Source organism: Campylobacter majalis, assembly GCF_905120465.1.
GTDB classification, from domain to species: domain Bacteria; phylum Campylobacterota; class Campylobacteria; order Campylobacterales; family Campylobacteraceae; genus Campylobacter_A; species Campylobacter_A majalis.
On the sequence record NZ_CAJHOF010000017.1, the window covers coordinates 1 to 44,597 of the forward strand.

Consider the following 44,597-nt stretch of genomic DNA (forward strand, 5'->3'; position numbering starts at 1 on the left):
TATTTAGCTTGGTGTCTTTTGTATGGTTGAGAGTTACAAGGGATAGCGAAGCGGTTACTATGCGTTCTGAGCAACACCAACCCTATTCTCTCTAATCTTTTAAGCTTTTTATAAGTATATATTAAGTTTATTTTTATTTATTTTTAATAATTTTTTAAGTAAGAAAAATAGAAAGTTTTTATATAAAAAATGCAGAGCAAATCTCTACGTTTTTACCAGTCAAATACCTGCATATGACTACCTGTTGCAGCTAGATATAGCTCTAATTCTTTTTCTATAATTTTATATACTAATAATAAATCGGGCTTTATATGACACTCTCTAAAACCTTTATAGTTTAGAGTAAGTTCGTGATCTTTAAATTTTTTATCTAACATTTCACCTTTTGCAAGTTTTTTTACAGCTTCATTGATTAGATTTTGTTCTATTTTATGAAGTTTTTTAAACTGCTTTTTATAAAGTTTTGATGTAGTTATTTTATACTTCATTATTCATATCTTTTTCATATTCATCATAACTATTATATTTATATACATCTCCATTGTTAAATTGTTCTATGGCTATATCTAAGTTACTTTTTTTTTCGTTTATAGATAATGTAATCTTTTCTCTCAAAAAACTTACTAGTTCTCTTTGAGCTTTTATTTTCTTTTCTAAATTCTCTCTCATAGTATCATATTTTTTTTCTGCACTAAGTAGAGCATTAAACAAGCTTTTTTTTGACATATTATCATATTTTTGATAGTCAATTGTTGTTTGCATTTTTTATCCTTTTTAATCTTAAATTTTATAAAAATTATAGCATATTCTACATAAAAAACAAATTTTAATATAAAAATAGTATCTAATAAATATAGAAATAATATGTAAAAAATATAATAATAGTATTGCTTTTATATTATAATAATATTATAAAAATACAATATAAATATTATATAAGTATAGTATTGATATGATATGTGTATTATGTTTTTATTGCATTTTTTAGTATGATAGCTATACAATTATAATATTTATTTAGCATAATATCTATATAATATTTATATTGTGTAGATATTGTATAGATAGTTAAGATTGGTAAAAAATTTGTGAATTAAATTAATATTAAGAATATCTTTATTAGCTTCTTTTCCTTGTTTTTATTTTATTATCAATGTTTGTTTCAATACTAGTATTGCTATCTTGAGCATCAGCAAAATATTTATATCCCATTTCCTCGTCATAGCTTTTTAAGTCAATAATATTATTAAGTTTTTTAGCAATATCGTGTCTAGTCATAGCTTGATTATAATTTATTGTGTCACCGTTTTGTTTGCTTATATAATCAAGTGTTTTTATATGGTGTATATCTTGTTCCGTTATCGGCATAAATAGGTTAGGATATAATAAATTTAGCTCAATTGCAATATCAGCCGTACTCTTTTGAGTTTTTTCATCACGGAAAAAAGCCAATGCAACGGCTATCGCCCTGCTTTCATCTGAATAAGTAGAGTATATATCAATTTTATCTATAATCATTTTATGTTTAAGTAAATTTTCTTTAAGCTTTTCAGTTTTCAATTTTTTAAAAATAGATGATAAATCTCTAAAAACAAAATCAGAGCCAGTAATAAAACTTTTTGCATCTATTGTATTGTTGCAATAAGCAATAATAGCATTTTGAAAATCTTTATCTAAAAAATTAATATTAAGAATATCTTTATTAGCTTCTATATTAAATTTTTGGTCGAAAACTACTTCTCCATTTTTCTTGATTGTGTAGTTATAAAGATTTTGTTCGATTATATAGATATTATTTTTAAAATTTAATTCTAATGTAGAATTACCGCCAAACTCAAAATTACAAGAAATTTCCTTGATGAAATTATTATTCATTTTTTATCCTTTTAAAAGTATTTTTCATATCATTGCCTCTTGGTTTTGGTTTTATTGTTATAGCTTTTTTTCATAGCTTTTAAGTTTATCAAGCTTTGTGCTATATTCTTTGATTTCTTTAACTACTTCAAGTAGTGATATTTTAAACTCATCATTGTTTTGCCAATCGCTAATTGAGTATCTAAAATTAAGCATATTAAAATATTTATACTCTTTATTATCGTAAATTTTCAGCTCTTTGTCATTAAGATAAAGCGGTAAAATTTCAGTTTTTACTTTCTTTTTGATTTTTGGCTTTAAAAAAAATAAATAGTAAATTACCATTACTATTGCAAACACCGAAAGAATTAAAGTAAATATATCCAGTAAGTAAGTATATTGCATTTTTATCCTTTTTTAAATTTTTATGATAGATAAATTTTATCTATTTTTTCTTTTTAGAATTTACGGATACGTATGTATGCATCTGTTCTCCTTTGTTTTATTAAATTTGGTGTTATTTTCTAAAATCGCATTATGTTGATTTAAAAATGACATTTTCTTTCTTTATCGCTTGGCAGTGTGCTATTATTCATTTGGGTTTGTGCTAAACACTGCCATTTCATCAGGCGTAATATCAAATTTCATATTAAATACTCCACTGCTATACCATACACACATTTCGTATTTTTTGGTTTCAAGCAGAGCAATTTCAAGATTTTTTGGAAGCATACTATTGTCTCCAAATATATTACGTATTTCACCTATCACTTCATTTTTCTTATCAGGTCTCAAAAGAAAAATTCTTGTATCGATATTTTTTAAAATACCCCACGGTATATGGTCGGCATTTTGAACTATAAAACATAAATGCACGTTATATTTTCTAGCTTCTAAGGTTACCTTATCAAACATCTCTTCAAATGTCTTATTGTTTCTAAAATAGTTTTTTGCCTCTTCCACTGCATAAAATAGCTTCGGAGCTGGTCGTCCTGCTCTTTTGCACTCTAGGGCATATTCTCTATCTTTTAGATATGTTTTTTGAAAAATAGAAAGAAAAATAGCCGTAAAAAGTGTGCTTTCCTTAAAGTTATTTAAATCCATATTAAGGACATCTACATCATCTATGTTGATTTTGTCAAAGTCTGAAAAAAGCCCAAGCATTTCTATTGAATTTAGTTTTGTTGCTAGGCTTGCGTATGCTGCTTGTTCATCAACTTTTAGTTGCTTTGATTTACTTCTTTGCTCTGCTTTTTTGACAAAATCATTAAGTAATGGGACTTTCAAGAAGTTATATTTACTCTCTCCAATATCTTGTAAAAATGTATCCGTCTTGTAATTTAAACTTATAAGCTCATCATAAAGCTCTTTATTTTGCTCTTCAAGATTCATTACTCTATATTTAGTATATTCTTTATTAGAATAAAGCTCTCTAAAAATAGACTTTAAAAATGCACTTTCTTCAATCGTTAAAGGGCTTGCATTTTGCGTTTCGAGAATAATGGAGCATAGATCAATATTAAACTGCATATCGGCTTCAAATAGCTCTCTATCATCGATATTTGGAATATTTACAATATTATAGCTAAACTTTGCAAGACTTGAATCAATAATAGCTGTGCTGTTGTTTGGATTTGATGATATGAGTTTCATAAATTTTTCATCACTAAAACCTATATCATAGCTTCTAATACGAACATTATTGGGATTCTTGCCTAGATTAGAACAAGAACCATCAGCAAAATTTAGACCTACCATTTGAGCCATTATTTTTTGCTTTGAAACAGATTTACCGCTACCCGGTTTAGCTATAATAACCGAGTGAGGATTATCATTTTCAGCAGAAAATGAGTAGTTCAAAAATGAGCCATTTTTATCAGTGCCAAAAATATCAGGTTTGCTTGTATTGTGTTTGTGTATGCTAGCTATATAATTATGCAAATAATTACTTTTTACTAAAAAATCAAATTCGCTATCTCTAAATTTTATGAGATTTTTTTGAAAATGATTTGAGCGATATATCTCTTTTTTGATAAAGCTTGTTTTCAGATAGCTTCCCAAGCTTCCTATAACCTCATCATCATACTCTTTTAAAAAAGCCATAGCATTGATTACAGCACAATCAAGCTCTTTATTCTTGTAAGCGTTTTGTAACTCTATAAAAGGGGCTTTATTGCCTAGCATTTTTGAATAGCTAATAAGCCTTGAAATATGATTTTCTATATGATTTTTGCTAAAATCTATATAAATCCAAATCGTGCCAGTAAATTTTAACTTAAATATACTAGCAATATCAGTCTCATTAATATTTAAATGTTTGTAAGCCTGAAACATTGATATGTCTTGATAGTTTTTACGTATGGCTTGCTTTGCAAGGCGTTTAAACTGCAAAAATTCAGGCTCACTAAGCTCATCATCTTTGTTTATATATAAACTTTGATGAAGTTGCTTATCATTTATAAAAAAGCTATTTTGCAAGTAGGCATTATAAAGCAAATTTACAATCTCAATACCATTTAAAAGTTGTGTATCATAGTAATCCGCAATTACTTTGGCAATAACCTTATTGTGTGTTAGAATATATTGTTTTTGATAATTTCCCTGCTTGTGAAGCAAATAAAATATAAAAGCGTCATTGCTCTCTTTATAATCCCTTATAATTTCATCTATCTTATCCGAACTCAAATATGTTTTTATGGTTTGATTTGTAACTAATTTTACAGCATACAGCTCTTTAAAAGGGGTATTTGTGCTAACGCAATCATCTCCTATTTTGTCAATTAAAAATAGTGAGTTTGAGTGCCAATCATTAAACAGATTATAAATAGGATTGGCTAACTTATCAAAAAAGCAATTTGATAAATTCATACTTGGATCTTTTTTCTTAAAGCCAAAATAAGTTCCTACAAATGCCGTGCCAGCAAGGGCTAATAGTGCTAAATTCATTTATCTAACTCTTTTATATTTTTTATTTGTCATTTTCTTTTTATTCTTAGTCAGTCAGCTATTTGTGCTAAAATTTGGCTTTCCATTACTTTCAAAGCAAGTAAATTTGCAACCATCTTTCCATTCACTGCATCCATACCAAAATTTAGTTGGATCATTTTTACTTGGGCGACGTATAAGCCTACCTTTTTTGCAACTAGGACACTCATATTCTGTTATATTGCTAGAGTTTTGTGGTTTTTCTTTTGGACTAAAATCAGGTTTGCCATTTACGCTATTTGTAGAAAATTTGCACCCTTGTGAGTAATTAGAGCAACCAAAGAAATCGCCATTTTTTCCTTTTATTAGTCTTAGTACTCCATCGCCACAAAAAGGGCAGTGTATTATCTCTTTATCGTTTTGCATTTTTATTTCTCCATTTTTTATTTTTTGTATTTCATCGTTTATGGTCTGTTGGACTGAGCCTATAAACTCATCAATACTCATATTGCCATTTTGTATATCTTTTTGCATTTCGTACCAAAGAGCCGTTATATCAGGGTTTTTGTATAAATCACTGACACTATTTATAAAAAATTTGCCTTTTTTTGTAGATGTGATAACCTGCTTTTTGTCGTTTGAAATTTCTATGTATTCTTGCTTTGCAAGTTTTTCTATCATATCAGCCCTTGTTGCAGGCGTACCTATACCACCGCTTTCGCCTTTCTTTTCTTTGTCTTTTTCTAGTAAAAGTTTTTTGATTTTTTCGTCTTTTACATATTTTGCAACGGAGTTTAGATCTTTTAAGAGCGTTGTCATAGTATAGCGTGGGTGTGGTTTTGTTTGTTTTTTTTCGATTGCTACATTTATTGCTCGTTCGGCTATTAAGCCATTAAGCGAGTTTAAAAGCTCAGGCTCGTCATCTTCACTTTTTCCCAAAAAGGCTTTAAAGCCTAGTTTCGTTGTGAAATTTAGTGTTTTTTCAAATATTAAATCATTGCTATTTAGTATAATTTTATAACTTTCATACTCTCTTGGTTCGCAAAACTGAAGCAAAAATCTTTTAGCGATAAGAGTATAAATTTTTAATTCATCCGCATTTAGATTTGATAAATTTAATCTCGTTTCAGTTGGTATTATCGCATAGTGGGCTGTAATCTTACTATCATCAAAAGCCAAACTTTTTAAGTTAGAATTGATATAAGAAAAGTCAAATCGTCCATTACTAAAATTATGAGCCAGTGCAGATATTAGATCATTGCGTTGCTCATAAATTGTGGTTGGTATATATTCGCAGTCACTTCTATTGTATGATATAGCTTTGTGTTTTTCACGTAAAGCTTGAGTAATATCCAATGTTTTTTTGGCTGAAAATCCATAAATTTTACTAGCTTCGCTTTGCAAATTTAAAAGGTTATACGGTAAAGGCGGATTTTCTTTTTTGCTCTCTTGTTTAATTTTTAATTCAAAAATTGAGTTTAATATTCTATCTTTTAACTCCTGTGCTACCTCGATTTGCATAATCTTTTCATCGGTTTTTAATGTAAAATCTATTTTTGCTATATTTTCATCATTAAAATTAAATTTTGCGTTTAACTCAAAATAGTCTATGCTTTTGAATGTATCGTTTTCAATGTCTCTATTGACAATTAAAGCCAAAATAGGCGTTTGCACTCTACCTATGCTAAATACTGCAAAATCAGCATTTTGTTTTTGATAGTTTAAAGAGTATGCACGTGTCAAGTTCATACCAACCAAATAATCAGCCCTGCTTCTTGCAAAGCCACTATTACTTATATTTTTAAAATTTCTATTGTCCTTGATATTTTCTAGCTCTTTTTTTACCGCTTTTGGGGTTATATCATTTATTAACATACGCTTGACTGGCTTTGTAGTCCTTGAATACTCTATAATTTCATCAATCAAAATTTGCCCTTCCTCGTCAGGGTCTCCACAATGCACTATTTCACTTACATTGCTATCATTGATTAACTCAATAATATTTTTTAATTGTTTTGATGAGCTTGGTATCGGCTTATATTTAAATGTGATATTTAAAGGCAGATCAGCTAAATTCCATTTTTTATATTTTGGATTAATCTCATCAGGCTCCTTTAGGGCTAAAATATGACCATAACTCCAAGTAACAAGATCATTGCCTTTTTTTATATATCCATTACAAGTTTGTTCGTTTCCATCCATACCAGCAACTATTGCTCGAGCTAACTCAGGTTTTTCAGCTATAAATAAACGAGCCATTATCGTTTTGTCCTTGTATATTTTTTATTTTCATCTTGAGTTGTTGATGTTTCGTTGCTTATTAAGGTTATAATCAACCCAAGAATATATATCTTTGATGAATTCTCTAGCTTGATATGAAAAACTATTATTTAAGATTTCATTGATTGATTTGTCTAAATTAAAACCCTCTTCGCATTCAAAATTCCACTTTGACATTACTTAACTCCTTTTGCATTTGCTTCATTGCCTAAAAGCTGTTTTTCTTGCTCGAGCAAAAATAAGATTTCTCTATCACTTAGATTAATTTCTATCTCAAGTGCTTTTAGGGTTTTTATATTTTCTTCTTTTTGCCTTACTTGTTCAGCTATTTTTTCAATTAATGGCTGTATTTCATTAATCCAATATTGCTCTATTTTTTCGTTTTCTTTGGTGCTAAATTGTTTTGTTCTTTCCCACGCTTGATTAAAACCGCTTTTTTGCATATTAGACCAAGTCGCACCGCTTAAGCTTGTTAAGGCAATAAAAAATAATGTTGCAAAAAATTTCATTTTATTTACTCACAATTTCAGAATAGTATTCTATGGTTTTTGATATTATTGTTGCTCCATCTGGTATAAAAAGAGCAAGACTTGCTATGTAAGACCATAGAAAATAAACAAAATATCCAAAGATATTTGCCACTGCACACCACGTTATTATTTGCAATACATTTGTATGTATTTGATCTTTTTTAGCACCCATCATACCATATGCAAAAGCTGTAAAAAAAACCATTATAGGCGTTAGTATAATAACCCAGTCTATTATAGTTTGCACCATAAACAACTGTAAATATGCTCCTTTATCCTCTATGCTTCCACTAGCTCCTGCCAAAGAAAAGACTGAACTCTCGCCTCTTGTCCAAAAAATTTTAAAAATTTTACTTGAAAAATAATTAACGCCTTTTCCTAATGCTCCTAAAATGTCAAGTAATTTTATGCAGACCATAAAAAACACACAAGAGCATAAATGCACCAAAAAAGCTAAAAACATTACTCCAGTAATATTGCTAGAATGAGTGTTATGTCCGCTATTTGCTTTTATAAGCCCACCGACCAAGACGAATAAAAAAGGCAGTGAAGCAAAAGCAAAGCCGGCTGTCCCAAATGTGAATGCCGTAGCTATTAATTCCGTTCCAGCACTACTGCCTATAGCATTATCATTGGCAAAACTTATAATACTGGATATAAAAAATAATATTAAAATTTTAAAGATATTCATTGTCTTTTGCGTCTTATTTTATTATTTTTTTCAAGGTCTTCTATATAATCTTGCATAGTATTCTCGATAATATTTGAGTGTTCATCGCCTAAAAGAGAACCCTGATTATTATCCATTAAGTTTGTATACATATTATTCAAAACTTTATCTTTTTGCTCTTTTGTTAAATCATTATTGTCAAATAAATACTCTTTTTCGTGGAGTATTAAAGCTTTAACAAAGTCGCCATAATCACATTCTGATATAAAAGTAGCTATTTTTTCTATATTGCTCATTGTTTTACACCTCTAACTTTCAGTTGATTTAAGATTAGCTCGTTTCTTTGATGAATTAAAAAAATATGATTGTATTTATTAAGCAGTATATGCTTATTTAAACTAATATAATTTTGATGTGCCGTATTTTGCGAGATAATCGTTTTGGTTAAGCTCTTTTGCGATACGCTTTGGTTATCAATAGCTTCTGAAACAATATTGGCATTACATAGCGTAGCTAGTATGCTTAAAATCAAAAAAAATTTAGCTTTCATAATCTAGTCTTTTTAATATCTTCGCTATTCTGCTCTTGTGTTTCATTTAAATACACTTGCTCTACTTGACTAACAAATTCTTTTTGTTCAGGGGTTAAATCTATACTCTTTAGGGCTTCAATATTTCCTTTGATAAGCTCCGCTTTCTCCGCCGTTGGATTATCTTTAAAATTTGAAAGATTTGCCATAAACTCAAAAAATGAACTTATATTATTATTTGATTTTAAAATTTCATCAAAAGAAGTGAGTGTTTCGTGAATATGCTTATTGATTATGGTAGTTTTTTGATTTTCGCTTAGATTGCTATCAAATCTACTCTGCATAAAAGATTTTTTTGTAAGATCATATTTTTTAAATTCACCATAAGACATCTTTGAACTTTCAATGGCTTGCATTTTTTGTTTTATCTCGTCGCCTATTTCAAAGTTATCAAAAACATACCTACTTATCTCTATTTGCATTTTATCTGCTCCTAATAAAATTATGGAAAATCATATATAAAACAGAGCTTTTAAGTATTAAATTAAACTTAAAAGGTTACAAAATGTAACCCCTTTTTTAGCTTTTATGCAGACTTAATTTCTTTTATGATTTTGTAAGCTTGATTTAAAAAATTTCTCTTGCTTACATATTGAGTGAGCGGGATTTTATCATCGCTCATCATTTTGTATGTAGTTTTTTTACCTTTCGATAATAGTGAGCTTTCAGCTTGTGCGATAGCTTTATGCATTTTTCCATTTGCAAATACTATCATCTCGCCATTATTCATATTCACTACTTCATTATGTTCTATTGCGTCTTTTTCCTCAACTTTATAGTTATCTTCAACCGCTCCACTGCCTTTTGTATATTCACGCCTAGCAGTAAAGTCTCTACTCATTACTTTTTTCTTTTCAACCATTTTTGCGTAAAATTCGGTCGTATCAGGGTGCATATTTTTCATAAGTATATGCACTCCAGTAACATCTATAATTTCTTTTCTTTCATAGTCATTTTTAGCAACAACATCAATTTGTGCTGGACTTTGAAAAAATGGAAATATACTAATACCAAGCGAGCGTGATTTTGACTCAAGCCTACCAAAACCCTCAATAACATACGATCCAAGTTCATCAAGGAAGCAAACAAAAGGTATTTTAGGCTCTTTTGCAAATTTAGCCTTTTGTGCCGCAACGCCTTTAATAAGCCCTAGTATGAGCCTACCAAGTTCTTTTGGCGTAATATCACTATTCATAGTCGGCAATGTTACAAAGATAATTTTATTTCTTTGAGTTGCCTCCCAAAGACTTATATCAGGGTCTGGGGCATTAAAAATTCTACCATAATCTGAGCTTAGATTTGTTATAACATTACGCCAAGCACCAACGCAAACCGATACATCATAGATACCTTGCCCATCGCCACTGCATTTTTTCATAACGCTATCAACCCATTTTTTATCTTCTGCATTGCCATTTATAAACTCATTTAAATCAATTTCGATTGTTGAAGTAATGTATTTTATAAAGTCCATTATGCCAACATTTGATTTTGCTATATCTTTGTATTTTAAACCTTGTTTTACAAGAGTAGGCAAATTCATCATCTCTGTAAGAGCTGAAAAATCAAATATAAAATCCTTTTCATTGTCTCTTTTATAAACCATTAGTTTTAAAATACACTTCATAAATTCTTTTTGCTTTTCTTTCCATTCGTTTTCTTCGCCGATCAATAAAGAAAGCATAATTTCGTAGATAGACAAAGCTCCACCGCTTAAAAGTGGGTTTATTGTATGTGTATTATCCATATCAAGAAAATTTAGATAAACAAAGTCATCTTCTCTACCTATACTTGCAACAAGTCCGTAAATTTCTTTGGCAAACTCATCTGTGCCTTTACCATCAACAATCAGCATACCGCCACCAAGTAAAACATATTGCTCTATCAAGCCTTTCATTAAAACAGATTTTCCAGCCCCAATAGTTGCCATACATAAAAAATGGCGTTTCATAGTTTCTGCATTTACTAATATAGGGCGAAGCTTGTTATTTGGTGCTTTACCTGATCTTACGGCATCTCCATAAAATTTTTTAACCTCTGTTCCTAGCGATATTAAATAGTCTTTTTTGGGATTATTTTCTATAATAATCTCTTTATCATCGTGCTTTTCAGAATTCATATAAAAAGATACGGATACGCACAACAGTATAAAAAGTGTCATTACGATAAACAAGCTCATATTTGTGCCATTTGTCTTAAACGAAGCAACTATACATAAAAAAATAGAGACATAGCTAAAGATATATATAAAAAAGCGATAAGACTCATTATTTTGCATAAGCTCTTTTAGGCTTAATTCTTTGGGTCTATAATATTGAAGTTCTGAACGATGATGTTGCATTATTGTCCCTCGATATTATTAATAATACCCTGAATTTGATTTTGTGTTTTAATAATAAAACCCTCTTTTTGCTCTTTTAAAGCTTTATTTTTGGCTAGAGCATTTAGATTTTCATTTTCTTTTAAATTTTGTTCTTCAACCTGTGCAATAGCTTTGTCAAAATAGCTTTTTATCTGTGATATTTGTTTGGCTATTTGGCTTTCTTCTTGATTATATTTTGCTATCGCTTCTGCTGATTCCACTGGTGCAATAGCCGAGTCGGTGCAACCACTACAAGCAAATAAATCTATACCAAATAAAGTTAAAAAAACAAGGGTAATAAATATTTTTTTCATTTATTGTCCTTTATTATATACTGTCCTTTATTATATACTGTTCTTGAACTATCGTTTTCAATTGCATATTTTTCATCAAATGCTCCTTCAGTAGGGATTATATCCGTATTTAATTGATTTACATTATCTATTCTAAGTTCAGGAATAAAGTCTTTTAGCCTATCTTTAAATTCCAAATAAGCATAATACATACCTGCACCTTTAAATTTTACGCAGTTTAGATTAAGTAAATCAATAGCTCCTAGAAATTCTTTTTCGTTATCATTTTTTATTAAAATATCTAAATTTGCAACGCTTATATTAAATTTTGGGGTGTATCTTTCCCATAAGTCCATTAAGAAAAATTCAGCTATAAAATCGTTGTTTTTTAATTCTTTTTCATAATCAACTTTTACTTCTAAATCCTCGATAAAATCCTTTACCTTATCAAATATAATTTTAAAGACTTGGCTTTTTTCAAGCTCTATTAGATCATCTATTTTTGTGCCTTTAAAACCAAAATAATTTATGAAAAATTGCGGTCTAATAGTCTCATTTACAATTAGTTTTTTGTCTGCTTCATTTACAAAAACCTCAATTCTTTTTGATTTTTCATCCTTGCGTTTCTCATAAAATTTAACTATTTTTTGTGCCGTTGCATCTTTAAAATATCTTTGCTGGTTGGCAATTATGTTCAGTGACTTTGATACAATACTCTTTTGTATATTTTTTAAAAGATAGATAATCAAAGGTATCGGCAAAAGATAAAAAATGCTAGGCTTTAGTTCATCAATAGAGCTAATTAAGATAAAAAAACCTATGCAAAAGACAGCCAAAGTAAAGCTTGAAAACTCTATCAAATTCTTTACTTCAAGATTGCCTTTATTGCTAATATATGTAAAAAATATAATTGTTAGAAACATTACCAAAACTATCATTACTTACGCCTTACTCTACCTTGAGTGTCTTGCTTGTCGATTAATTCATCATTCAATTCTTTTTGCTCTTTAATTTGCTTTAACAAATTTTGTAACTTATCAATGCTCTCTCTTGTTTCATCTGTTGTAATCTTAAGTTTTTCCGCTTTTTCAAGTAAAATTTCTCCTGCAAGTGTAGAAAATGGTAAATCCAATATATCCAAATTTGTTTTATTGTGAATAGCGAGAGCGTGATAGTATTGTATGAAATATTTAATTTGATCGTTTAATTTTGTTATATCATAGTCTTGCTTTTTAGCATTTTTAATAAGGTTTAATTCATAAAAACTATTGACAAAAGGTTTAGCCTTTAAAAAACTATTTACATCTTTAAAATTCATTAATTTGATAGCTAGATCGCAACAAGTCTCTTGTAAATCAATCAAAAACTCTTTTGAGTTAATATCTCTAATGCTTTCTTGCGTATCTATTTCATTATCGATAATAAAACTAATGCTACTTAAAAGCTCGTCTATCTCTTTTTGAGTTACAACGTCTTTTACGCTGAGTATTTTTCTATCATTTTCTCTACTTCGTCCATCAAGGCGTGTTTTTTCGCTATCAATTCGCCCTTTTGCTTCAAGTTCGTCATTATACGCTCGTGCAACTTCATTATGTCTTTGTGTATTAATGTCTGCATATTCAGTAAAATAAGGCGTGATTGGATTAAGTTCAATTTCTGCTTGTTGATTGGTGTCGGATTGCAGTTGTATTCCCTCAGTGCTATATACTCGATTATTTTCATATTGAGAGGAGTTAGTCTGTTGAGCTGTTGCGATGTTAGGTTCAATAGGTAATGATCGTAAAATTCCTGAGCCGTCTGTTTGGTTGTTTGGCTTAATTGGCTCATTATTAGCCCTATCTCCAGTTGTTTCATCTGCTTTTCCTTGTGTAGAATTTTCTTTTATTTTATCAAAATTTTCTTTTAAATTGTTAAGCATTACATTCTTAAAGCTCTTGTCTACTTCAAAGTCAAATAAGCTAATTTGAGCTATTTTTTGTTTTTTAGGCTTTGTTTCATTGTATCTACTTATATACTCATCCAATACTCTATTAGAAATAGACATACTAACACCATCTAACCAATCAATGAATCTATTTTTTTGCGATAAAGACAGCTCATAATTGTTAATTTCAATTTCTGCTGGCTTACCATTTATAAGTATGCTCTCATCAATAATATGTATTTTCATTTTTTTAATACTACTTTTTTAACAGCTTGTTCTACTTTTTGTAGTTCCTCTTTTATTTTTGGATTTTTTACATCAACTCTTGCAATATCGCTTGGTCTTATTGAAAATCTTGGGTCTTGAAGTTTTTGTTCTATTTCATCTTTTGGAATTCCACGCTCCTGTGCCTCTCTCTTAAAATTTTCTATCTGTTTTACTTTATCGACTACAAGTTCTTTTGTTATATCTCCGCCCAACTCACTATTTAAAAATTCTTCTATATTTTTCTTATTTTCTTCACTTAAAAACTCATTTTTTTTAAGTTCCTCTTTTAAAATTAAGTCAAGTTTGTCTTTGCTTAGTTCTTCATTTCTTGCCAACTCTTTTAAAAGCTCATTTCTATTGTCCTTAAAGCTTTTTAAAAGATCAGCTAAAAACGCAAATAATGTTTTATCGTTTAATGTATCATCATTATGAACGCCTATTTTTTGCTGATCCAAATTTGCCATAATGCTTTTACAATTCTCGCTAAATGTGCTAAATATATTTTTTGTACTATTTGCTAATTTCTTACCTGCTTGCAAAGCAGGATTGTTTTGATTTGCATATTCTTGCTGTAAATCGATCATTGTGAAATCCTTATTTTTCTGATAAGTATGATAAATTTTTCATATAAAAAAGTATTGTATGGATTATCCAGTTTGGTTTTATCGTAAAAAAACCTATACGCCAAAAGGACAAAAGTTGGATAAATTAAGAAAAGATTCATTAAATTATCACTAAAGAAATAGATTGCTAGCAAAATAAATAAATTTAACTTTGTAGCCAAAAAATAATTTATACTTTGCTTTTGTGCGTATTGTTTTTCAAATGCTATCATTTTCTATATCTTTGTTTATGTGTTTGGATATCTTGCTGTGCTTGAAGCATATCATCTTGCCAACTAGATGAGCTTTGGTTTTGAATTGGATTATCTAATAAGCTATAATCATCATAATCATAATTAAGCGATTGATCTTCTTTTTTCTCATTTTTAACCTCTGTTTGTTTTTCTTCGCTGATTTCCGATACGATACTTTCGCTTATTGCTTCTTCTTGGTTGTATTTTATTGAAGTAAGGGTATTATTTTCTGATAAAGTTTGACTCAATTTTAATAAAAGTGCCGTTTTTTCATTTTTAAAAGCATTTATCTCTTGCTCTAAAATATGATTTTTTTCTTTTACTTGGTTTATCAGCTTTTGTATTTCATTATTACTCATTGCAAGAGTTTGCATATAAAAAGACTTCATAAAACTAGGATTTTTTAGTGTATCTTGACTATTAAAAGGAAATTCTATTTGTTCTTTATTATTAATAAAATCAATCATCTCTTTTGGTTGTATTTTTAGTTCGTATCCATCAAACAAATCATTGTATTTTATGGGTTCAGGCTCCAAAAAGCCACTTTCAAGACCTTTTATCTCAAGTTCTAATTGTTCTTTTTTATTTTTTAAATTTGAGTTTTGATTGAGTTCGTCTTGTAAGCTTGTAAAAGTTTTCTCAAGACTTTTTATATTTTCCATCTGCTCCTTAAATTCTTTTGTGGCTTCATCCTCATTTAAAATATTACTTTTTAGATTATCATAGCATTTTGTAAATTCTAAAAAAATTTGATAGTTTAATAGTCTTACAATACTTTCATTTTCATTTGGCGTTCTGTCAATCATTTCCTGATAATATAAATCCATAAAGGCATTTTCGGTATTTAAATCTACTTTATTTTTGTTCGCCTCAAAAAACAAAAGCATACTTTCGCCGATTTGTTTTATGCTATCATCGTCTGAATCTTTTGCATATTTTGCAAAGGCTAAAACGTATTCTTCTATTGTTGATATAGATGACATAATGTTTCCTTGTTTTTAAAATTACTCTATCAAAAATACAACAAAAAATATTTTTATGCTTTAAAATTAGCTTAATAGGTTACAATTTGTAACCTATTTTTCAAACTGAGAGCTGAATATAAAATACTCATTTTTATTGTTTATAAAACAACTATTTTTTTCTATAGCAATAAAAACTTTCTTTCCTGCATCGACTTTGGCTATGATTTTTCCATCTTTTCTTTGTTGCCAACAAGTCTTGCGTGTAATATTTTTTATCTTACAATAAGCTTTCATCGGTATCCAAATATATTTATTTTCATCTATATTTTGCATTTTAAAAACCTTTTATACTTGGCAAAAAGTTGTTATATATTTCTCTTAAGCTATTTTCATATAAAGCATCATTTTCAAAAATAGAGACGACTTGTTTATCATCTATCCTATTTTCATCAAACGCCAAAAATATGTTAAATAAAAAATCGTATCCATATCGATATATCATTTTTAGAGTAAAATTATCGGTAACAATGTCTTGCAAATTTAAGTCAAACACATCGTTATAGTAAATTTGATATGTTAAATCTTTTAAAAAATCTCTAATAAATATTGATATTCTAGTATCATCAAGACTTATAAGTTTTATATCTTGATTGAGTAAAACACAAAAAGTTGCACATATAGTAAGATAGTTTTCATACTCTTTTTTGGTTTCAAAGTTTCTATTTTTTGGCAACACATTACTTAGTCTTGTGTTAATAAAAACTAAATTTGCCTCATTTGAGCTATATACTTGCATTAAATAATCCTCATCACTATCAAAATACATATAGTTTATATTATTGATAAGCTCTTTTTTGTGCTTTTTGAAGTAGCTAATAATTGATAACTTTCTATCAATAAGGCTAAATTTTTTGATTTTTAACTTTGTCTTTTTATGCTGTTTATAAAACTCAAAATAATCATTGACTCTCATTGCTTATCCTTTTAAATTTCTATAAAAAGCTCTTTTTGCCCAGCCATTTTATTAATACCATCTTTTGCCGATTTGCCAAGTGGTATTATCATCGCAACACAATTTTTTATATCACTTTCACTAAAATCATCGCCCTTTGCTTTTTTTAAAAAATCTATTCTCTTGCAAAAGTTTTCAATCTCAGCAGGTGTGTATGGAAATTTATTTGGTATCGGATTATCTTTTTGATAAAGATTTTCTATAAGTGCAAAAATCTTATCAAGACTTACTATTTCAAGCATAAAATCTAGTTTAAATTTGCGTATATAAATCTCAAACATCTCTTTTGCGTATTCGTGCGTTGGAAGTGATATAAAAAACAATTCGTCCCAACGCCCTCTACGTAAAAACTCAGGGTTATTATCAAGTATGCTTCCTAGATCGTTTGCTGTTGCGAAAAATATTGCATTAAAGACATATTCGCAAGCTGATGTGTGCATATCATTTAATACCGTAAGTAATCGTCCTAGCATTTGTTTCTCTTTTGGAGAAGTATTGCCTATCATTTTTTCAATCTCATCGATTAAAATAACAAATTTTTCATCAGGATATATCTTATTTCTTGCGTCTAGGTAGCTAAAAATCTCATTTATCTTACTAATCGGCTCATCACTATCCATTATTTGAGATAAATTTAAGGCTATTAGCTTGCGTTTTAGTTCTCCTGCAAAACATTTTGGGAAAAAAGTTTTCCCCGTTCCCGGTATGCCTACTAAAAAAATACCTTTGGCTTTGTATCCGTGCTTTTCTGCATTTATAAGTTGTGCCGTATAGTCTTTAAGGGGCTTTGCACCACCTATGTCCTTAAGAGTAAAAGGACTATCGATAACAGACAAACCGAGCTCTGCTTCTAATGCTTGTGCCTCACTTGTCTTTGCAAATTTTTGTTGAGATGTTAAAAATCCGTGTTTATTTGGTAGTGTTTGTATTATAAAAAGATCAGCAAATTCTTCTGGTGGTTTTGTGTTTGATACAAGTATATATTTTGTGCCATCCACGCTTGATAAGAATTCTCTAATCTGTGAAATTTCAGGTAAGATACAAAGTTCATATCCACTATTGTGCTTTAGTTTAAATCTCAAAATTTCTTCTAATTTTTTTAATAGAAATTTTTTATCATTATAGTAAGAAACATCTTTGGCAACAAACCAGTAGTTTATCAGTTGATCTTCAAAGGTATTGTTTAGAGTAAGGTTATCTTCACCCCCCCCCCCCGACTTTTGGGGTTAATTCGGCAAACAAATTCATTCCTTCTCCTCTGTTTTATATTCTATTTGTATTTTTTTATTTTTCTTATTCTCTACCAAATCATATTCTATATGCATATTAATAGTTTTTATTTTATCCCACTTCTTTTTGCCAAATATTTCAATATCCAAGATATAAATTGCCTCTTTGGATATTTTGCTAGATATGCGTTTTATAAGCCCTTTTGATATAAGTTTTGTTATAAGACTATTTATGGTTTCTAAACTTATATTGGCTCGTTTTGATATCTTTTCTTTTGTTGGTTTCGTAAGTATGACTTTATTATTTTCATCCACTTCATCTAAAATAGCTAACATTAAATTTACACTGGTATTGGTATCCAAATATACCTTTAAATCATTTATATATTGCTCTTTTAAGTCATTCATTATATGTTTCCTCATTTTTTAATAATTCCAAATTTAAATTTATTTTAGCTTCTTTCATCTTAATTTCAGCTAGGAGAAAATCAAATTCTAATTGAGATATCTTATCTTTCATTTTGTTTAAATTGGCTTTTTCAAGTTCTATTTCTGACTTTTGTACCTCTAATTTTAAGTTCTCTATCTTGCTATTATTCTTTTTGTTGCTTATTAAAATATTCTTTTTCGGCTCTTCTTCATTGATACTATTAAATAAATTTGGCTCTTCCTCTACTTGAATATCTATGATATTTCCCTCTTTTTTGCCTATAATAAATTCGGTTTCTGTTTCCCGATCTTGTTTGCTATGGACTATTTTTTTGATTTCATAATCTTTACTATTATTCTTAATGTTATCAAATTCATCATATTTATTTTCAGTAATCAACTCTTGTTTCATTGTAAGATTTTGAAAATCAAAGGTTTGAACTATGGTTCTTTTTAGCTCTTTAAGTTGCAAAAAACTACCTTTGCTAACAATATCAGGATTTATAAAATATATATCATTACCATATAATTCAAGCTCTTTTTTAGCTTCTTTTGTTGCTTCTGCAAACACATTTTTTTCTGTTAAAGATTTAAAATTTTTATATACTGCTGACTTGCTTAATATCTTATTCTCTGTAAAATAACCTATAAAATTTGATGAAAAAGAAAAAGAGTTCGTGTAATCAATTCTTTTAATTGCATATAATAAGATTTTCAGCTCTGCATTTGTTAGGCTTTGTAGAAAATTTATATTTTCAAGATAAAGTTTAACAAACTCATCTTTTGTGTTTGCTTCTTTTGTGAATGAATTAATGGTTCTAGTAACTTCGCCAGTCTCATTATTGATAATTTCTTGCGTATGGTCATATAGTTTTATAGTTTTTTTTCGCTTACTCTCTAAGGTCTTTATACCATTTTGCATTTTATACCCACTAGATAAAATTTGTTTTTACAAGTATATAATATTTTTATAGTTTTGTCAATATTTTTTTTATTAATTATAAAAAAAATATTATTTACGTTTAAATATTCTTCTTCTTATGCGACGAAGTTTATTTCGACGATTGGCAATATCTTGTTTAAATAGTTCATCACTGCTTTGAATAGATTTTTTAAGGCTCTGTGTCCGTTCTTTGATTTTTTGTAGTAGTTCTTGTGTTTTTTTACTTTCTTTATCAAATTTTTCACTATAAGCTTCAAATTCTCTTTTTTCTTTTTGTTCTACATACTCAATCATATCATCTAGCTTGGCAGTTCTTGCACTTTCATCTATCTCATAGTATGGAATAAACTCATCTTTTCTACCTATTGCACTTTCAATACTGGATTCATAACCAAAATCTACCAAAACTTGTGCGATAATCTGCTCTGCTATATGAGCGTTAGTTCCTACAAATTGAACATGCGGAGAGTTTATTTCCCTATCCTGCAAGTGAATTTCTAAAATACCCTCTGCTTTAGCAGTTAATAGCTTATTGAACAAAACGGCATTTAGTTCTTGAATATCCTTAATGTTAATATCTATATTTCTACACCAAACATTAGCTGTCCTAATCTCACCTTTTTGATTAAGATATGCTAAAATTTCTTTTTTTATAGCTTTTTCACCAGTAAAAAGCTGGTCTGGTTTTTTTCTCTTTGCAAAAACTTCTGCTAATTTTTGCAAAAAATAACTTCTAACATTGTCATCGGATATAATAATAAGTGCAAATTCTAGTTCTCTCAAAAAACTTTTTGAATTTGCACTTCTAGCTTTTTGTAACATAATTAGCTTAAAATATCTTTACTTCTTTGTTGCTTCTGCTTTTGATGATCATCAGAGACTGGACTGTTTTGTTGCTTATCTAATTGTGTTTTAAGAAAATCGATTTGATCTTGCAAAATCTTTTCTCGCTCTTTTAAACTTTTATTTTCTAATTCCAGCTTAAATATTTGATTTTCTGCCAAAAATACTTTTTTGGCTTCTTGCTCTAAAAGTTCGCTTTTTTGTACTTGTATTTCAAGATTTGTTTTAAGTCTTTCTATTTCGATTTTATCTTTATAGCCATCCTTTACCTCTTGCTCTAAAATTGTGATTCTATCGCTTTTTTCTTTAATTATGTTTTGTAAATATTCGCTTTTAGCTCTTAAGCTTGTATTATTTTGCTTTTCGGCTTGCAATTGCTCATTGAGATCATTATTGTCGTTATCTAAATCAGCTATTATTTGTTCTTGCTCTTCTGAGTATTTATTTAAAATTTGAAGCTTATTATCCGCCTCTCTTAACACTTTTAACTCTTTTTCAAAATCTTCCCTAAGTTGTGTCATTTCATTGACTTTTAATTGTATAGTGCCTTTTTGTTTTGAAATGGTCTCTTCTCGCTTTGTAATTTGCTCTAAAAGTTCATTTTCTGCCTTTTTGGATATACTTAACTCATTTTTTAATTCATTTATTTCTTGCTCTTTAATTTTTAAATTTAAAATATCCTTAGTAAAGAGTAGTGAGGCAAAATTTATAGTATCCTCGTTTCTATATTTTTGAGTAATATTTTTTAAAGCTTCATTAATTGATAAGCCATTATTTAGATTATTTTTTAAATCAACATAAGCTTCCTTAGCATCACTTTGAGCTTTTTCCAACCTCATTTTTGTCTTTTCAAACTCTTTTTGTGTATATAGAGTAAAACTATCCTCTATGATTTTATCTATATTAATTTTCGGTGTTTCTTCACGTGTATTATTGTCTGTTGTAGTTTTAACTACTTCAGCCATCGAAGCAAGGTTAAAAACCTTTGGAGGTTGTTTTTCGGTCTGTAAAATTTGAATAGTTGAATCTTTTGGCAAAGAATCTCTTTTGCTGTCTCTTTCCTCTTTTATCTCACTTTTTGCTATCTCTTTTGCATTTTTTAATATATCATCATTTTGGCGTTCTAAAGCTTTTCTCTGTTCTTTTTCAATCATACTCAAACCACCCCAAGATATGATTTCATCAATACTTTTTGAAATTTCTTTAGTTTGTGAGCCTTGTTCGTAAGTATAACCAAACACTTCATCTACACCTAGCTCTTTTAATTTATGCGACATATCAAGCAAAAATCTTGTTAGTATAAAGTTATTATCTTTTGCAGTCTTGAAATTTTCTAAAAGCTGTATATTTTCCTTTGACATATTTAGCACATATTCATCGCAATATTTTAATGCTCCACGCCTATGAAAAATAAGAGTTAGGCTATTTTCTCCTATCTCTTTAAAATCGACTAGCGATACACTTGGAGTTGTTAAAAAAACGTCTTTTATATCATCTATCTTTGAGCGGTCTTGTATTTCCCTTAAATCGATAGTTAAACTTAAATATTGGCTATCCTGAATAGGCGGTAAATTTTTATTAGTAAAGAGCGAAACAGCTTTAAAATCAAAATTGCCAGTGTTTTGTTTGCTTATTGCGTATTTTAGTTTTTCTATATCCTCATTTAAATTTTGATTTAGCGAATACAGATTACTGAGATTATGAAAATAATCAATCCCTATTGACTCTAGGTAATCGATATAGCTTCTATCATCTCCATTCCAAAATATCTTTAGTGCATCAAACACTCCTCTTTTTGAAATGCTATTAATGTTTTGCTCTAAGAAATTTACACCATAGATATTTAACTTTAACACGCTGGTCTCCTATATCAATAATTTTTTTATTAATTATAACAAAAATATTGCTTTTTGTGGAATATTTTTTAAAATTTTTTGGAGCTTAATATATTTTTAGCTCTTTTATCTTTTGAATTTTCCATAATTTGCATATTTTCAAACATAATATCTATTTTATCAGCTATATCATTACTATTAAAATCTTTTAAATTTATTTTTAATGGCTCAATTTTATTTTCAGCTGTAATTTCATCAAGTACAAGTAGCTTTTCTTGTGTTTGCATAGCCTCTTCTTGTTTGCTTTGCTGTTCTTGCTTTGATTCTTGTGCTTGATCTTGTTGTATTTCTAGGATAGGTTCGTCCAAAGATATAACCTCAGTATCTTTAATATCATTCACAATCTCTTTTGGTTCTAATTTGCCATTTTTATTTAAGAATTTAGAATATTGTGGTGCAAGATGAGCTATATTATGATCGCTAAAATCATTTATCAGAATACTCTCTTTTCTTTTTTCATTACGTATTCTAAAAATTTCTTCTATATTCTTTAAATCTTGTTTTAAGACTTTTAGTAGTACGCCTCTATTATAATCTTCCAGACTATCGGAAGCGTTGTTTTCTAAAAATCTTGAGTATAGCTTTATTTTATCCTCAGTTTCTCTTAAAACTTTATTTCGATGAGAAAAAATGTTTTCTGAATTTTTTATAACATTTTCTATTTTTTGAAGCAAGCCCTCATAGCTAATCTCAACAAATAAAGAATTTTTTTGCTTTGAATATATTAGATTTTGTGGAGAAAAGGTATTGCCATCCCCATCACTTAAAAATCCGTTGATATAAGTTATACCATCATCAAAACCTGATTTTCTTGATTGCAATGTTAGCGTTATGCCTTTTAGTTCTAAAATTTCAAGCTCTTGTTCTTCCTGCTTTCTTGTAAAATTATACAAAAGGTCTAAAATTTTGTCTTTTTTGGCTTTAAAATCCAATTCATCATCTTTATTTTTGGCTCTTCTTGTTGTTTCTATTCCAAAAGCTTTTATGGAGTAGTTTTCATTTTCATTAATTTTTATATTTACAATATTTTGTAAAAATTTAGTTTCCTCTTTAAGCTCGTTCAGATAGGCTTGATTTGTTTTTAGATTCTTTTGATTTGTTAAAATTGCATTTTTATGGTTTCTAAAAAGCCTATCTTCTGTCTGCAAAAAGTTCGAGATACGATGTTTCTCTAAAACAAACATATTTCCAGTTGCAAAAGCTTTCATCTCTGCAATATTTGCAACTTCTGCGTCTATACTATCAAACACTCTAATGCCATCACTAAAATTACCTTTTTTGATCTGTGCTAGTGGCTTTAGTTTTTGCTCATTAACTTGAAACATTCTAGCGTCATATGTCTGTTCTGTTGCATATCTATACACAGACATTTCAAAATTCTTATCTTTTTCAAACCAATAGTTGCCTTGTCTTATAAATCGCCCTAGCCTTTGCTGTAAATCACAAGGTCGCCACGGACAATCAAGTTCGTGCATAGCCACGCCCAAACGTTGCACATTTGTCCCAGCTCCCATTTTTGATGTTGAGCCAATTAAAAATCTAATCTCACCTGCATTCATCTTCTCAAATAAAGCTTGCTTTGCTAGATCAGTATTCGCATCTCCTATAAATGCTATCTCTTTTTGAGAAATACCTGCTTTTACTAGCTCTTTTAAAATTTCAGCATATACATCAAATTTATCTCCCTGTTCGCTTATGAGTTCTTCTATGGTATATTCTTTGAGAATCTTATTTGTCTTTGCACCATCTGAGTTTTGTTGATATTTTACATACAACTCCTCGCCATCATCATTTACTACCAAATCCAAGCTAAGCTCTTGTGCTATTATCTCTATGGATTTATACTCACTTAAGCTCTGTTCTTCAACATTTATTTTTTGACTATTTTGCTTTGAAACGCCCATATCACAAAATATTAACTGAGTGCCTTTTGGATAGTTTTCATCTTTATAATGTGCTACTGCTCTTTCTACTAGCCTACTTATTTTTGTTTCCCCTGACAGCTTACTTTGTGGATTTATAAGCCTATAATCAAGTGCTGCTTTGCGTGCCTCTGTTGTTAAACTTAATACATTTTCGGTTTTTTTACTACTATCCAGGTGATCCATTCTATAAATTATCGAACCTTTATTATAATTACCGTTTTCATCCTCGACGCCTATAAAATTTGCTACTTCATCGCTTCTAGGGATAATTACATTTGTAGGAGTTCCACCCTTTATACTTGGAACAAATCTACCTATTTTATTTTCGATATCCTCATTTGTGATAATATCTACGTTTTGCTTATAAATATTCATAAGCTCAGGCACATTTATAAATTTAGCTAGGCGTGGAACAATTTTATAATTAACACCAGTGCTATCAAGCTCTTCTCCCAATGTAACTTTTGTAAAAGCCTTTTGCCAATCATCAAAAAAACTAAGTCCAAGTTCACTTAAAACTTCTGGTTGCAAGTAGTTTTGCATAATATAAAATTCACTAATTGAATTACTTACTGGGGTTCCAGTCATAAAATATAGCTTATAATTGTTACTTATGCAATACCTTGTAGCACATAGCATTTTCATAGCCCTATCGCTATCAGTTAATGGTAAGCCTTTTACGCCTTGTAAATTTGTGCTGATGTAAAGATTTTTAAATGTATGTGCCTCATCTACAAATAAAGCGTCTATACCCAAATCTTCAAAAGCTATTTCATTATCAAATTTCTTACCTTTTGCTTTCTTTTCAAGCTTATTTTTTAGTTTTACTATTTGTTTATTAAGATACAATTCAAAGTTATTTTCGTCTTTTTGCGTAAGCCTAGCACCCTTTTTATTACTAACCATTTTTTCTATGTTTTCGATCTCTTTTTCTATGATTTCTTTTTGATAGCTTTGCATTACATTCATATTTTCAAATGTAGAGTGTTTCATAATTACGGCATCAAATTCGCCATATCTAGCTTTATATAAAAATTCCTTTCTTGCTTTTCTACTATTGATTTTATCGCCTACAAGTATATTAGCGCTAGGATAAGCACGTAAAAATTCGTCAGCCCATTGACGTGTTAGGTGATTTGGAACTAAAATAAGAGCCTTTTTTATAATTCCCATACGTTTTTGCTCCATAGCAATAGCAATACTTGCCAATGTTTTACCTGCTCCCACCTGATGATCCAATAAAAGGGAGTTTTTCATAATACCTTTATAAACAACATCTTTTTGATGTGGACGGAGAGTTATATCCTTATTTAGGTTATCGAATTTTAAATATTCATCAAATTGAAAAACTTTACCGGCAAAGACATTGATTTTATTATTGTAACTCTCCTCTATGCTTTCTCTTACTTGTTCATTATTAAAGCAATAACTCTCAAATAAATCTCTAATTACATCTGCATTATCCATAGCTTGTTTTGTGGGAGCTATTTCGATTATTGTCTTTTTTGTGCCGTCTGGTTTCTCTATTGTTCTCTTAACTTCTAAGCTTTGATTATTTATAACAAGCTCTAACATCTTGCGAGTATCAAATTTAACATTTCCTTCTTCATTTTTCACTATGATATTAATGGCATTATCGTTCATATCGGAGCTTTTTACTAATTCCCCATCAATAGTTTGAAACTCGTCTATTATATAAGTTCCCTGAAAATAGTCTATTTTAACCATTATCTTATTAGGATTATAAAAGAAAGTATCTCTTATAAAATTTTCATAATTTTCAATATCAACATAATTTGAACCAAAATTTATCTCTAAATCTTGATAGCTTACACGTGGTGCAAAATATGCCTCAAGCTCATTCGCAACATCTTGCAATGGCAACGAAATATCATCGAAGCTTTTTTTATTCTTAATCATATCTATTATCGCTGTGTGCTTTTGCTTAACATTACCACTTAGAAACTCGCTTGCAAGCTCATAACCATTTCCAGTTAAGCTTTTAAAAATCAATTTTTTTTGAGTTAGCTCAGTTAAAATTTCATTAATGCTTATATTAGGCAAATACTCTTTCATAGCTTCTATATTAAACCTACCATAGTCATTTATTGATTTCGCAAGTGCTTCAACTGGATTATTTGCGGTGCTAATCTCTTTTGCAAACAAAACACGTTTTAATAAAATATCACTTAAAACATAAGTTTTATTACCTTTTTTATCTTTTACTTCATTTTCGGTAGCATATATCCTAAAGCTATCAATACCGTCAAGATCTATAATGCTTTGTAGATTATGCATTGTTATTTTGCCATTACTATCTTTCTTATGTCTTGGATTTGAATTTAAAAATTTTGTCTTTGTATCTTTTAAAATTTCGTCTCTTATATTACGCAATCTTTGTTTTTTGGTATCTATAATAAAATTATCATCATCGCTATTTGGTTTAGTTTTCTCATCGTCTAAAACCTCTTTTAGTAAATCTCTAAATGCTACGATTTTTTGGCAAAGTTTAAATTCTGCGTGATTTAAATAGCTTTTAAAAATAAAATTTTGTTTTTTAGTTTCGATAATGTCATTTTTTGCTACTAAATCAATCTTGTCTATTGATAATTCATCTTCAAAATAAGCCTCGTGACAAACATTATCACTATCTTTTACATAAAATTTATCATCAAACTCAAATAAATTACCATTTTTAAGAGAATTGACATAATTAAATTGACTTTCGGACATTGAACCGTAAGGTATATCTGTAATGGTTGTATAATTTGGTTCATTGAGTTTAAAAAGCTTATCTTTATAACTATGCGTATCTTGTATTCTATCTCTTAGTTGATTAGACCATTCATCATCTAGTTTTGCTTTTAGCGATAAAATATATTCTCCAAATTGATTTGTTCTAACGCTTGGCTGTCCAATCATATTTTCAGGATTGTTATCATAATATTCATTTAAATTAATCTTTTGACCATTGCTAAAATTTCTAACTTCATTTGAGCTTAAAAGCAATAAATCATATTTTTTAAATTTTAATCTTTCCTCTTTCTCTTCTTCACTTAGTTTATTGTAATAAAATACATCTGTCAATACATCTGTATGTCTAAAAACAAGACTAGGCAATCTAAAAGCAGATATAAAATTTCCATTTTCACTCATAATAGAGCGGTGAATGCTTGTTTGACTATCTAAAAAATATGAGCTCGTAACAAAATTGACAATACCACCCTCTTTAACTAACTCGCTAGCTTTAATTGCAAAATAATTATGTATGCTTTGATTATTTCCACGACTTTTATAATCACGTATGGTATCTTGTCCAAAAGGTGGATTTCCTATTACAACATCATACTCTCTATAAGTATCTACATTTTCCAAGCCAGCATTGTAAATTTTGACATTTGGGTGTAGTAGTTTTGCTATTGTAGCAGTTATAGTATCTTTTTCGATAGCTTCAAATTCAAAATTATCAGGTGCCAATGATATAAATTTACCTATACCACAACTAGGCTCTAAGGCATAAATTTTTTCTTTCTTACCTACCCCTAATTCATCTAAGCCAAAATACATTTGTTTTATAAGCTCATCAGGCGTATAATAGGCATTATCGGTAGTTTGGCTTAGTTCAGTATAGTTTTTCTCTCCTACAAGCTCTTTAAGCTCACTTCTTTGGCTTAAAAACCTATCCTCTACAAAAAGCTCTTTTAAACCACCATATCCACTAAATTTGGCAAGAGTTATTTGCTCTTCAGGTGTAGCCACTGGATATGGTCTATTTTTATCATTTAAGATAATTTGAGTTGTTTTTAAAGCTTCGTAATTTGCCTCAATTCGTTCTTTTTTGCTAGTTATATCAAAGTTATCAAATAATCCCTTATAACTTTGGGCTTCGTATTTTGTTAAAAATTGATAAGACAAAAAGGTCTTAAAATAACCTTTTTGCTGTTCTATATTTTCACTTTCATCTAAGCTTAGTTGTCCATCCACTGCTTTGGCAATTTGATTGTCGGATTGATTTGAGTTAGATTCATCGCTTCTGTCTTTATCTTCTGTCTTTCTATCTCCATCATATCCAGCTGTGTTATAAAATTCAAAAATGCCTGTGTCGCCGACATTATTTTCTGTTCTATCACTCTCATTATTGTATTCTTGTTCTGCTGTTGAATTAGAAATTTCACTACCAATAGTGGATAAGTCGACATTGGCAAATTGCTCATTATCTCCTTGCCTATTTGTATCATCGATTGCGTTATTTGATTGTTCGATATTAATTGTAAATTGCTCTTGCCCTGAGTTATCGATTCTAATTCCTCTAGTGTCGTCTGAGTTAGATTCTCCCAGTTTTGTGCTATCTGCAATGTATTCTCCTGCAAACTCTCCACTATCGTATTCATCTGCTCTACTATCTCGCTCTTGGCTGTCTGTTGAATATTCTCTATTTCGTCCAACATCTCCTCTTGCGTCTCCGAATTGTTCTTGGCTCTCAAGATCATCTCCTGAATACTCTCGTTCTGATTTATCATCTGTTCTATATCCAAATTCTCTATTATCTCTATCGATTGTGCCAGACTCTGACTCGTTTTGTTCTTTTGGGTCAGCTCTATCTTCTCTAGCTCTTGTTCCATTAAGAGTTGAGATAAAATCTGAAATAATTTTATTTGCAAGTTCTGATCCAAGCAAATCATTAATTCTTGTTCTAATGTCAATTCTTGTAAATTCTGTATCTGATAACTCTCTTTCAATACCGAGAGTATTCTGTTGTTGTAAAACTCTCTGCGATAATCCGCTTGAATATTCTGAATTTGTTGTGTTATTTGTTTTAGGCTCATTTTCAGGCTCTTGTCCTGAATTTGGGTATTGCTTGGTGAATTCTTTGCTAAATCTCCTACTATCTCCCACATTTTGGCTGTTATTTGTTTTTCCAGCTCTTTGTTCTGTGCCGATGTTGCGTTGCTCGTTATAATCTGCACTAGGCTCTCGTTCAAATTCTCGCTCTCTATTTCTTCTAGCATTCTTGCTTGATTCTGAGATATTACCTGCTCTTTCGCCAACGCTGTTAGAATCTCGTTCATTGATAACTCCTTTTTCTGAAATAATGATATCTTTTTCTTTACTATATATTAAAATTTCATTTTTATCTATATCAACTATAACTCTCGCTTCTATTTGTGGAATATATTCATCTATACTCTCGCTAAAAACTTCAATACCACCAAAAGCCTCTATTTGTATCTTTATACTCTCTTTAAAATTTCTTTCTAATTCCTCCTTGAAATCGCTATTATAACGCAAGGAGCTATAAAAAATTTCATCGTGAAAACCTTTGATTTTTTCAATAGAAAAATCATAGTTTTCAATTAAAGTTCCATAAAATTTGCCATTTTGTTGTATTGCTAAAAGAGTTTTGAAGTTATCATTCATAAAAAATACCTGCTAAAATTTTATTTTAGCCGACATAAAGTCGGCTATTTTTTATTGCTGTCTTCGTCTTTGAGTATAGTCAGGTATATTTTCTATTTCAACCTTGTCTGCTTCTTTCTTAGCAGTTCTTAACTCCAACTCAGCCGTTGCTGCATCAACTTGCTTTATTTTAGCTTCTATGTTGCTTTCGTGCTTTTGAGCATCTTCAAAAGTTCCAGCCTCTACAACCTTTTCGCCCTCTTTTTTATCGTATGCACTAAAATTGCCAATCTCTATGTTGTTTTTAACATTTTCAAGCTGTATTTCATAGTATTCTTGCCACTTACCAAGTTCTTCTTTATTCGCAAACGCTATATCAGGATTGTTTTGTATATGCGTTTTGAAAGATTTTTCAAGCTTTTCAAGCTCTTTACTAAGATACTTTATTTTTACCTGCACCAAATTTGCACCATAGTTTTTTTGAACTTCGCCAGTAGTAAAATCTGTTTGTTCTTTAAAGTAATTGTCTCTATTAATTTTGCTATCGACCATAAGCTCATTTTTTTCTTTTATGATCCAATTAGTAAAACGAGTAGATAAAATAGTATCTTTTGGGATAACTTTATCCACCATCTCATCATAGGCTTTCGCAATAACTTCAGCAAAAGGAAATTTTTCTTTTAACTTATATGGATTCCAAGAGTTAAAAATCTCTTCACCTATTGGGTTTGTGTGTTTATTCATAGGAATTTTATTTGCTCTCTCTTGCGATTTAAGCATTTCTTTTCCCAACTCGGTTTGCATAAGCTCTGTATATGTAGCCATTTTGTTCTCCTTATAAAAAAGTTGAGTAAAGAATACATTAAAAAAATAAGTTTTGTTTTAAACCTGACTTAATAGGTTACAAAATGTAACCTATATCTATATTTATTTATCAGAAAACCATTCTGTTAATGCTTGTCTAGTAACCCATTGCTGAGATCGATCTATACTATTCGCATATTGCTCTATCGTCTTTTTTAACTCCTCACTAATAGCTATGTTTATGAAAATTTTCTTATTTTTTTCCTTTTTTATAGGCTCATCAACATTTTTATTGATAAAATTCTGTTCTTCCTCGCTAAGTTGTGCTTGAATATTCGCCATTTTGTCTGTTTTTTTACTTTTGAACGGATTGTTCTCACTCATTGCATCTCCTTTAATTTTTTGCGAATTCTAAAAGCTCTTTATATAAAGAGTTGATCTCGTCTTTAGCTTTATTATCGCCATCTAATTCAATTACGCTTTTACCATCAAAAATAACATTTTTATAAATTTCTCTTTCGTGCAAGATTGTTTGAGCCAATTTAATATTGCTAGGCAATTCAACCTCTCTCAAAAACTCCGTATATTTTTCATTTTTTGTTTGAAGCATAGGATTTGTTGAAGCTCTGTTATTTATAATCAAGGCTTTTAGTTTTTGATTAGTTATTGAAATTTCACCCACTAAATCCAGCATTTTATTTAATACAGCTTGATCGAAGCCGCTTGTTATGATAGTAGGGATTAAAACAATATCACTAACTATTAAAGCTTGTCTCATTTCTTTGCTATCTCTACCACCAGTATCTATAACAATACTATCGTATTTCGTTGATAAGCTTCTTGCTTCCATTGCTAAGCTGTCGCCAGTTTTTGAAACAGAGTTAAAAGGCAGATCAAGTCCATTATTTACTCTGTAATCTAGCACAACTTCTATGCTTTTTTGTGGATCAGCATCTATTAACATAATATCCAATCCATCGCTAGCCATTTTAAAAGCCAAGTTAATGGCTAATGTTGTTTTTCCGCTACCGCCCTTTTCGTTAATAACTGAAACTATCACAAACTCTCCTTTGTTGTATTATTTTAGAATTTATACTACACTAATACTATATAAATATAATATTAGTATTATAGCAAAATAATATAAGTTTGTCAATATTTTTTTTATTATTTATATAAAAAATATACATATACTTCAATTAATATGCTATAATGCTTCTTATTGAAGCTGAATGTAAGGAACTCAAGAAGATTTGAAAATCGGCTAAACATAAAATTTAAGCATAATATGATTATAAAAAACCCTATAAGAGATAAAGAGCTGATTAAATTTTGCGTATTATCATAATAAAACAAAACTTCCTACAAAAATATCCAACATTATTTATCTTCGCTTTCTAACTTTACTTTGTTTTTCTTGTGCGTTATCTTGATTATTGTCGCAATCAACATTTGTAGTATTGCTTAAAGCCTGGTTTATTTCATTATTTTGTTTTTCTTCATATACACTGCTAATCAATCTATCGTAGGTTAAAGCTTCATCATCATAATATCTTGCTACATCAAATTTTTTGTAGCACTCATAAAACCACTCAAATTTATAAACCATTTTTTCAATTAACGCAAAAATATCATAATCTTGAAGCGTCTCTTTTGACAGATAGCCTGAGCCTTGCCTATGTATAAAGCCATTTTCAAGCATAAATTTTTCTATTTGATAGTAAGCTTTGGTCTTACTTCCTGTAAGCTCTTCTAGCTTTTTTGTATCGAAGTCAAAATTTATACTTTTTCTATGCGGTTCATCACTAATCATTATTCCCAAACACCTTTGCCATATTCTTTGCTTTTTTTAATTAAGTCAAGAGTGATATTACCATTTTCTAGCCAATCCCATTCTTTTACATTTTTCGTGAACCACTCTTTTTTTGTAAGCCTATTTAATATAAAAATACCCATACAAGATAACATATCTTCATTTTTAGGGGCTAAATATGTAAATTTATCTTGCTTTATCATTTCAGCCGACTTTGCCAACTCATCTATGTTATGATAAATTTCATCAAGCGTGTATTTATTTTCTCTTAAAATTTTATCCTCGTCCATAACTATTTTTACACCCAAATTTCTCATTGTCTTGCCTTTCATTTATTTATTATATATCCGTTCCATTTAGCTCTATTTCAAAATAACTCCGTGTTTTTTAATAAAATTACCCAATTTATAAACACCACTACTACCATACTCCCCAAACTCATATCCTTTATCAAAGATATAAACTTTTCCATCGAATTTTATAACTGTAAATTCATCTCCCGCATAAATCATTCCTTGTTTATCTTTTCTGCAAATATACCCATCTTCTTTATTAACTTTTAGATACTTAACAAAGTAAAACGGCAAAACATTGCTTGACATCTTAAATTTAACTCCTTCAAATGTTGGAGCAGGCTTACCTTGATTTTTTTCAAAATCTTTATAGTATGTTTTTAAGGCATTGATTTTAACTGGATCATTGCAATCTCTATTTGAAAATACATCTGCATTAGCTACACTTGCTAAAAGTCCAAAGACTGCGATACTGCTAAAAATTTTTTTCATTTTTTATCCTTTTTTGTAATTTTATAAAATTATATCATTTTTAGAAATTTATGTCAATATTTTTTTTATAATTTATAAAAAAAATATTATTTACTTTTTATCTCTTTTCTTATCTGCAATTTTAGTTTTATGCCACAAATGCCTTCTTAGCTAAATTATTTTCTATACCTTGTGAAATCATATCATCTTGCTTTCCATCAACTCCAACCAAAGACAATACCCAAGCTGGTCCTGAAATAATTAGTTTCCACATAACATAAACAGAAGCAAGTTTTGCAAAAATTTCAAGCATACCTGAAACTGAACCAATGGTAAAATTAATCATAGGACTGAAAATATCGGTTTTTATACCACTAAACTGCTCTGTTGCCAAAAATAAATATACTTCATCAACCAAAGTATATATAAATAATGCAAGCCCTATAAATAATACTATCAAGACTGGTTTTAAGAATATAGCTATACCACTTACTAAAAATTCTACTATTTTTTCCATCTTTTTTGTAGTAAGGGCAAAAGCAACTACAAATGGAGATATATAAAAGTATTTACATAGTGAAACCAAATACGATACAAAGGCTATTGCACTAGCCGTAGCACACACAACCAAAGGCAAATATGAAAGCATTTTGTGCATTAAATAAATCGCAGTAGCATAAGAAGCCATACCGCCTCCTATCGTTCCAACAAAATATCCAACTACACTACCAAGCATACTACCAATCGGTGTTGCACCAGTTCCAACTATTCCACCAACCAATGTGTTAATTTTAGTAGAGTTATCTTTTACAAATTCTTTTATAGCTGTCGCACCGGGCAAAGTCATATATACAAGTTGACCACCAAGCATTGCAAGCCAACTATCATTTATTTCATCCTCGCTGGCATTTTGTGCGTGTCCTTTGCTTACTGCTTCAAGTGCATTGTTGGTATTTGCTCTTGTAGTTTCTTTTAGATCATATTCATTGACTCTATCGTTTGCAAACATAATAATCTCTGAGGCTATACTACTAGTAGGAGTCAAAATAGAATTAAGCCAACCTAGCTGTTGTTCTCTTAAAGAAAAATAGCCATCTAATGCGTTTATTCTACTTTGCATTTCAGTTTTATCAAATGCCTTAATTACGCCATCTAAATGTTGTTTTTGTTTTTTCTCTTCATTTCTAGCATTTAACGCTGTAACTTCAAGTAATATACAAGCCTCAAGAGTAATGTCATATTCTGAGCCACTAGCATTAGTAAAATCCTGCCTATCTTTTTCTTGTAATTTTTTCTTATCTTCTTCCGTAAGGCTACTTATATACTCAAGAGTAGGAGCATTATATGCCTCTGGAAATCTTATTTTACAAGTATTTTCATAAATTTTATTTATTTGTTCGTATGTATATTTTGCTTTTGCTTGTTTCTCCACCAATACATCAATACCACTTGGACTAAGAATGCCTAAACTTTTATATATCTTTTCTAAATAAACTTTATTTATCGTTGCACTAGCTATGTCCGCTACTCTCGTGCTTTCAACAGCAAAGTATCTAATTATATTTTGCACTATTGTTGAGTGAGCTAAATTATTTGCCTCAGGTATAGGCATAAAAAATGTGCCTACCATAATAATAGGAATATAAAATTTATGCAAATACGGCTGTTTGCCTGAGCTTTCACCCCTATTTTCTAAATATACTTGAATTTTTTCTGTACCTATTCTACTTACAAAAAATCCACCAACCAATATAAATATCAAAATTTGTAAATGCTGATAAATCTTTTCATTTGCTAAAAATAGGTTTGAAAAATATGCCATATTATTTTTATTAAAGCCATCTGCGACAGATGTTTGCGTAAAATCAACACTTGATAAACTTTGTGATTTTTCTCTTAGTTTTTTATTATATGATCGGTTCATCCACTCCTCAACTCGCTCTCCCAAGCCAGTAACATCGCCTCTTTTTATCCTTTCCCAAAAACCCCTATTTATGTTCTCATCTTTTTCTTTTGCGAAATTTAAGACACTAAAAGTGGTTATGCCGTCTTTTAGTGTTAATTCACCGACCTTTTCCGTAGCTTCTCTATCAATAATATTTGGATTTAGTGTTAAAAAAGAAGCTAAAAACCTAGTAAAAGTAAGGCTTGTATCACTTGTATTTGCTTGCATAACAGAATTTGTCTGTATGTTTGTTTTTGTATAAACCTCTTTAAGCCCATTTGTGGAATTCATTATATTTTTACTTATGTCTGCTATTTCTTTTACACAAGCCTTATTAATTTTTGAAGCATTAAATTTTAAATATGTATTATAATCTGTATCTTTATAGACTTTACAAAAAGTCTCTCCATTTGCTATATCAAAACCAATAATCCTTGTTTTGTACGGCTCTTTTGTTTCTCGGCACTTCCATTCACAACCACCACTTTCAACCACCCTATCATTGCTAACAAAAACTTCTCTCTCTTCATCGGTCATCTCCGCATTTGCAATACCAACAAATAAAAAAAGAGACGCAATAAGCTTAAAAATTTTCATATAATTACCCCAAAATCTGCAAAAATAAATTAAATTTAAAATTAAGTATCATTAAAAAAATAAAACTCACAATCGATAAAATAAGTGCGATATTTGAAGTTAAATTTGAACTTTTAGGAGATGTTTTAACAGCATTACCTGAGCCAAGCTCTCTTCTTAGTTCTTCTATAATATTGTTTTGTATAGCTGTAAAATCATTTTTGATTAATTCTTTTATAAAATTTGAGTAATTATTGTTCCCATTCTCATTAAATTTAACTTCAAGCCCTTGAGAAAACTCATCACAATTTTCATTTGTCTTTCTGATCTCGCCATTTAAACCATTATATGCTTTTTCAAATCTCTCTCTTAGCTGTTTTATATGCATAGCATTAAGATTTGTATCCTCTAGCAAATCTCGGTTTTGCCTTTGTAACATTAATACAAGATTTGCTAACTTATCATTTAGTTCTTCTATTTTGTTTGTATTTTTTTCCATATTACCCTCTTACAAAAGCTTTAATAACCGGTGTTATAATAAGCCTATCAATACGCATACCATAAGGATTTATATCATTTGATTTACCTAAATCAAAACTTCCATTTGCCTTTATTTTTATAACCCCATTTTGGGCTACATACTCATTTTTGGCAATTATCCAAGACTGGGCTATAACTTTGATCGAAATTTCAAGTTCATATTTGTTTTGATTATATTCATACCTATCCAAACTATAATCTTTTAAGGCTATATACTCAGGTAATTTATCATTTACAACTGCTGATATAAGCCAAGTAGAATAAGCCTTTATATCGCCTGCCCCCTGCGGAGTATCTATATAGTTTTTAAGTATCATTCTAAGACTAGGAACATTATCAAGCACTTCACTAGGATTAGAAAACTGAATTTTTTCAAAATTATTTGTAAGCTGGGATTTTGAAACAATAAAATTATTTACAAATGTTGAAACCGCAAATTGCTTTAAATATTCAGCTTTTAAAGGTTCTTTAACAACTTTTAAAGCCCTACCATCAGTTGTTGTTAAAACAACTTTGCCATTATTTTCATAAACAACCTTTGTAAGCTCATCCATTTTTGAGCTAATGTCGCCTATTTGGTATGCCATAACTAGCATTGAAATACCTATAAAACTGCCCACAAATTTCCAATTTTTGCCAAAAAATTGCTCACATTTAAACCCCATTGTCTCCTTTGGGTTGTTTAAATTTGGCTTATATTTAGGCTTTTCTATATGTTCTGATTTGCTAATTTCATTTTTTATCTCACTTTTTGCTTGTTGTCCCTTTTTACTAAAAAAACCCATTTTTCTCTCACTTAATTTGTTATTTCAAAAACTATATTTTATTGCTTTTTTTGACAAACTACTTGGATGAAGCAGAATTTGCTATTTTTTCTATCTCTGCTTTTGCTGAAGCTTCATCAAACTGCAACGCCATCACAACCTCTTTATCTGCCAAAATCTTTGCAACCTCATATTTCCTTGCATATTTTTCCTCAATATCTGCAATAATTGCCGTTTCTATTGCCTGTTGTTTTCTAATTTGAGATACAAGTAATGGACGTAAATCTTTGCGCATAGTTTGGACATATTCATCAGTTGGTATTGCTATCTCTCTATGATTTGAGATTGCAAGAGCATTTGAAATCTCAATCTGCTTTGCTACATCAAAATTACTTTTTGCCTTATTCACGTGTTCATTTGCTTTTTTAGCTAAACTATTTTGATCGGTTTGTGATAAAAGTGTTTTTATGGCATTTGATACTTGATTTGCACTAGCCTCTTTTATAGCGTTTTTAAATGTTTTTACACTTTCGGTAATGCCTTTATTATAGCTTTCCAAATTTGCTGGTGCTTTTATATCTTCTACTTTTATTTTGCTTAAATCAGTATTAGCTCCATTGCTTTTAGCATATTCCATTATAATACCAACGGCTTTCATATTACCATCTTTTAAATATGAGCTAACCATACTCTTATCTGATTTTAAAACGCTGGATACATCCCAATTTTTAAAGTATTCTTTTGGCTTTTGCCCATTTGGTAAAGTATCTGTTGCTTCTTCGCCTTCTTCTTTATCAAGCAAAACCCATTCAGCAAAATCCCCTGCCTGCTTACTTGCATAGTCTGAGAATTCTCTTACTTTACTATTACATAAAGACTTTGCACCAGTTATACCTATATTTTTACTTTTACTTCCGCCCACCAAAGAACAAACATTTAAATTTAGTTTATCCAACTCTCCAGCCAAAGAACATAAATCCAAATTGCTACTAAATTTTAAATCACTCGTGCTATAGCATTGATCTGCAATATTTGCACCCTCTTTTAAAAGTCCATTAAATTGCTTGTCAAGCTGATTAAATAAAGAGCTTGCCGCATTATTTACTATGCTATCTAAACTAATCGCATTCAAATTAATAGCTAAAACAACACTTAAAAAAATAATCTTATTTTTCATAATAAATCCTTATCTTAAATTTATTTTCTTTGTAAGTTCAAAAACTAACTTTTGTTGCTTTAAAATTTCATCCTTAAAAATTCTATTTTCAACAGATAAAAGCTTATTTTGCTCATCAAGCTTTGATGTTGTATCCTCGACATTCATCTGCAACTTCTTTAAAGATTTTTGTTGAGCTTTTAAAGCCTTTGTTAGCTCTACTTCATACTTCTGAAAACTTTGTGTAATCTCGCCAATACACAAGCAAGCAAAAGCGGTTTGAGCCGATAAAAGAAAAATAAAAAATGCCAACCATTTTTTCATACAGCCTCCTATTTTGAATTTCTAACAAAAGCCGTGATATAACTATTTTTAAATTTCTCATAATAATCATAACTTGTATATCTACTTCTTTTACCCTTGTTATAGCACTCAATAGCTTGTTTTGTATTACTGTTTAATAAAATACACATATTTAAAACTGCTATTGATTTATCTATATTATATTTAATATCAAATATTTGCTCTATTTCATCGATTTTAAAATTTACTGAATTTATCTGCATTAGCCCTGCATCAACTTTATAGCCTTTATTTATTAAGTCCTTTAGTGCTAATTTTAAACTACTCTCATCCCCACGAAATGATATAAGGTATTTATCTTTATACTTACTAACGCTCTTTTTTAAATTTTCATAGCTATGATCTTTATTTTTGCTAGTAAAGCTAATAATTAAAGGCGTAAAATCACTTTCGATTTTTGCTATAGTATAAAGCACTCTTTTATCTATATTACTAATCACACTTGCTTGTTTTAGCCCATCTGCTATATCCTGAGCTGAATATTTGGCGTTTAAAAAACAAATAAAACCGATAAGTAATAGTATTTTTTTCATAACAAATCCTTATTTTTTGCAAATTTCAAATTGCTTACAAAAATCTTTTTCTTCCCTTTCTGTAAAAAATAGGACATTATAACTATCGTCTTCATCACTAAAAACAACATTAGCACGCTTTAAAATCTCTAAATTCTTTGAATTTTTAGTTATTCTTAGTGTTTTTTTATTAATTGCCGTATTTACACTCTGAGGTAATTCATTGATATTACTATCACGACTGCTTAAATTTACAGAATTCTTCTGTTCTGTTGTAAGCTCCAATCTGCCAACTGAGATTTGATCCATTTTTGGTATTACTGCAAATTTGCTAAAAAGCTCATCGATATTTAGCTCTCTTTCAACAATACTTGGCATTATTCTTAAAACAACCCTGCCATCATCTGTCCGCTCCTGCCAAATTTGAGGATATGTTAGCTTTTGAGTTTTAATTAAATACTTGCCTATCTCATAAGCGTATAAGTCATCTTTATATCGCTCCAAAACTCTTTTAGCCTCCTTGAAAGCATCCGCCACGCCTTTTTCATAGCCTGATGAATAGCCCATCTCATAACCTCTGTTATAGAAAAAATCCTCTGTGCTAGTGCTATTTGCAAATACAGCAACGTTGAGAGATAAAATTAAACTAATTTTTTTCATTTACTTTCCTTTTTATTTAGTATAAACACCGTCTTTTTCAACCTGCAAATCTATCCAAATTTTTGTTTGTCCTACAATCTGATATAAATATGGCAAATCTCTCTTAAAAATTTCAGCTGTATTTTTAGCAATACTTGCAACCATATTAATACCGCCTGTTATTAAATAATCAAGTGGATCAGGTTTTTCTGTATTAGTGTTCTGCACAGCTTGCGGATAGACATTGCCAGACGCATCGGTTACACTTACATAATCTGTTGTCTGTGATTGCTTAGAGTTTTCAAGTGCTTTTAAATAAGCATTTGACTGGGTTTTAAATTCATCAGAGCCAACGCTTAATGCTCCCCAGCCCACTTCTGCTATCTTTCTATCATTTACAAAAGTAGCTATATTGTAGCTTGTCTTTTCTTCATTTGTAACAATCGCACTTGATACTTTAAATCTATATCCGCTTTTTTCTATATACTTTGGATCAGCAATAAGACTTGCTCTTTCATTAACATTTACCAAATCCGCAAACATTACAATTCCGCCATAATTTGTTTCACAATTAACTCTAAGTGAACTAGGTTGCTTACCTACATTTATATCCTCAGGTATAAAACAAAAACCCTTTACTGCCACAAGCTCAATTGTTGAATTTGTATCACCTGCATTTTGTGCTTCGGATTTTGTAACATTTTTAACAAGCATATTTTCAGCCGTGTTTCCTAAAACCTCTTTTGCACGCAAATTTTCTCTTTGCAAAGCATAGTGCCAATTTAGTATAGTTTCTCCATAAAATAACTTCTCGCTTTTTTTGTTAATATCAACAGGACTTAGTTTCTGTTCTCTTACCACCTCACGCCCCTCACTAGCCGATTTTATAGCGTGATTAGTAACAGATTGTCCATCCATAGTGCTATTATTTCCAAAAGCAATACTTGTAAAAATCAAGAGTGCTATTTTAATTTTTTTCACTAAAATGCCCCCTATTTAATCCTACACCGTAAATATCCAGCTCATCACCACTACCATTATAATTACGACTAGAATTTTTATTTAAACCTTTATTTGTGCCAATAGTTTGGTTAAAAAACTCTGCTGAATACTCCTCAAAATCTGCTATCTGTTTGGCACTTATGCTAGCATTATATTTTTGTGAGCTACTAGGTAAATTCCATCTTTTCTCATTTGGAATTTTATTAGTTTGAACCTTACCAGAACAACCCATAAACAAAAGTGCTATAACCGTAATAAATAAAATTCTCATTTTACTCTCCAATCACAACATCTAAAATGCTAAAATATAGATTTTCACCCTTAACTTTTACAAATTTTTCGCCTTGCTTTGTAGTTATAATTTTTTCATAAGTATATTTACCACTTTTTAGTTCATTGTCATTTAGATTTTTTGAATTACTCTCATCATTATTTGATAGGCTGTAACTCATAGCTTTACTATTTTTAAAAGAGATAGTTTTTGTCTTTTCAGTTTGCTTTTTTACCGACTTTATAGCTGGTTTTTTAACAACCTGAGGTTTAACTTCAATAATTTTAAATGATTCAATTACTCCATTAGCCTTTGCTTCTTTTAAAAGTTCTGTATAAAAATCACTAAACAAAAAAGGATAAGTAATAATTTGCTTCTTATCTTTTAAAATTTTGATTTCACTACTCTTTATTTTGTAGTCAGCTTTTATTTTATTAACAATTTTCTTAGCATCTATTTCCCTTTGATATTCTCCAAAGGTAACATATTGAGTTGTAAGATGTGTATCAAAACCCTCTCTGTTTGCTATGATTTGCAAAAACAATGCCTCGTCAAGGCTCATATTTTTAATTTCAACTGCAACCACATAAGGCTTTGTTATATTTATTATTTGCGGATAAAAGCCATCTATTTTTGCTTGAAAAGCTACCGAATTTATACCGGCATTAAAGCCATTTTTAAAGCTTGCTGGATTTGGCTCATCATAAAGGTTGTTTGCATTAAGGCATATAACCAAAAAACTTACAAAAAAAATAATTTTTTTCATATTTTAAGTCCTTGTTTTTTATTTTCATCTATTTCGTTTTCGATTAAAAATGTCTCTATTTCATCAAGACAAGCTTCAATTTTTTTGATCTTTGCATAGAGCCTACTTAACTCTGCTTTCATCTCTGCAATAATTTCATCCATACTCATACCCATTGTTATTCCTTTATAAATCTGAGATTGTATTCATAGCTATTATCTTTAAAGCGGATAAAATTCTGACTAATATCTGTAATCTCAAAAAAATCTAAAAATTTATCGCCCACTAAATACTCTTTCATATCAAATTTAAAACTTTTTTCTCTAGCATTAAAGCTAAATTCATTTTGTTTTTCTTTTAAAAATGCTATCATATCATTTGGTTTTTGGCGTTTTGCTATCCGTTTAATACTTTCTTCTTGATTTATATTTTCATAGTTTGTCATATCGGCAATCTTAGGCTCTTGTGTTGATACGTTTGCCGAATTCTTTATAGCCTCTTCTTTATTGTCTGCTAAATTTTGTGTATTTTGAACAAATGGATTAATCTCCATTTTTGGCGGTATAAATGTGCCGTTTTTATCGGTTAAAGTATTATTTGTATCCAAAATTAGCTCTCTTATGTCTTGAGGCTGTGAAACAACAATCCCATTATTATTATCATCAGGCTTTATGATAAAAGCAATGCTTATAATGGCAACAACCAAAATAACAATAAAAATTAAAATTTTCTTATCTTTCATACTCTATCCTTAGTCATCATTTAAGCTAAAATTAGCTCTTTTTTTTATTTTTACACTTGGCAACTCTTCACTAAGCTTTTTGAATTTAAATCTACCAAATTTAAATTTATCTATAAATTTTGTATTTCTATCTTCTAAAATTTCAATATGTTTAGCCATTATTGACATAACCGCTTCAATTTTTTCCATTTTTTCATCAATAGCTTTATTGGCTCTATTAAAATTATTAAGCTTATCTATTAACTCATCTAATTTTTGCGAAATTTCAACACCTTGCATTTTTTCTTACCTATAAATTGTATTGTTATCTATTCGATACTTATTGCCACCACGCATAATATTGCCATATTTATCATCCTTAACAATACGATAACTTATGTCGCCTATTTGAATAAATGAATATTCTTGTTTTGGTAACGAACCAAATTCTTTTACATAGGCACTTAAAACTTCTAAGCCATCTAATTTTGGTGTATTTGAATAAGAATAAACCAAATTTAACTTATCTTGAAAATCCAACGGATTTTTTTCATAAAAATTTGCTAAAACATTAAGTATTTTATTTTCATCATCTAATTTATAAAGGATTGTAAAATTTGCTATTTTAAAATCTTGATTAGGACGTATCAAAATAGCATTATTTTCATATTTTAAAACAGCCATTGAATTTGAACTATCTATATGACTTATAATTGAGCCTTTTGGTAGTAAAATAGTTGTAGTAAAATATGGATGCAAATTTATGCTATCCATTGAAGCGATAGGACGTATCACTGGCTTATAATTAATCTCTTTTTGTGAAAATCTATCAAAAGCATTTCTGACTTCTTCATCTTTTTTCTGAATAGCATTTATGTCCTTTGGATCAAGGTTTAAATAAAAGCTATTTGCCTTTAGGTCATCTATTTTTTGACTTTGATTTTGCTGTAGCTCTTGCTGAGATGGTGCAATAAAATTTTGCGGTTCAAGTGGGTTTGCCATAACAAAACCAACATTTAATACTAAAAATAATGATATTTTTTTAAAATTTCTCATTTTTTACTCTTTGGAATAGTAAAATTTGACAACACTTTACCGTTGTCATTCAAAATAGAATATGCTTGCAATCTAGTGTCTAAAAAAATCATAATAAATACACTAAAAAACAAAAAATACTTTAGAACGTAAGCAACCAAAAAAATCTCATCGATATAAAAACCAAAAAATATAGATGAAAAGATTGCTAATATACTTACAATCTGCCTAAATAAACCATCTAGTAGATTAACAATGCTTACAAGTATAAAAGCCAAAATATGGCTTAATATTGTTGTTTTTGAAAACGAAAAATCAAATTTATTAAAAGTAAAGTAAAAAATAAAGAATATAGGTAAATACTTAATAATCAAATACAAAAGACTATTAATCTTTTTAAACCTATACTCTGTTTTTACTTCTAAATTTTTATATATATGCTCTTCAAAATCCAAATCACATTCATAAGCCCTATTAAAACCCCAAAAGAAGTAAGGAAATTTTGTAGTTCTAATTTGCATTTTTATTCTCTTCGTCCGCTGTTACTTCTGCGTTTATTGTAAGACTAAGACTTTGATTAAATTTTCTAAGTAAAAAAACTAGCTCTTTATTTTTCAAAGCCTTTTCTTTGGTAAGTGCAATTTGCTCCCTTAAAAGCTCATTGGATTTTTCATAGGCTTTTAAATTTAGACCATATTTTTCTTTTAAAATTTTAAGTTCACTCATCACGCCTTCAAACTCAGGTTGTAATTTTGCCTTAGTTTGTTGCTCTGCCATATTTACATTACCATCACAAGGAATGTAATAACACTTTGCAAAAATAAAACTACAAAGAGCTAAACTTAAAAAAATATGTTTCATTTTTTAACCTATTATTGAAACACGCTAGTAAAGAAAGCATAAATAACCTTACTAAATATACTAGTAAAATCTCCAAAAAACCAACGACTAACAAGCATAGCTATCGCAATATATACAAAAAAACCGCCTAATGTTGCTATAGCCATTTTTGTATATATTTTAGAAGTTTCTTTATCCTGTTCACTTTTTTGTTTTTCAAATCTATATGCAAGAAAAGCAGAAGTTACCATAAGAGCTGAAGGCAATACAAGAGCAAATAACCATTGCATACTCTCTTTTACAATAGCTTTACCAGATGTTGAAGCCGAGCTAACAACATTTGCCGCTTCAGAAAACTCATCGGCACCAAAACCAAAGCTTGTCAGTCCAAGCAACAAAACAATAGAAAAAAGAAATCTTTTATCCATTATTAATCCTTTATGAAAAAATTTGTATTATTCTAAGGCAAAAAATATATAAATAAATAAAAATAAACTTAATAAGTTACATTTTGTAACCTATTGTAATAAGATATCATTTTTATAAATTTTGATTTATAATTTTATATTTTCCACAAAAAATACACAAAAAAATAAAATATAGCTTAAAATATCGCTTTTTGTCTTTTATTAGTGGAATTTTAATCGTTTATGATAACATTTATCATAATTTGTCCACACAGATGGAAAAATAGTGTAGCTGAGTGGACTGAGAGTGTAGCTGAGTGGAATTTCTAAAGTGTATGAAACGCCGATATTTTCGTATTTTAAAAAGTTTTTTACATTAAAATTTCTTTCTATTCTATTCTTAAATTCATAAAAATAAAATATTTTCAACTTTTAATAGAAAATCAAAAATTCACAAATTTTTTACCAATCTTAACTATCTATACAATATCTACACAATATAAATATTATAT

49 protein-coding genes are annotated in these 44,597 nt (G+C 29.4%); all 49 read right to left on the reverse strand.

What is annotated here, in order from left to right; genetic code table 11:
- Positions 1–212: 212 nt before the first annotated feature.
- On the reverse strand, positions 213–488 hold the full coding sequence (locus LQU93_RS07950; RefSeq protein WP_229933349.1) for a type II toxin-antitoxin system YafQ family toxin: 276 nt from the start codon (positions 486–488) through the stop codon (positions 213–215).
- The gene (locus LQU93_RS07955) at positions 478–762 is read right to left on the reverse strand and encodes a hypothetical protein (RefSeq protein ID WP_229933350.1); all 285 of its coding nucleotides are present in this window, start codon (positions 760–762) and stop codon (positions 478–480) included. The genes LQU93_RS07950 and LQU93_RS07955 overlap by 11 nt, the downstream gene beginning before the upstream one ends.
- 357 nt (positions 763–1,119) lie before the next feature.
- On the reverse strand, positions 1,120–1,875 hold the full coding sequence (locus tag LQU93_RS07960; RefSeq protein WP_229933351.1) for a hypothetical protein: 756 nt from the start codon (positions 1,873–1,875) through the stop codon (positions 1,120–1,122).
- 57 nt (positions 1,876–1,932) lie between these two features.
- Positions 1,933–2,259 (reverse strand): hypothetical protein, encoded by a 327-nt coding sequence (locus LQU93_RS07965; RefSeq protein WP_229933352.1) that lies wholly within the window; start codon positions 2,257–2,259, stop codon positions 1,933–1,935.
- A 183-nt stretch (positions 2,260–2,442) separates the two neighbouring features.
- Positions 2,443–4,800: an ATP-binding protein gene (locus LQU93_RS07970; RefSeq protein ID WP_229933353.1), complete on the reverse strand. Its 2,358-nt coding sequence runs from the start codon at positions 4,798–4,800 to the stop codon at positions 2,443–2,445.
- A gap of 54 nt (positions 4,801–4,854) precedes the next feature.
- Positions 4,855–7,038, reverse strand: coding sequence for a DNA topoisomerase III (gene topB, locus LQU93_RS07975; protein WP_229933354.1), 2,184 nt, complete (start codon positions 7,036–7,038; stop codon positions 4,855–4,857).
- A 30-nt stretch (positions 7,039–7,068) separates the two neighbouring features.
- Positions 7,069–7,236 (reverse strand): hypothetical protein, encoded by a 168-nt coding sequence (locus LQU93_RS07980; RefSeq protein ID WP_229933355.1) that lies wholly within the window; start codon positions 7,234–7,236, stop codon positions 7,069–7,071.
- Positions 7,236–7,568, reverse strand: coding sequence for a hypothetical protein (locus LQU93_RS07985; protein ID WP_229933356.1), 333 nt, complete (start codon positions 7,566–7,568; stop codon positions 7,236–7,238). The genes LQU93_RS07980 and LQU93_RS07985 overlap by 1 nt, the downstream gene beginning before the upstream one ends.
- Before the next feature lies 1 nt (position 7,569).
- Positions 7,570–8,280 (reverse strand): hypothetical protein, encoded by a 711-nt coding sequence (locus tag LQU93_RS07990; protein ID WP_229933357.1) that lies wholly within the window; start codon positions 8,278–8,280, stop codon positions 7,570–7,572.
- A complete protein-coding gene (locus tag LQU93_RS07995; RefSeq protein ID WP_229933358.1) occupies positions 8,277–8,555 on the reverse strand; it encodes a hypothetical protein in 279 nt (92 codons plus the stop codon). Before LQU93_RS07995 ends, LQU93_RS07990 begins: the two co-directional genes overlap by 4 nt.
- Positions 8,552–8,809: a hypothetical protein gene (locus LQU93_RS08000; RefSeq protein ID WP_229933359.1), complete on the reverse strand. Its 258-nt coding sequence runs from the start codon at positions 8,807–8,809 to the stop codon at positions 8,552–8,554. The genes LQU93_RS07995 and LQU93_RS08000 overlap by 4 nt, the downstream gene beginning before the upstream one ends.
- Entirely contained in the window at positions 8,806–9,270 is a 465-nt protein-coding gene (locus tag LQU93_RS08005) for a hypothetical protein (RefSeq protein WP_229933360.1), read from the reverse strand. Before LQU93_RS08005 ends, LQU93_RS08000 begins: the two co-directional genes overlap by 4 nt.
- Positions 9,271–9,374: 104 nt before the next feature.
- Positions 9,375–11,189 (reverse strand): type IV secretory system conjugative DNA transfer family protein, encoded by a 1,815-nt coding sequence (locus tag LQU93_RS08010; protein WP_229933361.1) that lies wholly within the window; start codon positions 11,187–11,189, stop codon positions 9,375–9,377.
- Positions 11,189–11,524 (reverse strand): hypothetical protein, encoded by a 336-nt coding sequence (locus tag LQU93_RS08015; protein ID WP_229933362.1) that lies wholly within the window; start codon positions 11,522–11,524, stop codon positions 11,189–11,191. The genes LQU93_RS08010 and LQU93_RS08015 overlap by 1 nt, the downstream gene beginning before the upstream one ends.
- Positions 11,521–12,441 (reverse strand): hypothetical protein, encoded by a 921-nt coding sequence (locus LQU93_RS08020; RefSeq protein ID WP_229933363.1) that lies wholly within the window; start codon positions 12,439–12,441, stop codon positions 11,521–11,523. Before LQU93_RS08020 ends, LQU93_RS08015 begins: the two co-directional genes overlap by 4 nt.
- Positions 12,441–13,673, reverse strand: a complete 1,233-nt coding sequence (locus LQU93_RS08025; protein WP_229933364.1) for a hypothetical protein — start codon at positions 13,671–13,673, stop codon at positions 12,441–12,443. Before LQU93_RS08025 ends, LQU93_RS08020 begins: the two co-directional genes overlap by 1 nt.
- Complete coding sequence (locus tag LQU93_RS08030) at positions 13,670–14,278, reverse strand: hypothetical protein (protein ID WP_229933365.1); 609 nt, start codon at positions 14,276–14,278, stop codon at positions 13,670–13,672. Before LQU93_RS08030 ends, LQU93_RS08025 begins: the two co-directional genes overlap by 4 nt.
- Positions 14,279–14,525: 247 nt before the next feature.
- Positions 14,526–15,533, reverse strand: coding sequence for a hypothetical protein (locus LQU93_RS08035; RefSeq protein ID WP_229933366.1), 1,008 nt, complete (start codon positions 15,531–15,533; stop codon positions 14,526–14,528).
- Positions 15,534–15,626: 93 nt separating this feature from the next.
- Positions 15,627–15,848 carry a hypothetical protein gene (locus LQU93_RS08040; protein WP_229933367.1) on the reverse strand — a complete coding sequence of 74 codons (222 nt, stop codon included), beginning with the start codon at positions 15,846–15,848 and terminating at the stop codon, positions 15,627–15,629.
- Between the two features lies 1 nt (position 15,849).
- Positions 15,850–16,488 carry a hypothetical protein gene (locus tag LQU93_RS08045; RefSeq protein WP_229933368.1) on the reverse strand — a complete coding sequence of 213 codons (639 nt, stop codon included), beginning with the start codon at positions 16,486–16,488 and terminating at the stop codon, positions 15,850–15,852.
- Positions 16,489–16,499: 11 nt separating this feature from the next.
- Positions 16,500–17,609 (reverse strand): AAA family ATPase, encoded by a 1,110-nt coding sequence (locus tag LQU93_RS08050; RefSeq protein WP_229933369.1) that lies wholly within the window; start codon positions 17,607–17,609, stop codon positions 16,500–16,502.
- A gap of 162 nt (positions 17,610–17,771) precedes the next feature.
- Positions 17,772–18,164, reverse strand: a complete 393-nt coding sequence (locus tag LQU93_RS08055; protein WP_229933370.1) for a replication/maintenance protein RepL — start codon at positions 18,162–18,164, stop codon at positions 17,772–17,774.
- Positions 18,157–19,107 carry a hypothetical protein gene (locus tag LQU93_RS08060; RefSeq protein WP_229933371.1) on the reverse strand — a complete coding sequence of 317 codons (951 nt, stop codon included), beginning with the start codon at positions 19,105–19,107 and terminating at the stop codon, positions 18,157–18,159. The genes LQU93_RS08055 and LQU93_RS08060 overlap by 8 nt, the downstream gene beginning before the upstream one ends.
- A 90-nt stretch (positions 19,108–19,197) precedes the next feature.
- On the reverse strand, positions 19,198–19,950 hold the full coding sequence (locus tag LQU93_RS08065) for a hypothetical protein (RefSeq protein ID WP_229933372.1): 753 nt from the start codon (positions 19,948–19,950) through the stop codon (positions 19,198–19,200).
- Between the two features lie 2 nt (positions 19,951–19,952).
- On the reverse strand, positions 19,953–21,827 hold the full coding sequence (locus LQU93_RS08070; RefSeq protein WP_229933373.1) for a coiled-coil domain-containing protein: 1,875 nt from the start codon (positions 21,825–21,827) through the stop codon (positions 19,953–19,955).
- A gap of 68 nt (positions 21,828–21,895) precedes the next feature.
- Positions 21,896–29,209 (reverse strand): SNF2-related protein, encoded by a 7,314-nt coding sequence (locus LQU93_RS08075; protein WP_229933374.1) that lies wholly within the window; start codon positions 29,207–29,209, stop codon positions 21,896–21,898.
- Between the two features lie 51 nt (positions 29,210–29,260).
- Positions 29,261–30,013 carry a hypothetical protein gene (locus tag LQU93_RS08080; RefSeq protein WP_229933375.1) on the reverse strand — a complete coding sequence of 251 codons (753 nt, stop codon included), beginning with the start codon at positions 30,011–30,013 and terminating at the stop codon, positions 29,261–29,263.
- Positions 30,014–30,115: 102 nt separating this feature from the next.
- Positions 30,116–30,376: a ribbon-helix-helix domain-containing protein gene (locus LQU93_RS08085; RefSeq protein WP_229933376.1), complete on the reverse strand. Its 261-nt coding sequence runs from the start codon at positions 30,374–30,376 to the stop codon at positions 30,116–30,118.
- A gap of 10 nt (positions 30,377–30,386) precedes the next feature.
- Positions 30,387–31,052, reverse strand: coding sequence for an AAA family ATPase (locus tag LQU93_RS08090; RefSeq protein ID WP_229933377.1), 666 nt, complete (start codon positions 31,050–31,052; stop codon positions 30,387–30,389).
- Positions 31,053–31,376: 324 nt separating this feature from the next.
- Complete coding sequence (locus LQU93_RS08095; protein ID WP_229933378.1) at positions 31,377–31,805, reverse strand: virulence associated protein D; 429 nt, start codon at positions 31,803–31,805, stop codon at positions 31,377–31,379.
- Positions 31,805–32,122, reverse strand: coding sequence for a hypothetical protein (locus tag LQU93_RS08100; protein ID WP_229933379.1), 318 nt, complete (start codon positions 32,120–32,122; stop codon positions 31,805–31,807). Before LQU93_RS08100 ends, LQU93_RS08095 begins: the two co-directional genes overlap by 1 nt.
- 45 nt (positions 32,123–32,167) lie before the next feature.
- A complete protein-coding gene (locus tag LQU93_RS08105; protein ID WP_229933380.1) occupies positions 32,168–32,590 on the reverse strand; it encodes a hypothetical protein in 423 nt (140 codons plus the stop codon).
- A 127-nt stretch (positions 32,591–32,717) separates the two neighbouring features.
- Complete coding sequence (locus LQU93_RS08110) at positions 32,718–35,111, reverse strand: hypothetical protein (protein ID WP_229933381.1); 2,394 nt, start codon at positions 35,109–35,111, stop codon at positions 32,718–32,720.
- A gap of 4 nt (positions 35,112–35,115) precedes the next feature.
- The gene (locus LQU93_RS08115; protein ID WP_229933382.1) at positions 35,116–35,589 is read right to left on the reverse strand and encodes a hypothetical protein; all 474 of its coding nucleotides are present in this window, start codon (positions 35,587–35,589) and stop codon (positions 35,116–35,118) included.
- A gap of 1 nt (position 35,590) precedes the next feature.
- Positions 35,591–36,415 carry a hypothetical protein gene (locus LQU93_RS08120; protein ID WP_229933383.1) on the reverse strand — a complete coding sequence of 275 codons (825 nt, stop codon included), beginning with the start codon at positions 36,413–36,415 and terminating at the stop codon, positions 35,591–35,593.
- A 58-nt stretch (positions 36,416–36,473) separates the two neighbouring features.
- Complete coding sequence (locus LQU93_RS08125) at positions 36,474–37,571, reverse strand: hypothetical protein (protein ID WP_229933384.1); 1,098 nt, start codon at positions 37,569–37,571, stop codon at positions 36,474–36,476.
- 9 nt (positions 37,572–37,580) lie between these two features.
- Positions 37,581–37,874, reverse strand: a complete 294-nt coding sequence (locus LQU93_RS08130; protein ID WP_229933385.1) for a hypothetical protein — start codon at positions 37,872–37,874, stop codon at positions 37,581–37,583.
- Positions 37,875–37,882: 8 nt separating this feature from the next.
- Positions 37,883–38,446, reverse strand: a complete 564-nt coding sequence (locus LQU93_RS08135; RefSeq protein ID WP_229933386.1) for a transglycosylase SLT domain-containing protein — start codon at positions 38,444–38,446, stop codon at positions 37,883–37,885.
- Positions 38,447–38,455: 9 nt separating this feature from the next.
- Positions 38,456–39,085 (reverse strand): hypothetical protein, encoded by a 630-nt coding sequence (locus tag LQU93_RS08140; protein WP_229933387.1) that lies wholly within the window; start codon positions 39,083–39,085, stop codon positions 38,456–38,458.
- Between the two features lie 12 nt (positions 39,086–39,097).
- Complete coding sequence (locus LQU93_RS08145; RefSeq protein WP_229933388.1) at positions 39,098–40,045, reverse strand: hypothetical protein; 948 nt, start codon at positions 40,043–40,045, stop codon at positions 39,098–39,100.
- Positions 40,032–40,337, reverse strand: coding sequence for a hypothetical protein (locus LQU93_RS08150; RefSeq protein WP_229933389.1), 306 nt, complete (start codon positions 40,335–40,337; stop codon positions 40,032–40,034). Before LQU93_RS08150 ends, LQU93_RS08145 begins: the two co-directional genes overlap by 14 nt.
- Position 40,338: 1 nt before the next feature.
- Entirely contained in the window at positions 40,339–41,103 is a 765-nt protein-coding gene (locus LQU93_RS08155) for a hypothetical protein (RefSeq protein WP_229933390.1), read from the reverse strand.
- Positions 41,100–41,258, reverse strand: a complete 159-nt coding sequence (locus LQU93_RS08160; RefSeq protein WP_229933391.1) for a hypothetical protein — start codon at positions 41,256–41,258, stop codon at positions 41,100–41,102. The genes LQU93_RS08155 and LQU93_RS08160 overlap by 4 nt, the downstream gene beginning before the upstream one ends.
- Positions 41,259–41,260: 2 nt before the next feature.
- Positions 41,261–41,824, reverse strand: a complete 564-nt coding sequence (locus LQU93_RS08165) for a hypothetical protein (protein WP_229933392.1) — start codon at positions 41,822–41,824, stop codon at positions 41,261–41,263.
- A gap of 9 nt (positions 41,825–41,833) precedes the next feature.
- Positions 41,834–42,103 (reverse strand): hypothetical protein, encoded by a 270-nt coding sequence (locus LQU93_RS08170; protein ID WP_229933393.1) that lies wholly within the window; start codon positions 42,101–42,103, stop codon positions 41,834–41,836.
- A gap of 6 nt (positions 42,104–42,109) precedes the next feature.
- Positions 42,110–42,859 (reverse strand): hypothetical protein, encoded by a 750-nt coding sequence (locus LQU93_RS08175; protein WP_229933394.1) that lies wholly within the window; start codon positions 42,857–42,859, stop codon positions 42,110–42,112.
- A complete protein-coding gene (locus LQU93_RS08180) occupies positions 42,856–43,359 on the reverse strand; it encodes a hypothetical protein (RefSeq protein WP_229933395.1) in 504 nt (167 codons plus the stop codon). The genes LQU93_RS08175 and LQU93_RS08180 overlap by 4 nt, the downstream gene beginning before the upstream one ends.
- A complete protein-coding gene (locus tag LQU93_RS08185) occupies positions 43,349–43,699 on the reverse strand; it encodes a hypothetical protein (protein WP_229933396.1) in 351 nt (116 codons plus the stop codon). The genes LQU93_RS08180 and LQU93_RS08185 overlap by 11 nt, the downstream gene beginning before the upstream one ends.
- 11 nt (positions 43,700–43,710) lie before the next feature.
- The gene (locus LQU93_RS08190; RefSeq protein WP_229933397.1) at positions 43,711–44,106 is read right to left on the reverse strand and encodes a hypothetical protein; all 396 of its coding nucleotides are present in this window, start codon (positions 44,104–44,106) and stop codon (positions 43,711–43,713) included.
- Positions 44,107–44,597 lie beyond the last annotated feature (491 nt).

Coding starts and splice junctions, on each gene's coding strand:
- LQU93_RS07950 (WP_229933349.1), bottom strand. CDS start 488: ATGAAGTATAAAATAACTACATCAAAACTTTATAAAAAGCAGTTTAAA.
- LQU93_RS07955 (WP_229933350.1), bottom strand. CDS start 762: ATGCAAACAACAATTGACTATCAAAAATATGATAATATGTCAAAAAAA.
- LQU93_RS07960 (WP_229933351.1), bottom strand. CDS start 1,875: ATGAATAATAATTTCATCAAGGAAATTTCTTGTAATTTTGAGTTTGGC.
- LQU93_RS07965 (WP_229933352.1), bottom strand. CDS start 2,259: ATGCAATATACTTACTTACTGGATATATTTACTTTAATTCTTTCGGTG.
- LQU93_RS07970 (WP_229933353.1), bottom strand. CDS start 4,800: ATGAATTTAGCACTATTAGCCCTTGCTGGCACGGCATTTGTAGGAACT.
- topB (WP_229933354.1), bottom strand. CDS start 7,038: ATGGCTCGTTTATTTATAGCTGAAAAACCTGAGTTAGCTCGAGCAATA.
- LQU93_RS07980 (WP_229933355.1), bottom strand. CDS start 7,236: ATGTCAAAGTGGAATTTTGAATGCGAAGAGGGTTTTAATTTAGACAAA.
- LQU93_RS07985 (WP_229933356.1), bottom strand. CDS start 7,568: ATGAAATTTTTTGCAACATTATTTTTTATTGCCTTAACAAGCTTAAGC.
- LQU93_RS07990 (WP_229933357.1), bottom strand. CDS start 8,280: ATGAATATCTTTAAAATTTTAATATTATTTTTTATATCCAGTATTATA.
- LQU93_RS07995 (WP_229933358.1), bottom strand. CDS start 8,555: ATGAGCAATATAGAAAAAATAGCTACTTTTATATCAGAATGTGATTAT.
- LQU93_RS08000 (WP_229933359.1), bottom strand. CDS start 8,809: ATGAAAGCTAAATTTTTTTTGATTTTAAGCATACTAGCTACGCTATGT.
- LQU93_RS08005 (WP_229933360.1), bottom strand. CDS start 9,270: ATGCAAATAGAGATAAGTAGGTATGTTTTTGATAACTTTGAAATAGGC.
- LQU93_RS08010 (WP_229933361.1), bottom strand. CDS start 11,189: ATGCAACATCATCGTTCAGAACTTCAATATTATAGACCCAAAGAATTA.
- LQU93_RS08015 (WP_229933362.1), bottom strand. CDS start 11,524: ATGAAAAAAATATTTATTACCCTTGTTTTTTTAACTTTATTTGGTATA.
- LQU93_RS08020 (WP_229933363.1), bottom strand. CDS start 12,441: ATGATAGTTTTGGTAATGTTTCTAACAATTATATTTTTTACATATATT.
- LQU93_RS08025 (WP_229933364.1), bottom strand. CDS start 13,673: ATGAAAATACATATTATTGATGAGAGCATACTTATAAATGGTAAGCCA.
- LQU93_RS08030 (WP_229933365.1), bottom strand. CDS start 14,278: ATGATCGATTTACAGCAAGAATATGCAAATCAAAACAATCCTGCTTTG.
- LQU93_RS08035 (WP_229933366.1), bottom strand. CDS start 15,533: ATGTCATCTATATCAACAATAGAAGAATACGTTTTAGCCTTTGCAAAA.
- LQU93_RS08040 (WP_229933367.1), bottom strand. CDS start 15,848: ATGCAAAATATAGATGAAAATAAATATATTTGGATACCGATGAAAGCT.
- LQU93_RS08045 (WP_229933368.1), bottom strand. CDS start 16,488: ATGAGAGTCAATGATTATTTTGAGTTTTATAAACAGCATAAAAAGACA.
- LQU93_RS08055 (WP_229933370.1), bottom strand. CDS start 18,164: ATGAATGACTTAAAAGAGCAATATATAAATGATTTAAAGGTATATTTG.
- LQU93_RS08060 (WP_229933371.1), bottom strand. CDS start 19,107: ATGCAAAATGGTATAAAGACCTTAGAGAGTAAGCGAAAAAAAACTATA.
- LQU93_RS08065 (WP_229933372.1), bottom strand. CDS start 19,950: ATGTTACAAAAAGCTAGAAGTGCAAATTCAAAAAGTTTTTTGAGAGAA.
- LQU93_RS08075 (WP_229933374.1), bottom strand. CDS start 29,209: ATGAATGATAACTTCAAAACTCTTTTAGCAATACAACAAAATGGCAAA.
- LQU93_RS08080 (WP_229933375.1), bottom strand. CDS start 30,013: ATGGCTACATATACAGAGCTTATGCAAACCGAGTTGGGAAAAGAAATG.
- LQU93_RS08085 (WP_229933376.1), bottom strand. CDS start 30,376: ATGAGTGAGAACAATCCGTTCAAAAGTAAAAAAACAGACAAAATGGCG.
- LQU93_RS08095 (WP_229933378.1), bottom strand. CDS start 31,805: ATGATTAGTGATGAACCGCATAGAAAAAGTATAAATTTTGACTTCGAT.
- LQU93_RS08100 (WP_229933379.1), bottom strand. CDS start 32,122: ATGAGAAATTTGGGTGTAAAAATAGTTATGGACGAGGATAAAATTTTA.
- LQU93_RS08105 (WP_229933380.1), bottom strand. CDS start 32,590: ATGAAAAAAATTTTTAGCAGTATCGCAGTCTTTGGACTTTTAGCAAGT.
- LQU93_RS08110 (WP_229933381.1), bottom strand. CDS start 35,111: ATGAAAATTTTTAAGCTTATTGCGTCTCTTTTTTTATTTGTTGGTATT.
- LQU93_RS08115 (WP_229933382.1), bottom strand. CDS start 35,589: ATGGAAAAAAATACAAACAAAATAGAAGAACTAAATGATAAGTTAGCA.
- LQU93_RS08120 (WP_229933383.1), bottom strand. CDS start 36,415: ATGGGTTTTTTTAGTAAAAAGGGACAACAAGCAAAAAGTGAGATAAAA.
- LQU93_RS08125 (WP_229933384.1), bottom strand. CDS start 37,571: ATGAAAAATAAGATTATTTTTTTAAGTGTTGTTTTAGCTATTAATTTG.
- LQU93_RS08130 (WP_229933385.1), bottom strand. CDS start 37,874: ATGAAAAAATGGTTGGCATTTTTTATTTTTCTTTTATCGGCTCAAACC.
- LQU93_RS08135 (WP_229933386.1), bottom strand. CDS start 38,446: ATGAAAAAAATACTATTACTTATCGGTTTTATTTGTTTTTTAAACGCC.
- LQU93_RS08140 (WP_229933387.1), bottom strand. CDS start 39,085: ATGAAAAAAATTAGTTTAATTTTATCTCTCAACGTTGCTGTATTTGCA.
- LQU93_RS08150 (WP_229933389.1), bottom strand. CDS start 40,337: ATGAGAATTTTATTTATTACGGTTATAGCACTTTTGTTTATGGGTTGT.
- LQU93_RS08155 (WP_229933390.1), bottom strand. CDS start 41,103: ATGAAAAAAATTATTTTTTTTGTAAGTTTTTTGGTTATATGCCTTAAT.
- LQU93_RS08160 (WP_229933391.1), bottom strand. CDS start 41,258: ATGGGTATGAGTATGGATGAAATTATTGCAGAGATGAAAGCAGAGTTA.
- LQU93_RS08165 (WP_229933392.1), bottom strand. CDS start 41,824: ATGAAAGATAAGAAAATTTTAATTTTTATTGTTATTTTGGTTGTTGCC.
- LQU93_RS08170 (WP_229933393.1), bottom strand. CDS start 42,103: ATGCAAGGTGTTGAAATTTCGCAAAAATTAGATGAGTTAATAGATAAG.
- LQU93_RS08175 (WP_229933394.1), bottom strand. CDS start 42,859: ATGAGAAATTTTAAAAAAATATCATTATTTTTAGTATTAAATGTTGGT.
- LQU93_RS08180 (WP_229933395.1), bottom strand. CDS start 43,359: ATGCAAATTAGAACTACAAAATTTCCTTACTTCTTTTGGGGTTTTAAT.
- LQU93_RS08185 (WP_229933396.1), bottom strand. CDS start 43,699: ATGAAACATATTTTTTTAAGTTTAGCTCTTTGTAGTTTTATTTTTGCA.
- LQU93_RS08190 (WP_229933397.1), bottom strand. CDS start 44,106: ATGGATAAAAGATTTCTTTTTTCTATTGTTTTGTTGCTTGGACTGACA.